Source organism: Neglectibacter sp. X4, assembly GCF_009917365.1.
In the GTDB taxonomy this organism is placed as follows: Bacteria; Bacillota; Clostridia; order Oscillospirales; family Acutalibacteraceae; genus Acutalibacter.
The window spans coordinates 1-57,671 of record NZ_QWLE01000004.1; the positions used below are offsets into that span (position 1 = coordinate 1).

48 protein-coding genes, 1 tRNA gene and 4 pseudogenes (1 of these 53 running past the window's edge) are annotated in these 57,671 nt (G+C 53.8%); 18 read left to right on the plus strand and 35 right to left on the minus strand.

Features of this window, described 5'->3' with window-relative positions:
* The 3 genes from D1841_RS03960 to D1841_RS03970 form a co-directional block, all read left to right on the plus strand.
* Positions 1-1,826, plus strand: a 1,826-nt coding sequence (locus D1841_RS03960) for a DHHW family protein (protein ID WP_166554229.1), incomplete at its 5' end; no start/stop codon positions are given.
* A 100-nt stretch (positions 1,827-1,926) separates the two neighbouring features.
* On the plus strand, positions 1,927-3,717 hold the full coding sequence (locus tag D1841_RS03965; RefSeq protein ID WP_160643596.1) for an HAD family hydrolase: 1,791 nt from the start codon (positions 1,927-1,929) through the stop codon (positions 3,715-3,717).
* Between the two features lie 32 nt (positions 3,718-3,749).
* Positions 3,750-3,992, plus strand: a complete 243-nt coding sequence (locus D1841_RS03970; RefSeq protein WP_160643598.1) for an acyl carrier protein — start codon at positions 3,750-3,752, stop codon at positions 3,990-3,992.
* A 69-nt stretch (positions 3,993-4,061) separates the two neighbouring features.
* On the opposite strand, the gene D1841_RS03975 is transcribed toward D1841_RS03970, so the two are convergent.
* The 4 genes from D1841_RS03975 to D1841_RS03990 form a co-directional block, all read right to left on the minus strand.
* On the minus strand, positions 4,062-5,261 hold the full coding sequence (locus tag D1841_RS03975) for an L-serine ammonia-lyase, iron-sulfur-dependent, subunit alpha (RefSeq protein ID WP_160643600.1): 1,200 nt from the start codon (positions 5,259-5,261) through the stop codon (positions 4,062-4,064).
* Positions 5,262-5,533: 272 nt separating this feature from the next.
* Positions 5,534-6,892, minus strand: coding sequence for a PFL family protein (locus D1841_RS03980; protein WP_256376691.1), 1,359 nt, complete (start codon positions 6,890-6,892; stop codon positions 5,534-5,536).
* Positions 6,893-7,082: 190 nt separating this feature from the next.
* On the minus strand, positions 7,083-7,364 hold the full coding sequence (locus D1841_RS03985) for an ACT domain-containing protein (RefSeq protein WP_237076351.1): 282 nt from the start codon (positions 7,362-7,364) through the stop codon (positions 7,083-7,085).
* A 32-nt stretch (positions 7,365-7,396) separates the two neighbouring features.
* Positions 7,397-8,152, minus strand: coding sequence for a sugar phosphate isomerase/epimerase (locus D1841_RS03990; protein WP_160643602.1), 756 nt, complete (start codon positions 8,150-8,152; stop codon positions 7,397-7,399).
* Between the two features lie 370 nt (positions 8,153-8,522).
* Here D1841_RS03990 and D1841_RS03995 point away from each other — a divergent pair, with 370 nt between their 5' ends.
* Positions 8,523-9,701 (plus strand): phosphopentomutase, encoded by a 1,179-nt coding sequence (locus D1841_RS03995; protein ID WP_201751222.1) that lies wholly within the window; start codon positions 8,523-8,525, stop codon positions 9,699-9,701.
* Positions 9,702-9,850: 149 nt separating this feature from the next.
* Here D1841_RS03995 and D1841_RS04000 read toward each other — a convergent pair whose 3' ends face one another.
* A complete protein-coding gene (locus D1841_RS04000) occupies positions 9,851-10,060 on the minus strand; it encodes a DUF4368 domain-containing protein (protein WP_371721394.1) in 210 nt (69 codons plus the stop codon).
* Positions 10,061-10,125: 65 nt separating this feature from the next.
* Here D1841_RS04000 and D1841_RS04005 point away from each other — a divergent pair.
* The 5 genes and pseudogenes from D1841_RS04005 to D1841_RS04025 all read left to right on the plus strand — a co-directional run.
* Positions 10,126-10,356, plus strand: a pseudogene (locus tag D1841_RS04005) (helix-turn-helix domain-containing protein); the annotation flags it as partial.
* 1 nt (position 10,357) lies between these two features.
* On the plus strand, positions 10,358-11,281 hold the full coding sequence (locus D1841_RS04010) for a sensor histidine kinase KdpD (protein ID WP_160642196.1): 924 nt from the start codon (positions 10,358-10,360) through the stop codon (positions 11,279-11,281).
* A 103-nt stretch (positions 11,282-11,384) separates the two neighbouring features.
* A pseudogene (locus D1841_RS04015) lies at positions 11,385-12,215 on the plus strand (ABC transporter ATP-binding protein); the annotation flags it as partial.
* Positions 12,216-12,430: 215 nt separating this feature from the next.
* Positions 12,431-12,907: an ABC transporter permease gene (locus D1841_RS04020; RefSeq protein WP_160642195.1), complete on the plus strand. Its 477-nt coding sequence runs from the start codon at positions 12,431-12,433 to the stop codon at positions 12,905-12,907.
* Positions 12,908-13,135: 228 nt separating this feature from the next.
* Positions 13,136-14,182, plus strand: coding sequence for an ABC transporter permease (locus D1841_RS04025; RefSeq protein ID WP_160642194.1), 1,047 nt, complete (start codon positions 13,136-13,138; stop codon positions 14,180-14,182).
* A 126-nt stretch (positions 14,183-14,308) separates the two neighbouring features.
* On the opposite strand, the pseudogene D1841_RS19725 reads toward D1841_RS04025, so the two are convergent.
* A pseudogene (locus tag D1841_RS19725) lies at positions 14,309-14,410 on the minus strand (plasmid recombination protein); the annotation flags it as partial.
* Positions 14,411-14,679: 269 nt separating this feature from the next.
* On the opposite strand from D1841_RS19725, the pseudogene D1841_RS04030 reads away from it, so the two are divergent.
* A pseudogene (locus D1841_RS04030) lies at positions 14,680-14,850 on the plus strand (CHAP domain-containing protein); the annotation flags it as partial.
* Positions 14,851-14,879: 29 nt separating this feature from the next.
* Here D1841_RS04030 and D1841_RS04035 read toward each other — a convergent pair.
* Positions 14,880-15,236: a helix-turn-helix transcriptional regulator gene (locus D1841_RS04035; RefSeq protein ID WP_160642193.1), complete on the minus strand. Its 357-nt coding sequence runs from the start codon at positions 15,234-15,236 to the stop codon at positions 14,880-14,882.
* 261 nt (positions 15,237-15,497) lie between these two features.
* Here D1841_RS04035 and D1841_RS04040 point away from each other — a divergent pair, with 261 nt between their 5' ends.
* The 4 genes from D1841_RS04040 to D1841_RS04055 all read left to right on the plus strand — a co-directional run bounded on the left by D1841_RS04040 (position 15,498) and on the right by D1841_RS04055 (position 20,104).
* Complete coding sequence (locus D1841_RS04040) at positions 15,498-16,127, plus strand: response regulator transcription factor (RefSeq protein ID WP_347563941.1); 630 nt, start codon at positions 15,498-15,500, stop codon at positions 16,125-16,127.
* Between the two features lie 31 nt (positions 16,128-16,158).
* Entirely contained in the window at positions 16,159-17,574 is a 1,416-nt protein-coding gene (locus D1841_RS04045; protein ID WP_160642192.1) for a HAMP domain-containing sensor histidine kinase, read from the plus strand.
* 135 nt (positions 17,575-17,709) lie between these two features.
* A complete protein-coding gene (locus D1841_RS04050; RefSeq protein WP_160642191.1) occupies positions 17,710-18,939 on the plus strand; it encodes an ABC transporter permease in 1,230 nt (409 codons plus the stop codon).
* A gap of 16 nt (positions 18,940-18,955) precedes the next feature.
* Positions 18,956-20,104, plus strand: a complete 1,149-nt coding sequence (locus D1841_RS04055) for an ABC transporter permease (protein ID WP_160642190.1) — start codon at positions 18,956-18,958, stop codon at positions 20,102-20,104.
* Here D1841_RS04055 and D1841_RS04060 read toward each other — a convergent pair.
* The 5 genes from D1841_RS04060 to D1841_RS04080 form a co-directional block, all read right to left on the minus strand.
* Complete coding sequence (locus D1841_RS04060; RefSeq protein WP_237076191.1) at positions 20,040-20,348, minus strand: TetR/AcrR family transcriptional regulator; 309 nt, start codon at positions 20,346-20,348, stop codon at positions 20,040-20,042. The two genes, D1841_RS04055 and D1841_RS04060, sit on opposite strands and share 65 nt — an antisense overlap.
* A gap of 104 nt (positions 20,349-20,452) precedes the next feature.
* A complete protein-coding gene (locus D1841_RS04065; protein WP_160642189.1) occupies positions 20,453-20,824 on the minus strand; it encodes a TnpV protein in 372 nt (123 codons plus the stop codon).
* Between the two features lie 281 nt (positions 20,825-21,105).
* Entirely contained in the window at positions 21,106-22,524 is a 1,419-nt protein-coding gene (gene cysS, locus D1841_RS04070) for a cysteine--tRNA ligase (protein ID WP_160642188.1), read from the minus strand.
* A gap of 168 nt (positions 22,525-22,692) precedes the next feature.
* Entirely contained in the window at positions 22,693-23,349 is a 657-nt protein-coding gene (gene epsC, locus D1841_RS04075; protein WP_237076190.1) for a serine O-acetyltransferase EpsC, read from the minus strand.
* 483 nt (positions 23,350-23,832) lie between these two features.
* A complete protein-coding gene (locus D1841_RS04080) occupies positions 23,833-25,014 on the minus strand; it encodes a ribose-phosphate pyrophosphokinase (RefSeq protein WP_160642187.1) in 1,182 nt (393 codons plus the stop codon).
* A gap of 493 nt (positions 25,015-25,507) precedes the next feature.
* Here D1841_RS04080 and D1841_RS04085 point away from each other — a divergent pair, with 493 nt between their 5' ends.
* Positions 25,508-27,229, plus strand: coding sequence for an S-layer homology domain-containing protein (locus D1841_RS04085; RefSeq protein WP_160642186.1), 1,722 nt, complete (start codon positions 25,508-25,510; stop codon positions 27,227-27,229).
* Between the two features lie 216 nt (positions 27,230-27,445).
* Complete coding sequence (locus D1841_RS04090; RefSeq protein ID WP_160642185.1) at positions 27,446-27,907, plus strand: hypothetical protein; 462 nt, start codon at positions 27,446-27,448, stop codon at positions 27,905-27,907.
* 188 nt (positions 27,908-28,095) lie between these two features.
* Here the strand turns inward: D1841_RS04090 and D1841_RS04095 are convergent, their stop codons facing one another.
* From D1841_RS04095 to D1841_RS18670, 20 genes are all read right to left on the minus strand, one after another.
* Complete coding sequence (locus D1841_RS04095) at positions 28,096-28,803, minus strand: ThiF family adenylyltransferase (protein ID WP_160642184.1); 708 nt, start codon at positions 28,801-28,803, stop codon at positions 28,096-28,098.
* Complete coding sequence (locus D1841_RS04100; RefSeq protein ID WP_160642183.1) at positions 28,790-29,443, minus strand: ComF family protein; 654 nt, start codon at positions 29,441-29,443, stop codon at positions 28,790-28,792. Before D1841_RS04100 ends, D1841_RS04095 begins: the two co-directional genes overlap by 14 nt.
* Positions 29,444-29,478: 35 nt before the next feature.
* Positions 29,479-30,984 (minus strand): UDP-glucose--hexose-1-phosphate uridylyltransferase, encoded by a 1,506-nt coding sequence (locus tag D1841_RS04105; protein WP_160642182.1) that lies wholly within the window; start codon positions 30,982-30,984, stop codon positions 29,479-29,481.
* Between the two features lie 16 nt (positions 30,985-31,000).
* On the minus strand, positions 31,001-31,684 hold the full coding sequence (cmk, locus tag D1841_RS04110) for a (d)CMP kinase (RefSeq protein WP_160642181.1): 684 nt from the start codon (positions 31,682-31,684) through the stop codon (positions 31,001-31,003).
* On the minus strand, positions 31,666-32,271 hold the full coding sequence (locus D1841_RS04115; protein WP_160642180.1) for a GNAT family N-acetyltransferase: 606 nt from the start codon (positions 32,269-32,271) through the stop codon (positions 31,666-31,668). Before D1841_RS04115 ends, cmk begins: the two co-directional genes overlap by 19 nt.
* Positions 32,268-32,675: a hypothetical protein gene (locus D1841_RS04120; RefSeq protein WP_160642179.1), complete on the minus strand. Its 408-nt coding sequence runs from the start codon at positions 32,673-32,675 to the stop codon at positions 32,268-32,270. Before D1841_RS04120 ends, D1841_RS04115 begins: the two co-directional genes overlap by 4 nt.
* Positions 32,676-32,712: 37 nt before the next feature.
* Positions 32,713-33,960 carry an NAD(P)/FAD-dependent oxidoreductase gene (locus tag D1841_RS04125; RefSeq protein WP_347563942.1) on the minus strand — a complete coding sequence of 416 codons (1,248 nt, stop codon included), beginning with the start codon at positions 33,958-33,960 and terminating at the stop codon, positions 32,713-32,715.
* Positions 33,957-34,829 carry a MurR/RpiR family transcriptional regulator gene (locus tag D1841_RS04130; RefSeq protein WP_160642178.1) on the minus strand — a complete coding sequence of 291 codons (873 nt, stop codon included), beginning with the start codon at positions 34,827-34,829 and terminating at the stop codon, positions 33,957-33,959. Before D1841_RS04130 ends, D1841_RS04125 begins: the two co-directional genes overlap by 4 nt.
* Positions 34,830-35,135: 306 nt before the next feature.
* The gene (locus tag D1841_RS04135; RefSeq protein WP_160642177.1) at positions 35,136-37,325 is read right to left on the minus strand and encodes an alpha-galactosidase; all 2,190 of its coding nucleotides are present in this window, start codon (positions 37,323-37,325) and stop codon (positions 35,136-35,138) included.
* A gap of 272 nt (positions 37,326-37,597) precedes the next feature.
* Entirely contained in the window at positions 37,598-38,563 is a 966-nt protein-coding gene (gluQRS, locus tag D1841_RS04140; protein ID WP_160642176.1) for a tRNA glutamyl-Q(34) synthetase GluQRS, read from the minus strand.
* Positions 38,564-39,838, minus strand: a complete 1,275-nt coding sequence (locus D1841_RS04145; RefSeq protein ID WP_160642175.1) for a competence/damage-inducible protein A — start codon at positions 39,836-39,838, stop codon at positions 38,564-38,566.
* Between the two features lie 144 nt (positions 39,839-39,982).
* Positions 39,983-40,399: a hypothetical protein gene (locus D1841_RS04150; RefSeq protein ID WP_160642174.1), complete on the minus strand. Its 417-nt coding sequence runs from the start codon at positions 40,397-40,399 to the stop codon at positions 39,983-39,985.
* 193 nt (positions 40,400-40,592) lie between these two features.
* A complete protein-coding gene (gene tsf / locus D1841_RS04155) occupies positions 40,593-41,519 on the minus strand; it encodes a translation elongation factor Ts (RefSeq protein WP_160642173.1) in 927 nt (308 codons plus the stop codon).
* A gap of 134 nt (positions 41,520-41,653) precedes the next feature.
* The gene (rpsB, locus tag D1841_RS04160) at positions 41,654-42,403 is read right to left on the minus strand and encodes a 30S ribosomal protein S2 (RefSeq protein WP_160642172.1); all 750 of its coding nucleotides are present in this window, start codon (positions 42,401-42,403) and stop codon (positions 41,654-41,656) included.
* A 236-nt stretch (positions 42,404-42,639) separates the two neighbouring features.
* Complete coding sequence (locus D1841_RS04165) at positions 42,640-43,257, minus strand: AAA family ATPase (protein WP_160642171.1); 618 nt, start codon at positions 43,255-43,257, stop codon at positions 42,640-42,642.
* Between the two features lie 452 nt (positions 43,258-43,709).
* A complete protein-coding gene (locus D1841_RS04170; protein ID WP_160642170.1) occupies positions 43,710-46,001 on the minus strand; it encodes an S-layer homology domain-containing protein in 2,292 nt (763 codons plus the stop codon).
* A gap of 156 nt (positions 46,002-46,157) precedes the next feature.
* Positions 46,158-48,062: a glycoside hydrolase family 13 protein gene (locus D1841_RS04175; RefSeq protein ID WP_160642169.1), complete on the minus strand. Its 1,905-nt coding sequence runs from the start codon at positions 48,060-48,062 to the stop codon at positions 46,158-46,160.
* Positions 48,063-48,314: 252 nt separating this feature from the next.
* Complete coding sequence (locus D1841_RS04180; RefSeq protein ID WP_160642168.1) at positions 48,315-52,073, minus strand: phosphoribosylformylglycinamidine synthase; 3,759 nt, start codon at positions 52,071-52,073, stop codon at positions 48,315-48,317.
* Between the two features lie 184 nt (positions 52,074-52,257).
* A complete protein-coding gene (locus tag D1841_RS04185) occupies positions 52,258-53,529 on the minus strand; it encodes a glycosyltransferase family 2 protein (RefSeq protein WP_160642167.1) in 1,272 nt (423 codons plus the stop codon).
* 212 nt (positions 53,530-53,741) lie between these two features.
* A complete protein-coding gene (locus tag D1841_RS18670; RefSeq protein WP_160642166.1) occupies positions 53,742-53,954 on the minus strand; it encodes a hypothetical protein in 213 nt (70 codons plus the stop codon).
* 114 nt (positions 53,955-54,068) lie between these two features.
* On the opposite strand from D1841_RS18670, the gene D1841_RS04190 reads away from it, so the two are divergent.
* Both D1841_RS04190 and D1841_RS04195 read left to right on the plus strand, forming a co-directional pair.
* A tRNA-Val gene (locus D1841_RS04190) sits at positions 54,069-54,145 on the plus strand.
* A 224-nt stretch (positions 54,146-54,369) separates the two neighbouring features.
* Positions 54,370-54,651, plus strand: a complete 282-nt coding sequence (locus tag D1841_RS04195; protein WP_160642165.1) for a helix-turn-helix transcriptional regulator — start codon at positions 54,370-54,372, stop codon at positions 54,649-54,651.
* Between the two features lie 124 nt (positions 54,652-54,775).
* Here D1841_RS04195 and D1841_RS04200 read toward each other — a convergent pair whose 3' ends face one another.
* The 3 genes in view from D1841_RS04200 to D1841_RS04210 are tightly spaced (at most 28 nt apart) and all read right to left on the minus strand, a layout consistent with a single transcriptional unit that may run on beyond the window.
* Entirely contained in the window at positions 54,776-55,750 is a 975-nt protein-coding gene (locus D1841_RS04200; RefSeq protein ID WP_160642164.1) for an ABC transporter ATP-binding protein, read from the minus strand.
* Positions 55,743-56,768 carry an ABC transporter ATP-binding protein gene (locus D1841_RS04205; RefSeq protein ID WP_237076189.1) on the minus strand — a complete coding sequence of 342 codons (1,026 nt, stop codon included), beginning with the start codon at positions 56,766-56,768 and terminating at the stop codon, positions 55,743-55,745. Before D1841_RS04205 ends, D1841_RS04200 begins: the two co-directional genes overlap by 8 nt.
* A gap of 28 nt (positions 56,769-56,796) precedes the next feature.
* Positions 56,797-57,671, minus strand: the 3' portion of a protein-coding gene (locus D1841_RS04210) for an ABC transporter permease (RefSeq protein WP_160642163.1). 79 nt of this gene lie beyond the right edge of the window; 875 of the gene's 954 nt are visible here — the last part of the coding sequence; its start codon lies beyond the right edge, outside the window — the gene reads right to left on this strand; the stop codon is at positions 56,797-56,799.

Genomic DNA, 57,671 nt, shown 5'->3' on the forward strand with positions numbered 1-57,671 from the left:
CACTAAGGCCCTATACCTCCCAGACCCGACACACTGCTGAAGGAGAGCCACTAAAGCCCTATACCTCCCAGACCCGGTACACTGCCGAAGGGGAACCGCTGAGGCCCTATACCTCCCAAACCCGGTACACTGCTGAGGAAGAGCCGCTAAGGCCCTATACCTCTCAAACCCGGTACACTGCTGAGGAAGAGCCGCTAAGGCCCTATACCTCCCAAACCCGGTACACTGCTGAGGAAGAGCCGCTAAGGCCCTATACCTCTCAAACCCGGTACACTGCCGGGGAGGAGACGTTAAGGCCCTATGCACCCCAGGCACAGCAGCCAGCCGATCCGCCGGCTCCAGATGAGCGCCCCCGCGCCAGGCGGAAAAAGATGGACAAGCGGGATTTGCTGGAAAAACGCCTTTCACTGGTGGTATTGTTTATACTCACCTTTTCTTTCGGGCTTACCACCCTTCTGATGGTGATACTGCCCCGGTCTACCGTATCGAAAATTGAGAAACGGGAGCTGGCAGTATTGCCCCAGTTTTCCCTGGAAAGCTATTTCTCTGGGGAGTTTACTGCCGGGGTGGCAAACTTTTATGACGATACGGTGCCCATGCGGGACAGCCTGAAAAACCTGGGGAACAATTTCAAGGCAGTCTTTGGCCTGCCCAAGTCAGAGGATTCTGTGGAATTTGTAGGCACAGTAAACAAAGTGGGCCAGAAGAAAGAACCGTCCCAGCCAGACGCACCCTCCGCGCCCATCTCCTCCCAGCAGGAAAGCAGCGCTTCCTCCGTCTCACAGGCAGAGCCGGACGTGCAGCAGACCCAGGCCCTGGCAAAAGCCCTGGCCGGGGCGGCAGGCCGGCGCATGGACGGGGTGGAACCCAGCGTCAATAAGTTTACCGAGCAGGAAGCCGAAGGGAACATGACGGAAAACGGCCTGATTGTCATCAAGCAGGACGGGCACTTCCGGGGCCTGGAGCTTTTCGGCGGCGGCAGCGGGGACAATTATGCCCAAAGCCTGAACAGCCTGTATGACCAGGTAGGGGATCGCGTGTCCATCTGGTCTATGCCCGCGCCTTTGGCCTGCGAATTTTACCTGCCCAGCAACTTCCAGGAGTATTCCACCAGCCAGTCGGACTGCTTTGACAAGGTACACAGCAAGCTGAACAAAGGCATCCACGCCATTAACATCTGCCCGGTGCTTTCTAAGCATGTGGACGAGCCGATTTACTGCCGCACCGACCACCACTGGCAGCCCCTGGGCGCTTATTACGCGGCAAAAACCTTTGCGGAAGCAGCAGACGTGCCTTTCCCTGACATCAACACCTATACCCCCGGCAAAATGGAAGGCTTTGTAGGCTCCATGTATGCCTACACAGGCTCTTCCGACCTGCTGAATGATCCGGAGGATTTTGTCTACTACACCCCCGGCGCAGAATACACTTCCGCCTATTACGACACCAGCTATGAGTTCCAGTGGGATGACGACAATCTCTTTGCCGAAGGCGCAAGCGGCTCCGACGCCTACAGCTACTACCTGGGAGGCGACAACTATATTGTCAAGACCGATACCCAGGTGGAAAACGGGCGCAGGCTCCTGATTGTGAAGGACAGCTACGGCAACGCTACAGTGCCTTTCTTCACCGGCTCTTTTGAGCAGATTTATGTGGTGGATATGCGCTACCTGCAGCGGAACCTGATAAGCTTTATCAATGACATGGAGATTACCGACGTGCTCTTTACCATGTCCGCCTATTCCCTGGTGGGCAGCCAGGCAGACAACCTGGAAAACCTTCTCACCCAAAACGCCGGGGAAACCATTGTGGACAAGCAGCCCTGAGGCTTGCGCAAAGGCCGGGCATCCTATATAATATGACCATGAGAAACCGGGGGCCTTCTGCCGGAAACCGGGAGCAGGCCCTCAGAAAGGGGCAGACAATATGCAGGAGCTTATTTATCCCTTTGATCCGGGGGTTATTATCCGCAAACGCAAGGCGCTGAAACGGGCGCTGGAAGCCCAGGAGGGGCCAAGGCTCCGAAAAAAGATTGCGGTGCTGGGCGGATCTACCACCAGCGACCTGGTGAAAACCCTGGAGCTTTTCCTGCTGGACGCGGGCATAGAGCCTGTGTTTTATGAGTCGGAGTATGCCCAATATTTCCAGGACGCCATGTTTCCCCCAGAATCCCTTGCCAGCTTTCAGCCGGACATCATCTGGATTCACACCACCGGGCGCAATATTGAAAACTGGCCCACAGTGCGGGATTCTGACCAGCAAGTGGAGGAGAAACTCGCGGCGGAGCTGGGGCGGTTCCAGGCCATGTGGGAGAGCTTGGAAAAGCGGTTTCGCTGCCCCATTATCCAGAACAACTTTGAAAAGCCCTTTTTCCGGCTTTTAGGCAACCGGGACGCCTGGGACATCCATGGGCGCACCCATTTCACCGCCCGGCTTAACGGGGCCTTTGCCCAGTATGCCGCAGAGCACCAGGGCTTCTTTCTCAACGACACAGATTACCTTGCCGCCGACTTCGGCCTGCGGCGCTGGGCGGATCCAGCCTGCTGGAACATGTATAAATACGCCATGTGCTTTGAGGCCATCCCGGCCTTTACTTTCAGCGTGGCGAATATCATCAAATCCCTGTTCGGCAAAAACAAGAAGGTGCTGGCCCTGGATCTGGACAACACCCTCTGGGGCGGCGTCGTAGGGGATGACGGGGTGGAAGGCATTGAAATCGGCCAGGAAACCGGCGTGGCGCAGTCTTATTATGAGTTCCAAAGCTATGTAAAGCAGCTAAAGGACTTAGGCATTCTGCTGACCGTATGCTCGAAAAACGAGGAAGAAAATGCCCTGGCCGGCCTGAGCCACCCGGAAGGCGCCCTGCGCCCGGAGGATTTCACCCTCATAAAAGCAAACTGGGAGAATAAGGACAGGAATATCCGGGAAACTGCCGCCGCTTTGGATCTGCTGCCAGAATCTATCGTGTTTGCCGACGACAACCCTGCGGAGCGGGAAATCGTGCAGGCCCAAGTACCGGGCGTCCTTGTCCCGGAACTGGAGGGCGTGGAAAATTACATTGCCGCCATCGACCGGAGCGGGTGCTTTGAAACCACCACCTTCAGCCAGGACGATTTGAAGCGGGGCGAGATGTATAAGGCAAACGCCTTGCGGGCTGCCCAGCAGGCCTCCTTCGGGGATTACGGGGAATATCTCAGAAGCCTTCAGATGCACGCTGTGATAGACGATTTCCTGCCTGTATACCTCACGCGCATCACCCAGCTTACCAACAAAAGCAATCAGTTTAACCTGACCACCAGGCGCTTTACGACGGAAGAGATGGAGACTGTGTATAACAGCCCGGATTACATCCGCCTGTACGGGAAGCTTGTGGACAAGTTCGGGGACAACGGGGTGGTGTCAGTGGTAATCGGCAGGAAAAACGGGGAGGCTTTGGACATTGAGCTGTGGCTAATGAGCTGCCGGGTGCTCAAGCGGGACATGGAACTTGCCATGCTGGACAAGCTTGCAGAGCGCTGCCGGGAGCAGGGCCTGAAAACCCTTCGCGGGTTTTATTACCCCACCCCGAAAAACGGCATGGTAAAAGGCCTTTATGAAAGCTTTGGCTTTCATAAAACAGCCGAGGAGCCTGACGGCAGCACTGTGTGGGAGCTGGAAACAGGCAGCTACGCGCCGAAATGCAAGGTCATTGCAGTCACAGGGAACCCTGTGGAATAACATAGAAAAACAGAGAAAGGACGGCACAGAATATGGACGGCAGAGAAATTTTTGCAAGGCTTAACAAGGTGTTTCAGGAGGTGTTCGACGACCCCTCCATCCGCCTGACCCCCCAGACCACCGCGGACGATATTGAGGACTGGGACAGCCTGGAGCACATCACCCTGATTTCCGCTGTGGAGCGGGAATTCCGCATGAAATTTAAAATGAAGGAGATTTCCTCCATGAAGAACGTGGGGGAAATGGCAGGCATCATCCAGGAGCGGGCGCGGTAATTAAGAATGCATAGAAAAGCCGGTACAGGTTTTCCCGTACCGGCTTTTCATTTTTCCATATGAAAGGCGCTACTGCCTGTACATCTTGGCAAGGCCGCCCTCGCTTGTCTCTCTGTATTTGCTGAACAGATCCCGCCCTGTTTCATACATGGTTTTCACCACCACGTCAAAGGAGATTTTCCGGGTGTAGGTGAGGAAGTTTGCAAGGCTCAGGGCATTGATGGCCCGCATGGCGGCAACGGCGTTGCGCTCAATGCAGGGAATCTGCACCAGACCCCCGATGGGATCGCAGGTGAGGCCCAGGTGGTGCTCCATGGCCACCTCGGCGGCATATTCAATCTGATCCAAATCCATGTGGTACAGCTCTGCCAGCCCTGCCGCCGCCATGGAGCAGGCACTGCCGATTTCCGCCTGGCAGCCGCATTCCGCCCCGCTGATGGAGGCGTTTGTCTTTATCACGTTGCCGATAACCCCGGCAGCAGCAAGGCCCTTTAAAACATCCCGGTCGGAAAATCCCATCTGCTCCTGCTTATAGAGCAGCACAGCAGGCAGCACGCCGCAGGCCCCGCAGGTGGGGGCTGTGACAATGGTGCCGCCCCCGGCGTTTTCCTCGCTGACAGCAAAGGCATAAGCGCAAACCTTCCGGTTTTCCCGAGTTTCCTTGCTTTCGTCCATGTGGCGCTGGCGGTTGAGGTACATGGCCTTGCGACGCACCCCCAAGCCGCCTTTTAACTCCCCGTCCTTGCGGATGCCCCGGTATACGGCCTCTTTCATCACCTCCCACACTTCCGAGAGATAATCCCAGATTTCCGGCCCTTCGCATTCCTCTGCATACTGCCATAGAAACATATCCCTTTCCCGGCAGTAGTCCTTAATCCCGGCAAAGCTTCCGAGGGGGTACACATGGGGCGGATCGGCAGCGGGCTGGCCCTCTATGGTAATTTTCCCCCCGCCCACACTGTACACCCGCCAGCGGCCCAGGGTCTTCCCGCCTTCCAGGGCTTCCAGATCCATGGTGTTGGGGTGGGGCAGTTCCTCCGTCTCCATGTCAAAAATAATTTCCGCAGGCAGGGGGGCTAAAGCCTCTGCCACAGCCATGTCGGTAAGGTGCCCTTTACCTGTTTTGGCAAGGGAACCGTAAAGGGTCACCCGGAAGCTGTCTGCTTCTGGATGTGCCTCCTTAAAGCGCTGGGCCGCAAAGCTTGGCCCCATGGTGTGGGAGCTGGAAGGCCCCCGGCCTATCCTGTATAATTCGCGTAAAGATTCCATACTTTTCACCTTTTTTAAGAACTTGGGGCTTGTCTCGCCTGCCAGCTCGGTCGGTTCGCATGCTTGCAAACGCTCGCGCAAAGCGCGAACGTATGGCCGCAGGCAGACGCTCACCCCCAAGCCTCCGCAAATCCTTTTGAAAAGGATTTGATTCTAAAACTATCTCGGGAGCACCCCGGGCACGCGATGGCCTGCGTAAGCCGTGAAAATTCTTTTCACGGCGGCCCCCTTCCACCCGCGTTGCCCGCGTCCCGGATCCAACGTCACGTTGGCTAGTTCTTTAGGCTCTGCAGGGGAGCGGGGATTCTGCCGCCCCGGCTGATGAATTCCAGAGGGGAGGCTGTGTTTACATCCATAATCGGCCCCATGCCCAAAAGCCCGCCGAAGTCCAGCTCCTCTCCGGCCTGCTTTCCCACAGCGGGGATTACCCGCACAGCAGTGGTTTTGGAATTGACCATGCCGATAGCCGCTTCGTCTGCAATAATGCCGGAGATGATTTCCGGAGAGGTGTCTCCGGGAATGCAGATCATGTCAAGGCCTACGGAGCACACCGCCGTCATGGCCTCCAGCTTCGTGAGGGTCAGGCAGCCGCTGCGGGCAGCCTCTATCATGCCCGCGTCCTCTGTCACCGGGATAAAGGCCCCGGAAAGCCCGCCCACGCTGGAAGAAGCCATCACGCCGCCCTTTTTCACCGCGTCGTTTAAAAGGGCCAGGGCCGCTGTGGTGCCATGGGCGCCGCATTGGGAAAGCCCCATTGCCTCCAGAATATAGGCCACGCTGTCGCCAATAGCCGGAGTGGGGGCCAAAGACAAGTCTACAATGCCAAAGGGCACGCACAGCCGCCGGGAGGCCTCCTGGGCTACAAGCTGTCCCATGCGGGTAATTTTAAAGGCTGTGCGTTTAATCAGCTCGGCAATTTCCGTCAGGCTCTTTCCGTCCCCTTCCTTCTTAATGGCAGCCCGCACCACCCCTGGCCCGGAAACCCCCACGTTTATCACGCAGTCCGGCTCTCCGGGGCCATGGAAAGCTCCCGCCATAAAGGGATTGTCCTCCGGCGCGTTGCAAAACACCACCAGCTTAGCCGCGCCAATGCACTCCCGGTCAGCGGTACGCTCTGCCGTCTCTTTCACCACCCGGCCCATCTTTTTCACCGCGTCCATGTTAATGCCCGCCTTGGTGGTGCCTACGTTTACAGAAGAGCACACCAGCTCTGTTTCGGACAAAGCCTCGGGGATGCTCTCAATGAGGGCATAATCCCCAGGCCCAAAGCCCTTGTGTACCAGGGCCGAATATCCCCCAATAAAGTTTACCCCCACGCTGCGTGCGGCGCTGTCCAGAGCCTTGGCAAAGCGCACCGGGGACATGGCCGGGCAGGCCCCCGCCACCATGGCAATGGGGGTGACGGAAATCCGCTTGTTGATAATGGGGATGCCGTACTGGCGGCTGATGTCCTCCCCGGTCTGCACCAGCCTTTCGGCATAGCGGCAAATTTTATCATAGATGGCCTGTGCCGCTTTCTCCCCGTCCGGATGGATGCAGTCTAAAAGGGAAATGCCCATGGTGATAGTGCGCACGTCCAAGTCCTCGTTGTCTATCATGTTGATGGTTTCTAAAATTTCCTTCGTGTTCAAAAAAATCCCCCTCACGCGGCTGCAGGCATTAGGTCTTGTTTGAAAAATCGCAACACCGTCTTTTTATCCCAAACGGGCGTTTCCTGTGTTGGAAATCCTCGACAGGCGACAGCCTGTCTTGCGGGTTCCGCCTTGAAACCGCCTCGTTTTGTCTTAAAAATCCGGCACTTTCTCTATTTTCAAACAAGCCCTAAATCCTGTGCATAGAATTAAAGATGTCCTCGTGCATAATGTGTATCTTCAAATCCATTTTGGCTCCCAGATCGTCGAAAATATCTGCCAGCTCCGCCACGCCTGCCGCAGCCCCTGTGATGTCCACCAGCATGACCATCACGAATAGATCCTGTAAAATAGACTGGGTAACCTCCAGCACATTCATGCCCTTTTCCGCGCACAGGGCCGTAACCTTTGCCAGGATTCCCACCATGTCCTTGCCGATAACGGTGATAACCGCCTTTTCCATTTTTTCCATATCGCGCATCCTTCCTTCAGTGTATTCGGCATTTAGATGCCCAAGGCCCGCAGGTTTTTCAGGCTCTGCTTCAAACAGTCAAAGGGGCTTCCCTCGCAGATATCCTGCTCCACCAGCAGGTGCTCTGTGCCGCCCTGTGCCTGTAAAACCTCCAGAATTTTCTGCCAGGGAAGGTTTCCCTCCCCCACCGGGGCCATCACAGGCTCCATGCCCCGCACAGCCATGTCCTTCAGGTGTACGCAGGGAATGCGCCCTTTCAGGGCCTTCAGCCAATCGCACACATCCCCGCCGCCCATCTGCACCCAGTAGGTGTCCAGGGTAATGCCCATCTCCTCTGGGGCAAAGCTTTCCAGCAGGGTTTCCAGCACCAGCCTGCCGCCAAACTTCTGGAACTCCAGGTTGTGGTTGTGGTACATTAAAAGCATCCCGGCCGCCGCAATCTTTTTGGCAGGTTCCTTATAGTCCTCCGCAAAGCGCCAAAGCCACTCCGGGTGCCTGTACTTCTCCGGCATCATGCCAATGCCGATATACTTACAGCCCATCACCTCGTGCTCTTTTATCACAGTCTCTGTGTCGCGGAGGATGCGGCCCGGGTCTGTGTGGGTGAGGACAATCTGCAGGCTGTGCTTGTCGCAGAGTTCCCGCACTGTCTGGGCGGGAATCGGCCCGATAGCGGAGATCTGAACGGTTTCATAGCCCATTTCAGCCACTTTTCCCAGGGAATAATCCAAATCCTCCGGGGTCTGGGTATATGTGCGTAATGTAAAAAGCTGTGCGCCGATTGTCATGAAAATGCCTCCTTTGGCTTTTGGCGTCTCTGCGGCTAGTATACCATAAGCGCGAAACGCGTTGGTATTGTGTCCATCGCCTGACTGACTGAAGGAAAGGCTAAGGCGGGACACATTTAAATCAAGTATAATAACCGCTTTGCGGCTAGTATACCATAAGCGCGAAGCGCGTTGGTATTGTGTCCATCGCCTGCCTGACTGAAGGAAAGGCTAAGGCGGGACACATTTAAATCAAGTATAATAACCGCTTTGCGGTTATTATACCATGGCAGAAGCGGGCAGTCAAACAGAATAAAAGCGGCGGTTGCCTTGCTTCCCGGTTTGCGGTATAATGGGCATAAAACCTGAAAACCATGGGAGGTCTGAATTTATGCGGCGTGTTTTTATAATCGTTCTGGATTCCCTGGGCGTGGGCGCCATGGCGGACGCCCCTGCCTATGGCGACGCGGGAGCCAACACTTTAGGGCATATCAGCGAAAAGGCAGGGCCTCTGCATATCCCCCATCTGCTGGAACTGGGCATGGGAGAAATCTGCCCGCTGCCAGGCACCCCTGTCCCGGAAAAATTTTCCGGGAAGGTTCTGCGCATGAACGAGCTGAGCGCCGGGAAGGACACCATGACAGGCCACTGGGAAATGATGGGCCTGCGCACCACCGCCCCCTTCCGCACCTTTACGGAAACGGGCTTCCCGGAAGAACTGCTGAAAGAGCTTTCCCGGCGCACCGGCCGGGGGATCATCGGCAACAAGGCGGCAAGCGGCACCGCCATTTTAGACGAGCTGGCCCCCCGGCAGTTGGAGACAGGAGAACTGATTGTCTACACCTCGGCAGACTCTGTGCTGCAAATCTGCGGCAGCGAGGAAACTATGGGCCTTGCGGAACTGTACCGCTGCTGCGAAATTGCCCGGGCGCTCACCTTGGAGGAGCCTTGGAAGGTGGGACGGGTAATTGCCCGCCCCTATGTGGGCAAGGCCCCGGGGCAGTTTAAGCGCACAGCCAACCGCCACGACTATGCTGTGCCCCCCTTTGGCCCCACTGCCCTGGATGCCTTAATGGAAGCTGGCCTGGAGGTTATCAGTGTGGGGAAAATCAGCGATATTTTTGCAGGCCATGGCATCACCAAGTCACATCATTCCGAAAGCAGCGTCCATGGCATGGAGCAGGCCATTACAATCGCCCAGGAGGATTTCCATGGCCTTTGCTTTGTGAACCTGGTAGACTTTGACGCTCTCTGGGGCCACCGCCGCAATCCCGATGGCTACGCCCGGGAGCTGGAGCGCTTTGACGAAAAGCTGGGAAAACTGCTGCCCCTGCTGGGCAGGGAGGACAGGCTTTTCATCACCGCAGACCATGGGAACGATCCCACCCACACAGGCACCGACCATACCCGGGAGCAGGTGCCCCTGCTGTGCTGGTCGCCGGGAATAGGGCCTGCCCGCCTGGAAGACAGGGATACCTTTGCCGACCTGGGCGCTACCGTCTGCGGGCTTTTCGGTGTTTCCCTGCCCGCGGGCTGTGTGGGAAATCCCGTCAAAGAAATGCTGGCATAGTAAATGCTCTGCCCTCTGCTTTCTGTCCCTTTTGAACCCCGTTAATGGAACAAAAAAATCCCCCCGCTTTGGGGCAACTCCCGTAAGGAAGTTGCCCCAATAGCGGGGTTGTAAAAGACAAGTTATCCATTTGGACGGCGTAGCTTCGGCTACGCTGTCTTTTTATGCTGGCCTGCAAGATGCTCCTGGAACAGTTTCTCCATTTCCTCCGGGGACGGGGCACACCACAGGCCAATGGTGTTGTAATGAACGTCCACCCGCTGATGGCGCTTGCCGTCTACCTTGTCGGGCTTGGACACTACGATTTTCTCGATGAACTCGTGGACGATTTCAGGCGTCAACTCCGTCAGCCGGGTCACCTGTCTGGCCCGCTCAATAAAACGCTGTAAATCAGCGGCCTTGTCCGTGGTGGCGTCCAGGCTGGCTTACAGGGAAAGAATTTGATTTGCTGCTCTTTCTTGCTTCCAACAAAGGGCGGGTATTTACCAAAAAGCAAATTTATTCACAGGTATGGGAGGAAGAATATGCTTTTGACGATAGTAATATTATGTCTTTTATCAGCAAATTAAGGAAAAAGATTGAGCCAGACCCCGACCACCCTTTTTACATTTTAACTGTCAGGGGTGTCGGCTATCGTTTTAATAAGGAGGCTTAACATGGACATAAATTTTTATCTTTTCATAGTGTTAGCTCTCATGCTGCTTATCATTGTGTACCTCGTTTCTGCCTTGCGGCGCGTGCGAACACAGCTTGCGCTGATAAAAGACGCCTTAGAGGACATAAAGGGCGGAAATTTGAACAGACGTATTTTAGCAGATGAAAACGATATGACAAAAAAAATTTGCTATGGTATTAACGAAATAGCCGTAAACAGCCAGACACAGCTTATACGTCAAAGGCAATCTGAACAGGCATATAAACGGCTGATGACAAGCCTTTCACATGATGTAAAAACTCCGCTTGCTTCCCTTGTGGGTTATTTGGAAGCGGTTGAAAACAAAATAGTCCCTGGGGAGGAAAAAGACGAATATATCCATGTCGCACATGAAAAAGCGCAATATATGAAATCCTTTGTGGAAAATCTGTTTGAGTGGGTAAAACTGGATTCCGGGGAGCAGATTTTTCATTTTGAAAAAATAGATTTGAATGAACTATCCCGCAACATTATAGCGGACTGGGTTCTTGTCTTAGAAAACAATCATTTTGAATATGAATTTATCATACCCGAAACAGAGTATTTTATCCGTATAGACGTAAACGCATATACCCGCGTCCTTAATAACCTTTTGCAAAATATTATTATTCACAGTGAGGGCGACAAAATGGAATTGCACATTTACGAGGATATTCAACAAGATAAAATTATAATCTGGGATAATGGAAAGGGGATAACTTCCGACAATCTCCCACATATCTTTGAAAGAATGTACCAGTGCGACCAGTCGCGGTCTGCGAAAGGAAACGGATTAGGTCTGGCGATTACAAAGGAACTTATCAGCGTTCACAAAGGAACCATCACCGCCGAAAGCAATTCCGGCAATGGAACTAAATTTACCATATTACTTCCGAAAGCCCTGTAAAAAATGCGGGGCTTTTTTATAAAACATGAAAAAAGCAAGGTATCGGCAAGGTTATGGCAAGGTTACAGATTTATAATAGGGAGTACAAAAGGAGGAAACATCTATGAATGATTTCGTAATTGAAACAAAGCAGCTAACAAAAATCTATGGAGAACAAACGGCTGTTAGCAAAGTTAATCTCCATGTAAAAAAAGGACGGATTTATGGTCTGTTAGGGCGTAACGGCGCAGGAAAGACAACGATTATGAAGATGGTTTTAGGACTGACTTCCATTACATCAGGAGAAGTGCAGCTGTTTGGAAAAAATATCAGAGGACAGGAAAAACGGATATACCCTCGTATTGGCGCAATCATCGAAACGCCTGGGTTTTATCCGAATCTGACTGGAACAGAAAATTTGGAGATTTTTGCAAAGCTACGTGGGACATCCCGCCCGGATGCCGTAAAAAATGCGTTGGAAGTAGTTGGTCTTCCCTACAAAGATAAAAAGCTGTTCAGCAAGTATTCCCTTGGCATGAAGCAACGGCTTGGAATCGCAAATGCTATCATGCATGACCCCGAACTTTTGATTCTTGATGAACCGATTAATGGTCTTGACCCGATTGGCATAGCGGAAATCAGAAAATTCTTGCAGGATTTAAGCAAAGAACGGGGGAAAACCATCTTGATTTCCAGCCATATCCTGTCAGAGATTGACTTGCTTGCAGATGATATAGGAATTATTCATGAAGGAAACCTATTGGAAGAAAGCAGTATGGACGAATTAAGAAAAAAGAACCAGAAATATGTTTTATTCCGTGTATCCTCTACGGCAACCGCAGCCCGGATTCTGGAGCAGAAATGCGGCGGGGTAAAATATCGTATTGAAGATGATAATGTTATGCGGATTTATGATATGGACATTGATTTGAGCATGGTAAATCAAGCGTTTATTTTCTGTTATGCTGTTGAAAGTTCCAGCCCCATTGACTTTATTGTTTCGATGCAGTCTGCCTTTTATAACGGCAAATCCAGAACGCATGGAAATGGTGGAGAATGTGCAGAATTGGGTACTGCCAGTATTTCCCTGTATCCTTTCTCTTATTGGGATGGGAACTGTGTGCATGGTATTGTCGGCATATATTTATCGGAAACAGGAGGTGTAATGCGATGATTTGGGCAGAGTTAAAAAAATTAAAAAGACATTATCTTTTGCCTCTTTCAATAGGAGTTGTCGTACTGTCAAGTCTTCTGGCATTATTCCAGCTGACAGGGGCGGCAAATTCCGTAGTTGGCTATCTTCCACTGACAGATGGAATCCTTTGGAACAATATAACCCTTACATTTCCATTTTTGATAACTTTTTTTGGCAGTTATTTAATGAACCGGGAGTATTCAGAGGACACATTGAAAAACAACCTTATCGTGCCAGTTTCTTATAGTAAATTAAAATTTGCCAAAATTGCAATTACCGTATTTGCGACTTTCCTATTTATTGCAGTTAGTTTTCTATGCAGTATAGTGTTTGCTTTGGTTTTACAATATCCTTTTAACTTGGCAGATATCGGGATAGCTTTCTGGAAACTGTTAGTCACAGGTATCTCCTGTCTAATAGCAGTTATGCCGATTATCGCTTTTTTTCTTTGAAAAGAAATCTTTTTTTGGCAGGAACCTGCGTGGCATTTGTCTATGGATTTTGTGGTATTTTTGTGGCAAATACACATTTTACAAGCTGGTATCCAACCACAACTGGGTTAAGTATCATAAAATATGCACCTAATTCCGCAAATTACCAGATATCAGTATCAATATTTGTACTTGCAATCTGTCTGTTTATTTCTTTGTTTATTATATCTGTTATACGGAGGAAACGTGATGATTAATTTAATACAAACTGAGTTTTCAAAACTCAAGAGGCAGAAAACTATATTTACCATTATGGGAGTGCTGCTTTTGTTTTGGGTGGGCATCAATGAAGTCGATAATGATACCATTACGAAATTAGTAAATGACGATAGGGTTCAAGTGGGTGTAAGTCATTTGTTGGGTTTAGTATCTTATGGGGACTACAAATTAACCGTTCGTTCAATGGACGAAACGCTGATGAAATTAGCAAAATATCCTGATTTAGAGGGAGAATTGCCCAAATCTACAAATGAAATTGCTATCACAAAGGCGTTTCTTGATAGAGCTGGATTGTCCAAATCCATAGGCGATACTATATCGTTAAATCTGGGAGATGGAGAAAAAGATTATACCTTATGTGGTATTTTGCCTGTCGAAAATTCAAATTATTCCGTATTCGTGCCGCAGTCCTATATTGAAAACAAGATCAGCGAACCGGCATACTCCGCTTATATCCGTTTGAATGAATCTGATGGTTGGTCTAAGGCCGCTATACAAGCTGAATTATCAACATTGTGCAGAGAATTGGAAATACAGCCGGAGCAAATGCAGTTTTCAACATATTATTTTTCTCTCATTGAACAGAGAAGCAGTCAATATATCGCTGTAATAGCATTTATCAGTTTTATTATCGCTTTGGCTTGTACCCTTGTTATTTACAGTCTGTTCTATGTGTCCATAGCCAGAAAAACAAAAGAATATGGGAAACTGCGGACAATAGGGGCAACTGGAAAACAGATGAAAAAAATCGTTTTTAGAGAGGGATTCCATCTTTCCGGAATTGGTATTCCGATTGGAATATTAGCCGGTGCAATAGCGGGGTATGTCCTTGTCCCACAAGGCTGGAACACTTTAATGGTATTTGTAATTGCCGCTGTCACAGCTCTGTTTGTGTATCTATGCGTTATGATTGCTGTAATTAAGCCAGCCAAAACTGCTGCTCATGTTACGCCTATTGAAGCAGTCCGTTATATGGCGGGCAAAGATAATTCCACCGACTTCCAGCGTCTATGTTAGTACCTTGAATGATTGGGTAGAGGCATACAACGAAAAACTATTGAATTATCGTATGCCAGTTTACATTTTTGTTATGTTTATCGGGGTTTTTGGCATTATCAATCTGCTAAACACACTGATAACAAACATCTTGACACGGTAGGCGGTCTGCCACTCGGACAGGCTTTTTTGGTTGCCTAAAATAGACTTCGCTGACAGCTTGTTGTCTGGCGTAAGCGGCACAAAGCATGAGCAGATAGATCACTGCCCGAAAAAAGAACATAAAAAAATCCCTCCAAACTTTTAAACAGGTCTGGAGAGTGTCTGTTAAGTCTTTTCGGGCATAGCAATACCGCCCACCAAAACACCGTTTTTTTATATAGTGGACGTTTGCCTTAAAACCTTATGAAATAAAATAGAGCCAACGAACTGTGATTTTATTTCACAAGTTCATCGGCTCTGCGTCTTTGCGTCTGGCTCTGCGATGACTGTCATCCTTAAATTTGTTACTTCAATCAATGTTCTTTGACTGGGAGGGTGACGGGGAAACCGACCATGTAGGCATCGTGGAACGGTGCGAGAACGGCATCGTCTACACCGTGGAGGGCAACTCTGGAGATGCGTGCAGGCAGCGGAGCTACCCTGTCGGGAGCAGCTCCATCTACGGCTACGGCATCCCTGCCTATTGATGGAAAACGGGCGAAAGAAAAACCAGAGGTCAATCCTCTGGCTGCTCTTTTGCCTTACATATCCCCTGCGCCGTCCCCGCTATGATAGTCAGTTCTGAATCATCGAACGTATCAAAGAGTGCGTCCAACTGTCGGCGCAGCGTGGTCTTCCCTGTCGGGAGGTCTGGGTGTATGTACTGGTCTACGGATATGTGGAACATGGTCACAAGCTGAATGAATAAGGGAAAGCTCGGATTCTGCCCCTCTTTCTCCACAGCCTGCAAATGCCTTGCCGAGATGCCAAGCTCCTCGGCTAATTCCTCTCTGGTAATCCGCTGTTTCTCACGGGCATCCATAATCGCCTGCCCCAACTCCATAAAGTCAAAGTTTCCTGCGGCTTCGCTCATTTTCCTCACCACCTGTACGGATAGATTTTGTCCTCTTATATTGTACTGAAATGGGAGTTCCACTTAAACGATGTGAAATCTCTTTGTTTAGGAGATTTAATCTCTATCATCAGGGGATGAAAGTTCATATTTGCACAGTTGATTGCCGAAATAAAGATAATTATAATAGGTGCAGGAGCTTGAATCAGCTCCCCGAAAAAATGCAAAAAATTCATACTCCATACACATGGAGATGCTAAGATAAAGTTGGAGGTGGTCTTTGTGGCAAAGATATTGATTGTGGAAGATAATGTTGATACAAACGAAGCTCTTTCCGAATATCTGCAAGAGGCAGGTCACGAAATTATATCAGCGTATGACGGAACAGAGGCTTTGGAGATTTTCTCACAGAACAAGATAGATTTAATCGTCCTTGATATTATGCTGCCCACAATGTCGGGGCTTGCGGTATTAAATGCGGTACGAAAGACAAGCCAGATACCAGTCATCATGCTTACGGCATTAGAGGACGAATATACGCAGGTATCAAGCTTTGATTGTTTGGCAGACGATTATATGACAAAACCGTTTTCAATGGTGGTGCTTGGAAAACGCATCACCGCCCTGCTGCGTCGGGCAGGCGTAAAGGATGAGCCGAATATCTGGAAGTATGGCGAGTTGACCGTGGACTTTTCTGGATACTCCGCCTGCAACCAGAACGGAAAAATTGATATAACCCCCAAAGAAATCGAATTGCTAAAGCTGTTACTCGACCATAAAGGACTGGTGCTGTCACGGTCACAGATATTAAATGCAGTCTGGGGAGACGATTCTTATGTGATAGACCGTATTGTTGACAGCTACATCAGAAACCTGCGAAAAAACTGGGACTTGATTGCATTGTCACGGTGAAAGGGATTGGATACAAATTGGAGGTGGGTGTATGAGAAAGCTGAAACTTTTTCCGAAAACCTTTTTATATACATTTAGTCTGATGATTGTAATTGTGGCAGTCTCCCATCTGCTCATTTATAGTCTGCTTCCAGTGGTATATAATTTCCGTCAGCGGAACGAATTGGAAAACGATGTAGCCAGCTTGTGTGAAAAAATGGCGAATACTCCAGATGCAGAAAGACTTCCATTAGTGACAGAATTTGCAGGGAAATGGTGGGCTGATGTTTCAGTATGCTATGACGGCTATACCTATGAAATGAATTTACTGAATGCAGGTGAATCAGAGCTTTTGAATATTTCTAACACTACGGAAGTGGTGAACATCATTGCGGAAGAAACAGATGGAAAAATAAAAATATCACTGTCCCAGAATCCAAAAGGCGGTACAGATTTCTTTTATGTGGAAAGAATATTGCCGAATGAAAATGGATATGTAAAAGCCACGGTATCAAGACAGCAGATTGAAGATGCTGTCAGTACAGTCATTGTCATTTTACCCATTACTGCCTTTTTATGTACGCTTATTTCAATATTGTCCGCCCTGGCATATTCCCATATGCTCACAAAGCCAATCAAACAGATTTCAAGCGCAACAAAGCAGATGCAGGAATTGACATCGGACGTTCATTGTGAAATCCATACCCATGATGAAATTGAAGCATTGGCAGATAATGTAAACAACCTATATGATAATCTGCTAAAGACCATTCATGACTTGGAGCAGGAAATTCACAAAGTAGAAGAAATGGAAGTACAAAAAACAAACTTGCTTCGCTCTGCTTCCCATGAATTAAAAACGCCCGTTACAGCCGTAAATGTCATGTTAGAAAATATGATTCTAAATGTAGGGAAATACAAAGACCATAGCGTGTACTTGCCAAAGTGCAAAGTTTTGATGGAGCAACTGGCGGCAATGATTCGGGAAATTCTGGACGTATCAAAGTTTGAAAAACCGCAGGACGGAGAAGATGAAGAAATCGACTTATCTGAACTGATTCCACAGGTCATTCCACCCTATGCGATTATTGCCAAGTCGAAAGGGATTTGCATAGAAACGGATACTTACGAAAAACTTTCGATATGCTATCCTCTCCCTATGATAAAAAAAGTAATCTCTAACCTACTGGCTAACGCCATCTCTTATACCCCCAAGGGAGGCAGCATAAAAATTTATATAGAGAATCAAAATCTGATTTTCGAGAACGAATGTGTCCCGATTCCCCAGAAATATCTAACCCACATCTTTGAACCGTTCTACCGTCCAGAGTACGGAAGCTGCCCAGATACGGACGGTAACGGATTGGGCTTATATATTGTTGACACAATCCTAAAAACCTTGCAGATTCCTTACACGTTTGCAGCCATAGAGGATAACAGTGGAATGCGTTTCACAATAGAATTTTAGATAGCTTGAAAGCTGCCTGCACAGAAAGCAGGCAGCTTTTTTTCTGCAATTTCATACGCCATTCATATTAGAATGATACACCAATCACATGAGGGGGATAGAATCTATGGGTATCAAGCGAAAGGAGGAACAGTTTTGAACGTCTACAAGCGAGCATTACTTTATGTCATTAGAAAGAAAGGAAAAAGTTTGACGCTTTTTCTGTTGTTGCTTTTAATAACCGTGTCGGTCATGGTGGGAGTTTCCATCCGAGACGGAACGGCAAAGGCAGCGGAGAACCTGCGGACAACAATAGGTGCGTCCTTTACCATGAGCGGGAACATCAACAATCTGGACTTTCATGACGGCGAAGCAGGATATACCGCTGAAAAAATCCCTATTTCCCTTAAAGCAGTGGAACAGATGATAACTGTAGAGGGCATAAAGACTTACAATGCCGAACAGCACACTTCTGTCACTGCCGAGGGAATCTACTATCTTTCTGGAATGTCAAGCGGCAGTCTTTCCGCTAATACAGAAACTGCCTACCAGACGGATTTTATGAACGGAATACTGGAATTAGCGGAGGGCAGGCATATTGCGGAAGATGACAGGGACGCAGTACTTATCAGCGATAAACTGGCGGCAGAGAATCATTTACAAGTTGGCAGTGAGCTTGTTTTGGAATCTGCTTCTGGTGACAGCGGGGAGCAAACTAAGGTCTTGATTGTAGGGCTGTATTCCAGTGACGATAAGATGGAATATGATAATGACACCATTTTCACAACCCATGATGTTTACTGGAAACTGTCTGGGCAAAAACCATTCGGATATTCTGGAAATGTAACTTTCTATGTGACTGACCCAAAGGAATTGAATCGCATTGTGGAACAGGTACAGCAGATAACGTCTATCCAGTGGGAAGATTACTTTATCCGCATAAACGAATCCGAATACAAGGCAGTCGCATATCAGATTCAGACAATGGAACGGCTTACGGAAATACTGATTACTGTAATTGCTGGAGTTGGCTTTATCGTTGTAGCCCTTGTGCTTGCAATGAGAATAAAGAATCGGATACACGAAGCAGGGATATTCCTTTCCGTTGGCGAATCAGCTCCCCAGATTATGCTACAGCTTATTTGTGAAATCCTTATGATTGCTGTCTTGGTGTTCTTTGTATCACCCATGTTGGGACAGTTCATTGTAGGACAAGTAGAAGCTGCCCTAAAAAATATGGGAACTGTAATTACAATGTCAATTTCCTTAAAAACGACAGCTCTGCAACTCCTTTTAGAGACACTTATTATCGTGCTTGCAGTGGTTACGGCTGCTTTGCCAATTGCCCGAATGAAACCAAAAGATATTTTATCAAAAATGAGCTGACAGGAGGATAAAAGCCATGAGTACATTGAAAAGAGCATTTTTATATACGATGCGGAAAAAGACAAAAACCCTTATCCTGTTTTTGGTGTTGGTTACAATATCCACCTTTATTCTGACTGGATTATCCATATATAAAGCGGCAGACGATTCTGCCCTAAGTCTGCGCCAGTCCGTAGGCGGGAGCATTCGCCTTGAATTGGATGAAAACAACAGAAAGAACTGGCAGTATCAGCAGGCGGCAGGTGGCATGTTGGTTGATTATGTCGGTGCGCCTATTACCGATGAGGATATTCAGAAGATTATGTCCATAGACGGAATCAAGGCATACAACGGTTTAGGGGATGGAAGCGTATTTGCAAAAGATTTCAGCTTTATATCGGGATTCAGTTTTGGGGCAGGAAGTGATTACAGCAGGCTTCCATCCGTGACCGATTCAGAGTATTTCAATTTTTTTACCCGCAAGGCGTTTCAGTTGGTGGAGGGACGGCATATTAAGGAGGGCGATGACCATGTTGTCCTTATCAGTACAGCCATTGCCGAGAAAAATGCCTTAAAACTTGGCGATACCATTACCGTGCAGTGCTGTTACGACAGGGGAACCTATCCCGATGTATCTTTGACAATTATCGGCATCTATGCGTATGAAGCAGACAACGAATTTAATACCACCTCAACGGATAAGCGCAACCGATTGATTATAGACCATAAGGCAATGCAGGAAATCATGCAGAGGGATGTGATACAGTATGATAACGGCGTTGATTTTTATGTGGATGACCCCAGAGAAATGGAAAGAATCGCAAGCCAGATAAAAGCCCTTGATTTAGACTGGGATTCCTTTACCCTCACAATGGATAACTCCGCATACGAAGCAGTCGCTTCTCCTTTGACCGCTATGCAGAATCTGATTGTCTGGTTGATTGTCGGATGCGTTGCGGTGAGTGTCGGCATTTTGATACTGATTCTTTCCATGTGGATAAAGCAGCGTCGGCATGAAACTGGCATCCTGCTCTCTGTCGGAATTTCAAAAAGCAGAATTATTTTGCAGTATACAGTAGAAGTGCTAATGATAGCGATAGTTGCTTTTGGATTGTCCTTTTTTACAAGCAGCCTTGGCTGTCAAGCATTTCATTCTCATACTTGTTTAAAATTTCATCCAAAATAGTCACTGCCGAACAATTTTGTTCAATCCTTAAATCAATCTCATTATCCTGCTCACTTGTCATATCATCAATAATCTCTTGAAAGATTTGACGTGTGCTTTCGTAATGGCAATATAGCCCGCCTCTGCTTAATTTCGCCGCATCGCAGATATCCTTCATTGTAACTTGCTTAAAGCCTTTTTCTGCAAATAAAGAACATGCACATTTCTTTATTTGTTTCCTTGTTTCCTTTCCTCTTTTATTCATAAGCAACCCTACTTTCCGACATATGTGTCTGAAATTATTATACGACACATGTGTCTGGAAGTCAATAAAAAGCGGCAAAGATTTCTCTCTACCGCCATCAACGTCTAAATATAAATAAATTCCTCGTTCACAATCTCCCTCGCACAAGCCCTTATGTTATTGAGCTGTCCTGTCCATTCTAAGGCGTTTTCTGCCTTTAGCTGTTCCGTTATGCCCTGTGCCTGTTTCATGCCCTCTATGAGCCTTTCAAAGCGTTCCTGCGCCTGCCTGTCGATGTCGGCAAGGTAAGTGTTGAGCCTGCCGCTTGTGAGAAGATTAGTGTATGTAACTTTGCGGTACTGCTTCAAATAGTCCAGATGCCGCTGTCCCCATGTGCCTATCGGCTGTTCTTCTTCGGCGGGTAATCTTAAATCTGGAATAAGATACCCATTTTCCTCGTGATATGTGCCGCCTAACTGTTCAAATATTGATTTCATATGCAAAAACTCCTTTTCTGTATGGTTTGGTCTCTGCGGGGTATCTGCAAGCAATGTATCAGCAGGCTGTATGTATATGTTATCTTTAAGTTAAGTAATCCCCCTCTTGGCAATAAGTTCCACCCATTTGCTCAAATAATGACTTTTCCATAGAGTAGTCCTCCAGTATGTTGAACTTCCCTGCATTTCAATCACATTCGGCTACCTACAAATAGATAATGGAGAGGTAACTTCCTTACGTTACCTCTCCATTCCCGGCAGGGGGCCTTTTTGCATACCTGCTATTTTTCCACGTGCCACTCCACGCCATTGGGCGTATCCTTCATGACTACATGGCGGGCAGCCAGTTCGTCCCGGATGGCGTCGGCTGCAGCCCAGTCCTTTGCCTTGCGGGCGGCGGCGCGCCTTTCCAGCAGGGCTTCAATTTCTGCGGTTGCCTCTGGGGAAAGGCTGCTTTCCGGCTTCTCCGCCGCCTTTTCCCCGGCCTTCAGCAGATCCAGGGAGAGAACCTTATCGAAGTCCGCAATAAGCCAGCGCTTGGTAGCGTCTGTCAGGTCAGACTTCAGCAAATCATACAGCACCGTCAGCCCCAAAGAGGTGTTCAGGTCGCTGCCCAGGGCCTGGGAGAATTTCTCCTGGAAAACCTTGGCTCCCTGGAAATCCGGCTGGCCCTCCTTGGAGAGCGCCCCAATGCGCGCTGCCAGCTTCTGATACGCCTGGGCGGCATTTTGCAAACTCTCAAAGGAGAAGGTGAGGGGCTTGCGGTAGTGGGACTGCAAGCAGAACAGCCGGTAAACCAAGGGGTTATACCCCTTCTCCTCCAAGGAAGAAACCGTAACAAAGTCGCCCCGGGACTTGCTCATTTTGCCCCGGGCGTCGTTCAGGTGCAGCACATGGAACCAGTATCTGCACCAGGGGTGCCCCAGGTACGCCTCAGACTGGGCGATTTCGTTGGTGTGGTGGGGGAAGGCGTTGTCAATGCCGCCGCAGTGGATGTCCAGATAATCCCCCAGCTCCTTCACGCTGATGGCGGAGCACTCAATGTGCCAGCCGGGATACCCCAGGCCCCAGGGGCTTTCCCATTTCAGCTCCTGGTCGTCAAACTTGGACTTGGTGAACCACAGCACAAAATCCGTCTTGTTCCGCTTGTTCCCGTCCGCGTCCACGCTGTCCCGCACGCCCACAGCCAGATCGTCACTGTTCTGGTTGCCGAACACATAATATTTCTCCAGCTTGCTGGTGTCGAAATACACATTGCCCCCGGCCACATAGGCATAGCCCTTTTCCAAAAGCTTCTCCACCATCTCAATGAAATCGGGAACCCGGGTGGTGGCAGGCACCACGGTATCGGGCTTGCGGATGTTCAGCTTCTCGCAGTCCTGGAAAAAGGCCTTTGTGTAAAAGTCCGCAATCTCCAGCACAGACTTGTGCTCCCTTTTGGCTCCCTTGAGCATCTTGTCCTCCCCTGTGTCGGCGTCAGAGGACAGGTGGCCCACGTCGGTGATGTTCATCACCCGCTCCACCTCATACCCCTCATAGCGCAGGAATTTCTCCAGCACGTCCTCCATCAGGTAGGATCGGAAGTTGCCGATTTGGGCAAAGTGGTAAACCGTTGGTCCGCAGGTGTACATTTTCACCTTCCCTGGCTCGTGAGGCGTGAAAACCTCCCTTTTCATGGTGAGTGTGTTCGTCAGTTCCATAGCTTTCCCTTCCTTTCTGGCTGTCGGGCTGCCGCCCGCACCTGCTTTAAGAAACTTTTTGAAAAAAGTTTCTTAAAAATCTTCAAAAACTTTCAAGTATTCAACTCCTGGAAACCTTCCGCCCTCGCTGGTTTTGACCGCGTCAAAACACAAAGGTTTTGGGGGTTCTCAGGGGGCCTTTTCCTCAAAAAGGCCCCCTGAGCCGCCGGAGGCAAGCTCCTCTACCTTAGCCTGCAGGCGCTCCAGCTCGCCCCGCAGGCGGCAAAGCTCCATAGACACAGGGTCTGCAATGTGGATCTGGTCAAGCTGCCGGCTGGCCGGGCCAACCTTTGTATTGCCAATTTTCACCACCCTGGCAGGCACGCCTACAGCGGTGGCGTCCGGGGGAACGGCATCCAGCACCACAGCGCCGGCAGCCACCCGGGCATTGTCCCCCACAGTGAAGGGGCCTAAAACCTTTGCCCCCGCCCCCACCAGCACGTTGTTGCCCAGGGTGGGATGGCGCTTGCCCGTATCCTTGCCAGTGCCGCCCAGGGTAACGTTCTGATACAGGGTGCAGTTGTCCCCGATTTCCGTCGTCTCCCCGATAACCACGCCCATGCCGTGATCGATAAATAGCCCCCGGCCTATCTTTGCCGCCGGATGGATCTCAATGCCCGTCTTTTTCCGGGAGCGCTGGGAAATCAGCCGGGCCATGAATTTCATGTTGTGGCGGTAAAACCAGTTGGCCTGACGGTGCGCCCGCACTGCTTTAAAGCCCGAGTAGAGGAAAAAGACCTCTAACCGGGAGCGGGCCGCCGGATCCCGCTCCATTACGGCGTCCATGTCTTCTTTCAGTTTGCGAAATATACGGATCCCTTCTTTCCTGGGCCAGAGGCAGACGCCTCCTGGCCCGCTTTTTTCCGCGAAAAGAAAAACGCCCCCGCAGACAGGGCTTTCCTGCCTGCGAAGGCGGTGCTGGGCCGCGGTTCCACTTCGCTTTGTAACTCTTCCGGGTGATACCGGCCCCCGCCGGGCAGGGATTTCCCCCCTTGCCTGCTCCAAAACGCATTTCTCCCCGGCTGGCAAAAGGGGCTTCCACCCGGCGCGCGCCGGCCCCTTCTCTCTGCTGCCACCCTTTACGGGATACTCCCTTTTCTTCATCGCGTCTGTATATAAAATATATAGTAAACGCGGTTCAAAAGGGGCAAAAAGCCTCCCCGGAACCGGCGGCAGGGCCGCCTGCTTGAAAACCGGCCATCCCGGTTTTCAAGCGCGTTTGCTATAGGATATGCGCGCCCACGTTTGGGCGTGCGCATCAAAGGCTATTTAAAAACTGAGCTGTGCGCCCTTCTGCTTGGACTGCTCCTCCCGGCGCTTTTCCAGCAGGGCCTTAATCTTCTCATGGGGATCTATCAGCGCCCCGGCGGACATGTCGTGGTGCAAAGCCGCGATAAAGTAGGCGATATACTTGGAAACGTCCACCTCATAGAACCATTCCCGCTGCTTCAGCTCTTCTGTGCGGTAGGTCAGGTTGGTGCCGAACACCCCGTCGATAATGCCGTCCTGATAGGCCTTGTCAAATGTCTCCAGCCCGTTTGTAAAGATGGCATAGGTGGCAAAGGCAAACACCCGGCGGGCTTTGCGCTGGCGTAGGTTGTAGGCTAAATCCAGCATGGATTCGCCGGAAGCGATGATGTCGTCGGTGATAAACATATCCTTGCCTGCCACGTCGCTGCCCAGATATTCATGGGCCACAATGGGGTTGCGGCCATCCACCACCCGGGAATAATCCCGGCGCTTGTAGAACATGCCTAAATCAACGCCCAGCACAGAAGCGTAGAACATATTCCGGCTTAAGGCGCCTTCGTCCGGGCTGATGACCATAAAGGAATCCCGGTCGGTGGAAAGGGTTTTAAAATTCTTGAAAAGGCACTTGAGCACCTGGTAGGAGGGCATCAAGTTATCAAAGCCCATTAAGGGCACAGCGTTCTGTACCCGGGGATCGTGGGCGTCAAAGGTGATAAGGTTCTGCACGCCCATGTTCTGCAGCTCCTGCAGGGCAAAGGCGCAGTCTAAAGACTCCCGGTAGTTCCGCCTGTGCTGCCTGCCGCCGTAAAGCAGGGGCATAATCACGTTTATCCGGTGGGCCTTGCCGCTTACCGCCTGGATAAGCCGCTTCAGATCCTGGAAATGGTCGTCTGGGGACATGCAGTTTTCCTTGCCGAACAGCTTATAAGTGCAGCTATAGTTTCCCACGTCCACAATAAAGAACAGGTCATAGCCCCGCACAGTGCTCTCAATAATCCCCTTGCCGTCGCCGGAGGAGAACCGGGGACAACTGCAAGGGATGCGGAAGGTTTCCGCTTTGCGCCCGGCCTGCTGCGCCCAGCGGGCCAGATGGGCCTCTATTTTGTCAGAAAGCTCCGTGGCCCCTTCCAGGGAAACAATCCCTAAAGGGGGCAGGTGGTTGTCAGGTCCGAAAAAAAACTTAGCGGTTTGCTCCTTCATCTTTGACCATTCCTTTCCGCAGCGTGACAGGATATGTATTTTTTCCATGGGTAATTTTCCCCCATCATTCTAGCACAAATCCCCTGACAATTCCACCGGAATTTTGCAGTTTTCCCGCATTTTGCCGCATTTTCTCCTTTTGGCAATGTTTCTTTGCAATTCTCCCGCCGGGATTTGTTTTAATTACCAAAAACGGCTGCCCTTACAGGGCCGATGCCCCTGCGGGCAGCAGGGAGTTTCTCCCGGATTTTTGCAGCAAAACCCCTAACAGGCAGGGACAGCGCCTGTTTGGGCAGATTTGTGCAATTCTTTTCTACTTAGAGTATTCTTCCTGCTTTCCCCCGCTTTCATGCGCGGGGCCTGAAACAGGCTCCTCAGGAAAGCTTACATGCCCCCGGGGCAGCGCTTCTTTTTTCTTTTCGGTATAGAAAAAAAGCATTATATGTGTTATAATGGGATAAGCAGTATTTCCACTTTTAGAGGAGGATTTTGCATGATGAAAAAAGTTTTATCCCTTCTGCTCACGGCGTGCCTGTTTGCCGCGCTGTCCCTGCCGGCAGAAGCGGCTGGTTCGGTAAAGGTGACAGCCGTGAAAACAGGGGTGAAGGCAGACAGTGTTTTCAACTGCCAGGGCTATGGCAGCCTGGTGGCAGCAGGCGAGACAGACAAAGACGGCGCGGTTGTGTCCCGCCCCCAGGCAGCCCTGCTGGACAAGGAAGGCAGGCTGGTGTTCCCCTACCGGGAAACCTACAACCAGTTTTATTACGAGGACGGCGTGGTGTCCCTGACCAGCAATTCTTCCTATACCATAGCGGCAGATCTCCTTGTCGTCCAAGATGACCTGGGGGAAACAGATCTGAGCCTGTACTACTACGATATAAACGGGAATAAGCTTTTCAGCTTTATAGACACAGAAAGCACCGAAGGGGAGACGGCTGTCGGGACCAGCTATCTGGGCGGCCCTATGGAGGACGGGCTTGTCCTGGTGATGGAACGTTCCTATGCCTTCAGTGATGGCTCCAGCGAAGGCGACAACAGCTCCGAGCAATGGTCTGCTTATGTTGTGGATAAAACCGGACAGCCAGTCCTGGAACTGCCTGCGGATTTTTCCACTGTGATTGCCAGCGGCGCAGGCGGCATTGATACCAAAAAGAGCCTGGATCCCTTTGGGGAGGGACTGGCGGCTTTCTTTGCCAACACATACGAAGGCGAGGACTTTACCAGCCAGCCAATGGGCTATATGAACGCCAAAGGCGAAACTGTGCTGGATCTTTCCGACCGTGGCTATACGAACACAGGCGCTTTTCAGGACGGGCTGGCCTGGGTAATAGATGGAAACGGAAAGGTGGGGTTTATCGACAAATCCGGGCAGGAAGTGATTGCCTGCACCTATAGCAGCGGATATCCCTTCTGCGACGGCATTGCCGCAGTGGAGAAAAACGGCAAATGGGGCTGCATTGATAAAGAGAACCATGTGGTGGTTCCCTTTGTCTATGACGATGCCTACGGCAGCATGTCCGAGGATTTAGTCCCTATGGGCAAAAACGGCAAATACGGGCTGGTTGACCGGCAGAATAACATTGTGCTCCCCATGGAGTATGATGATGTCAGCACCTTCGAGGGCGGCGTGGCCTATGCCATAAAGGATGGATATGTGTATATCGTCACAAAACAGGCGCCCAGGCCCACAGTGGGGGGCTTTGATGACGTGTTTGAGGGGGAGTATTACGCGGAGCCTGTAAAGTGGGCGGTGGAAAACAAGATTACCGCCGGGGAAACCGATACCACCTTTGCCCCTGGCAAAACCTGCACCAGAGGGCAGATTGTCACTTTCCTGTGGCGTGCTAACGGCGAGCCGGAGCCTGCCTCCGCAGCAAACCCCTTTACAGACGTAAAGGCCGGGGACTATTACTACAAAGCCATGCTGTGGGCCAAGGAAAAGGGTGTCACCAGCGGCACAGATGACACCCACTTCTCTCCCAATGCCGCATGCAGCCGCGCCCAGGCCGTCACCTTCCTGTGGCGGGCAAATGGCGAGCCGGCCGGCACAGGATCCACCTTTGGAGACGTGAAGGATGGCGAATACTACACAGAGGCCGTAAAGTGGGCCACCGGGGAAGGGATTACCGCGGGAGACACCAGCGCCACTTTTGCTCCCAATAAGAACTGCACCAGAGGGCAGATTGTGACGTTCCTGTATAGGGATAAAGCCTGATAGGCATCCCGCAGAATATAGGTAACGCAGTTAAAAAGAGGTATACCTCTTTTTAACCCGGCGGCATAGCAGCAGTTGCTGCGCCGCCAGGCTGAGAACCGGCAGCTACCAATTCGCAACCGCGTTTACTATAAGGCCGTTCCGAAAGGGAGCGGCCTTGTTTTGTAATTTGCAGCACTGCCATTTGCCCTGCAAATTGTGAAAGGAGAGATGTTTGTGAAAAGCTTAAAGCTCGGGAGAATGGTTTTAATGGGGCTTTTGGCGCTTTGCCTTTGCGTTCCTGCTAGGGCCGCTGAACCCTCCAACGAAAGCACAATGATGGATGCCTATACAATATTTTCTGAAATATCAGAAGGGATTGAGACTATCCGGGAGATTCATTTCAACGTAACCTACGTAGAAAATCCGGATGTTGTGGCATATATCAAAAGAATGAAGGAGGATCCCAAAATCCAACAGGCTGTGCAGGAGGAGGCGCCGGATCCGGAAGCCTGGTGGCAATGGTTTGACTCCATGCCGGTTGAAACAGCAAGATTTATGAGTCAGAAAGAGGCAATGGAATGGCTGGAAAAGTTTGCAACCATTCCAAAGGAAGAAAGAAGCTATTTAAGCTATAACCTTTTACGGCTGGATGTGAAAGAACTGATGGATCCAGCACATGACTCGCCCATGGGATAAATTACCAATCAGCCGGGTATGCCTCCCAAGGAAGGATTCCAACAATAGCATAGAAGTTTATAGCAATTTTGCAATATCTAAGGGAAACTGCATCGCATTTTCATCTGCAATTTATTTACAGTAAACGCACTTACTATATCATTCCTTTTTCGAATAAAAAGAGAGCCTGGATCACCCCAAGCTCTCTTTTATTTAAGCAAATCCTGTATTACCTCTGCCGCCAGCAGCAGCCCCGCCATGGCGGGGGCATAGGAGATACTGCCAGGGGCAGGGCGGGCGGCTGTGCCCTTTGCCTCACAGGGGGCTAAGGAAGGAAGGGGCTGCTCTGTGGAATACACCACTTTTACTTTTTGGATGCCCAGCTTTTTTAGTTCCCGGCGCATTACCCGGGCCAGGGGGCACACAGAGGTTTTCTCCATATCCGCCACCTGGAAGGCTGAAGCGTCCAGCTTGTTGCCCGCACCCATGCAGGAGATGACCGGCACCCCCGCCTGCTTGCAGCAGCGGATGAGGGCTACCTTGGCGGACACAGTATCGATGGCGTCGCACACATAGCTGTACCGGGAAAAATCGAACTGCCCCGCTGTATCCTCTGAAAAAAATAGGGGGATAGCCTCTGCCCGGCATTGGGGGTTGATGTCCAGCACCCTCTCTTTTGCCGCCTGGGCTTTGGGTTTTCCCAGGGTGCTTTCCAGGGCCAGTATCTGCCGGTTGCAGTTTGTCAGGCTTACGTCATCGTTGTCGATGATATCCAAGGCCCCCACTCCGGCCCGGGCCAGGGCCTCTATCACATAGCCCCCCACGCCTCCGGCCCCGAACACTGCCACATGGGCCTGTTCCAGTTTTTCCAGGCCCTCCCGGCCTATAAGCTGTTCTTCCCGGCTAAACCTGTCCATGGGATTCTCCCTCCTTTTTCTGGGCGCTGGCAGCGCACAAGCCATACACCTCCCTGGCTCCAGCGGCATAAAGCGCCTGGGCGCACTGGCACAGAGTGGCCCCTGTGGTGACGATATCATCCACCAGCAGCAAAGCTTTCCCCGCTGCCTGGGGCTTTGCCCGGTATCCGCCCGCTTTGGCGTTTTCCAGCCGCTGCGCCCGGCCCAACTGGTGCTGGCGGCGGGTATCCCGGGTTTTTTCCAGCAAGGGGAGCAAAGGCAGCCCCAAGGCCCTTGCCAGGCTTTTTGCCAGCAGCCTGCTTTGGTCATACCCCCGTTCCTTCCGCCTTTCCCTGGAAAGGGGCGCAAAGGAAACCCCGTCGAAGGAGACGGGGAATTCCAGCGCCCTGCCTGCCATAAGCCTCCCGAGCTGCCCGGCAAGGCCCCGCTCTCCCCGGAATTTATACCGGTGCAGGGTTTCCCGGAAGCCGCCCCGGTAGTATAAAGGCGCGGCAGCCGTTAGGGTTTTCCTGACCCCTTCCAGGGGAAACTGCCGCAGGGGCGGCGCTTCCGCCAAAGGCGCGCAGTCCTTGCACAGCAGTCCCCTAGGCGGCAGCACCCTGCCGCAGCAAAGGCACCGGGCCGGGAAAAACAGCGCCAAAAGCCGCTCTCCCAAGGACGGGGGAAAAGCCTGCCTCACAGGGCCGTGAGGAACCGGCGGAAGGCTTCATGGCCCTCCTCTGTGTCCTTAAACACCCCGGCGTTGCCCAAAATCTTCTGGAAAATATCCCCCACGCTGCGCTCCACCGCTTCCCGGGCATTCTCACTGCCTGCGCCCTGGCTGCGCAGATCCTCAAACCAGGCCCTGTGCTTTTCCATTTCCGGCCGGGCCAGTATTTCCGGCGCCTTTTCCGGGCTTTCCAAGGCTTCCTTCAGTAAATCCGTCTCCAGAAGCAGCCGGGGGGGCAGGATGGCAAGGCCCATCACCTCAATCAGCCCGATGTTCTCCTTCTTCACATGGTGGTACTGGCTGTGGGGATGGAACAGCCCCAGGGGATGTTCCTCTGTGGTGCGGTTGTTGCGCAGGACTAAGTCCAGTTCGAAAGCTTCCCCCCTGCGCCTTGCAATGGGGGTGATCGTGTTGTGGGGGGTGTCCCCGGAAAAGGCCAGAATCCCCACGCTTTCGTCAGAATATCCACGCCACTTTGCCAGCACCCTGTCTGCCAGCTCCACAAGCGCTTCCTTGTCCCCTGCTTTCAGCCGCAGGACAGACATGGGCCAATGGACAATGCCTGCCTCCACCTGGGGAAATCCTGGGATGGAAACTGTTTCCCGCAAGGGAGCCTTTGCCATGGGGAACTGGAAATTGCCCCCCTGGAAATGGTCGTGGGACAGGATGGAGCCGCCTACAATGGGCAGGTCGGCATTGGATCCCAAAAAGTAGTGGGGCAGAAACTCCACAAAGCCCAGCAGCCGCCGGAAGGTGTCCTTATGGATTTTCATAGGGCGGTGCTCCCCGCTGAACACAATGCAGTGCTCGTTATAGTATACATAGGGGGAATACTGCAAAAACCACTCCTCCCCGCACAGGGACAGGGGGATAAGCCTATGGCTGCCCCGGGCGGCCTGGTTGAGGCTGCCCTTATAGCCCTCGTTCTCCCGGCACAGGGCGCACTTGGGATAGCCGGACTGGGGTGCGTTTTTCGCCGCCGCAATGGCCTTGGGATCCTTCTCCGGCTTTGACAGATTGATGGTGATGACCATATCCCCATATGGGGTGGGGGCGCGCCAGCTTTTATCCTTTTTCACCCGGTCGGTGCGGATGTAATTGGTGGCCCGGCTCAGCCCGTAATAGTAGTCCGTGGCGGCCTTTTTGTCTTTTTCATAAAGACTGTAAAACTCTTTCACGATTTCCGAGGGCCAGGGGGTGAGGCAGGCCATGATTTCCGTATCGAACAAGTCCCGCCCGTCCTGGGTGTCCGGCTGGATTTTCCCCTCCTCTGCCGCCCAATCACACAATGCCTTTAAAGGCTCTGCCGGGCTTTCCAGCTCCTCTTTCACTTCGCAAAAGGCAAATTCCCCTGCCCCCAGCAAAGCCAGTATCCTGTTTGCGCAATAAAACATATCCTCTTTTTCCAGCAGGCCCTTTTGAAGCCCATACCCTATCAGCCTGCTGATTTCCCTGCTTATATCTGCCCCCATCACGCTGACCCTCCTTTTATCCGTTTTCCTGTTCCTGCCCCATGCGCGCCCGCACTAGGGAGACAAGCTTCTCTACAGATTCCTGGAAGCTTATGCCGCTGGTGTCCAGCAGCACAGAATCCGCCGCAGGCTTTAAGGGCGCCGTTTCCCGGGTGGAATCCTGAAAGTCCCGCTGGCGTATGTCCTGGAGGATTGCCGCAAAGTCTGCCGCCTGCCCGCCTTCCTCCATCTGCCGCACCCGCCGCCTGGCCCGCTCCTCTGGGGAAGCGGTGAGGAATACTTTCAGGGGTGCATGGGGCAGCACCACAGTGCCGATGTCCCTGCCGTCCATAAGCACGTTGTGCTCTTTTGCAAGGCCGCGCTGCAGCCCCAGCAAAAAAACCCGCACCGCCGGGACAGCCGCCACAGCAGAGGCTCCCATGGAAACCTCCGGCGTGCGGATGCGCCCCGTCACGTCCTCCCCGTTACAAAATACCTTCTGTCCCTCCGGGGCATAGGCCAGCCGGATGTCCAGCCCCGGCAGGGCGGCCTCTGCCGCCGCTGAATCGCCGGGATTTTGGCCTTTTTCCAGCAGGTGCAGGGCGATGGTGCGGTACAGCGCCCCTGTGTCCACATAAACAAAGCCCAGCTCCTTTGCCGCCGCTTTCGCCACACTGGACTTCCCAGCCCCGGCAGGGCCATCTATCGCAACTGCAAACATAGGCTGAAACCCTCCTTCTTCCGCGATGCCTGTTTATCCCGCCCGGCTTCATATTCCTCCCGCAGCAGGCGATATTCCACCCGAGACTTCATTTTCCCGTCGTGCCACTCCCAATCGGGCCTGCAGGCCTCCTGTATCATGCCGCATTTCTGCATAATGCGCTCTGATCCGCAGTTCTCCGCCAGGCACCCTGTGTTCATGCGGTAAACGCCGTCCTTCTGGAACGCGAAGTCCAGCACAGCCCCAAATGCCTCGCTGCCGTAGCCCTGCCCCCAGAATTCCGGCAGGTAAAAATATCCCGCATGGCATATTTTCCCCACAGGCGTGCGCGCTATCACCGTGTAGCCCGCGCTGCCAATCTGGGTGCCGTCCTTTAGCTCCACCCGCAGGAAATAGAACCTGCGCTCCGGAGAGGCCGCGTCCGCCAGCACCCGGGCAAAATCTTCACAGGCTTCCTCCCGGCTGTGAACCATGATGTCCTGCAGATAATACATGGTTCTGCTGTGGGTTTTTAAAAAGAAATAAGCTTCCCCGTCAGCCGGGGTGTAATCCCGCAAAACCAGCCGCTTTGTTTCCAAGCGTATCATGTGCGCTTCCTCCCTTCCAGAAAAGCATCTATCCGCCTGATGTCTGCCCAGTCTTTCTCCCGGCCCAAAGCTTCTTTCTGTTTCCGGATGCTCAGAAGGCTTGCCGCCGGCAGGCCTTCAACCTGTATCACTTCGTCTGTCTCCCAGTTTTCCAGCACCTCTATCTGCCCGCTGTAGGCAAATATCCTGGTATTCCCTAAGGGGCTGCGGCGGAAAGCCACGCCCTGTGCCTCCAAGCGATCAGCCAGTTCTGTTGTGCAGACAAGGTCGATATCCCGCGTCTGCTCCTTTACGCCGTACAGCACCAGCGCCGCCCCAGAGGCAAGCCAGCAATCCTCCCCCAGAAAGGGCGCGCCCTTTAAAATTTCCAGGATATCTTCCCTGCCCAGCATGCCTTTTTCCATACGTTCTCCCTCCTTGGGTTTCTTCCGCGCCCCCCGCCTAAGCGTGCAGCCCTGCCAGCCGCCCGGTGGCAAAGGCTATCTGGAGGTTGAAGCCCCCGGTGGGGGCGTCGCAGTCCAGCATTTCCCCGGCAATAAACAGCCCCCTGCACAGCTTTGACTCCATGGAGCGGGGATCGATCTCCTTAAGGTTTACGCCTCCTGCTGTTACAATGGCCTCGGCAAGGGGCCGGGTACCTTGTATCTCCAGGGTGAAATCCTTCAAAAGCCTGCCTAATCCCCGGCGCTGCTCTTTCGTAACAGAATGGCAGCGGGTGTCAGGCCCAATGCCGCTGCGCTCTATGACAACGGGAATAAGCTTTTGGGGCAGGAGGCTGTCTAAAGCGTTTGCGTATATGCGGTTTTTCTGCCCCTCCAGCTCCCGGAGCAGCCGGGCATCCAACTGGGCCTCGTCCAGGGCTGGCTTTAAGTCGATGTGTACCGTATATTTCCCCGGCTCCATGGGCCGCATATAGGCAGAGGCGCTTAGGACAGTCGGCCCGGAAAGGCCGAAGTGGGTGAACAGCAGCTCGCCAAAATCCTCATATACCGGCTTCTTTTTCCCTTTTTCCGTCACCCGCAGGCCGCAGTTTCGCAGGGAAAGGCCCATCAGGCGGCTGCACCACTGCCCTTTTTCCACCAAAGGCACCAGGGAAGGCCCTATGGGCATAATGGTGTGCCCGGCAGCTTCTGCCAGCTTATAGCCTGTGCCGTCAGAGCCTGTGCCAGGATAGGAAGCGCCGCCGCAGGCCAGCACCAGGCTGTTGCAGGCATACCGCCTGCCCTGCCCTGTTTCCACGCCTGCGGCGCGGCCCTCAGACAGCACCAGCCCTATAGCCTCCTCCTGGAGCACCTGCACCCCCTGGCTTTCGCAGAAGCGGGCCAGGGCCTCCGCAATGTCGTGGGCGCTGTCCGACTGGGGGAACACCCTGCGGCCCCGCTCTGTTTTCAAGGGCACGCCCAGGCCCTCAAAAAAAGCCATTACATCCTGGGGGCCGAACTGGGCCATGGCCCCCCGCAGGAACTTTGCCCCCCGCACAGCGGCGGCAGCGGCTTCCTCCGGAGCGCAGTTATTTGTCACGTTGCAGCGGCCCTTGCCGGTAATACGCAGCTTGCGCCCCATCTGCCTGTTTTTTTCAAACAGCGCCACCCGCTTTCCCTGGCCGCCGCACATCCCGGCGGCCATCATCCCCGCAGGCCCGCCGCCTACCACAATTGCGTCAAACTCTCCCTTCATGCCTTTGCTCACGTGTTTTTCTCATCCACCTTTTCATAAACTCCATACTCGTCCCAAATAGATTCAATGCTCCGCAGCGTGTCCGCCACCTCCTGGTGCTTGCGGATAGCCACTGCCACAACCAGGGCGTTGATAATACTTTGGGGGCCTACCAGGGAGTCCACAAAGGAAACCATATCGCTCCTTGCCAGCAGCAGGTGGGCAGCATGTTCCGCTAAGGGGGACAGGGGGCTGTCCGTAATAGCCACAGTGACCATGTGCCGGTCAGAGGCATAGCGCAGGGTTTTTGCCGCCTTTTTTGAATACCGGGGGAAGCTGATGGCAATCACCGCGTCCCCCTCCCCGGCCCGGATAATCTGTTGTAAAATAGTGGCCTCGCTGGTGGCCTCTACCAGATGCACTGTGTCGAAAATCAGCCGCAGATAGTGGGCCAGGAAGGAAGCCAGGGCAAAGGAACTGCCCGCCCCCAGCACATAAACTTTCCTGGCCTTTGCCAGGGCGTCTGCGGCCCGGTTAAAGGCTTCCCGGTCAATATTCTCCCGGGTGCGCTTTAAAATGTCAATATCCTGTTCCAGCACCGCGTCCAGAAGCTTGTCCGGCCCTATGTTCTGGCTGGTCATTTCCAGGCGCTGGACGCTGGTGAGCTTGCTGCGTATCATCTCCTGCATGGCCTGCTGCAGGGCCGGGTATCCGGCATAGCCTATTTCTGTGGCAAAGCGCACCACAGTGGACTCGCTTACCCCCACTGTGGCCCCCAAGCGGGACGCCGTCATAAACGCCACCTTGTCCGGGTGCTCCTGGATATACCGGGCAATGGCCCGCTGGCCTTTGGAAAAAACCGCACTCTTGCTGCGGATCCTTTCAGAAAGCTGACTGTTCATAGTCCCTCCCATTTTGCAAAAAAGAAAATTTCCTCTTCATGCTTCATTCTAAGGCTTTATCCTGCAAAAAGCAAGAGGATTTCCGCCAAATTCTGCTCTGCAAAGGATTTTTTTGCAAGCTGCCCAGCCTGTTTGCCCAGGCGCGCCTGCTGGCGCTCTGGGGGCCTCCAACGCCTCCGGCGGCTTAAGGGGGTTTTTTGAGGAAAAATCCCCTTAAGAATCCCCAAAACCTTTGCGTATCGGCAACGCGGTTAAAAGGCGGCAAAAACGGGAGGGCTGCGCCCTCCCGCCTTTTGTTGTGCAGTTTTAAGGCTGTGCGGTAAAGTGCTTCACCACGCAGGTGCCGTCTCCCAAGTCGGCCCACTGCCGGGCAGAGAGGTCAAGGCCTGCCTGCATCAGCACGCCACCGGCATACACCTCTCCGGTTTCCTCGTCTTTATAGAGCCTGTCCGGGTCAAGGCCTTGCAGGCGCTGCACCTGGTATACCTTGCCCGGCCTGCGCATAATCACCCGGGTGTACAGTGCCTCGCTCTTGTCAGGGCTTACGAACATCCAGTCGCAGAAATGGGGGTTCTCTGTGGGGGTGTTCAGGCGGTACAGGTCGCCGTAATGGGTGAGGTTGTAATACTTGTGATAGTCTGCCACCTGCGCCCGCACAGCTTCCTTTTCCTCCTCTGTGAGAAGCCGGGGATCCAACTCATAGCCAAAGGTGCCCCACATGGCCACTGCCGCCCGGGTGTTGATGTCTGTGCGGAGATTTGCGGAAACATGGGCGCCCATGGAGGAGGCGGGATAGCACAGGGAGGCCCCGAACTGGATGGAAAGCCTCTCGATGGCGTCTGTGTTGTCGCTGGCCCAGATCTGGGGGGAATAGTACAACATGCCGGGGTCGAACCGGCCGCCTCCAGAGGAGCAGTTCTCCAGCAGGATGTGGGGGAAGGCGGTGGTAATCCTGTCCATCAGGTCGTATACCCCCAGCACGTAGCGGTGGAAAAACTCCCCCTGGCGCTCCGGGGGCAGGGACAGGCTGGCGGCCTCGCTGATATGCCGGTTGCAGTCCCATTTGATGTATTCGATGTTGTTCTGGGAAATAACATCATACATCTGCTGGAAAATGTTGTCCCGCACGTCTTTGCGGGTCATGTCCAGCACACACTGGTGGCGGGAAAGGGACTTCTCCCGGCCCGGGGCGCACACAGCCCAGTCCGGATGGGCGCGGTACAGGTCGCTGTCCGGGTTTATCATCTCCGGCTCATACCAGATGCCAAAGGACACACCCAGGTCGTTTACCCGCTTAATAAGGCTTTGCAGGCCCCCTTTAAGCTTCTCCTCGTTTACCTGCCAGTCTCCCAAAGCCCGGAAATCGTCGTGCCTGTCCCCAAACCAGCCGTCATCCATCACCAGCATCTCAATGCCCAGATCTTTCGCTGCTTTGGCAAATTCTACCAGCTTCTCGTCGTCAAAGTCAAAGAAAGCCGCTTCCCAGCTATTGATCAGCAGCGGACGCTTTTTCTTGGCCCAGGCGCTGCGCATCAGGTGCTCTATATAGAACTTATGGAAGGTGCGGCTCATGCCTCCAAGGCCCTCATTGGAATATGCCAGCACTGCCTCCGGGGTGGTGAAAATTTCCCCCGGCTCCAGGCGCCAGCGGAAGTCCGCGGGGTTTATGCCTGCAAGCACCCGGGTGGCGCCCCGGTCATCCACCTCCATATCAATGGCAAAGTTGCCGCTGTATATCAGGTTCAGGCCGTACACCTCGCCTGACTCCTCCCCTGCGCCCTGGGTCGCCAGCGCCATAAAGGGGTTGTGGTTGGGGCCTGTCATGCCGCGCTTGGACTGTATCCCCTGCAGGCCATGCTGCAAGGGGTGGCGCACCGCGGTATTCTCCTTGGCCCAGCGGCCGTGAAGGTGTATGCAGTCAAAGCCCATGCCCGGCAGCTCCAGGCAGGCGCTGTAAGCCCGCTCTAGATCTACAGGGGCCTGCCCCCTGTTTTCCAGGCGGGCGCTGCGGGTTATCACGTCAAAGTCCGCGAAAACTGTGTACAGCAGGAAGGCGCGCACCCCTGTCACTTTATCTGTAAGCTCAATTTCCAGGGTCTGGGCCTTGCCCTCTTCCCCAAAGGCGGCAGGCAGGCCGGAAAGGCCGGGCTTGCCGGGGAGAATCCGGTGGGACACATAGTGCATGTCCGTCACTGTATCCCCCTTTTCCCCCCGCACAGAAAGGGCGGAGATGCGGAAATCTCCGGCCCCGTTGCAGGGGAACTCCAAGGGGGCGATGTCCAGGGAGAAATACGGATCATCCACGTAGGGGTTCTGGGGGCTTAGGGAATCGTACACCCCTCTAAAGGCATTTTTTTCCAGGCCCTGCAGGGAGGAAAGCTTTTTCCCGTAATACAGGTGGACTAAATACCCCCCTTCGTTTATTTGGAACGCATAGGTGGAGTTTTTAGAATCTAACTGGAACAGGCGGGATTCTTCGTGAAATTTGATTTGCATAAACAGCGCCCCTTTCATAAGGCAGGTTTTTGAGTGGAGTTTCTGTACTTTATGGATAATGGCTTAAGGCCGTGGGACGCTGTCCCACACTCTGCAAATCCTTTTGAAAAAGGATTTGATTCTAAAACTTACTTTTATACATGTAAGAGGCTTCGGCTTTGAAAGGAACGCTCGAAGCGCGGAACTAAAAAACAATTGCAAAAAAGTGATTTTAGGGTCAAACCATTCCCAAAGGGAATGGTTCCCTTTCTTTAAAAAGGAGTTCCACGACCCTACGGCCTTTCAAATAACCCTGCTGGCAGGCGGATATCCTCTTTCGGCACCTTGTCCCAGGAGAAAAGAGGAAGCAGCTCCTGGGGGGAGGCAGGCCGGGGAACCGGCAGCAGCCCGGCGCAGCAGGCCAGGCGGCCTGTGATGTCCCTGGGGGAAAAGCCTTTTTCCAGCAGGGCCGAAAGGCTTATGTCCCCGTCCCGCTTGGAAAGCCGGCGGCCGTCCGGGGCCAGCAGCAGGGGGGTGTGGAAATACGCCGGAGGCGTAAAGCCCAGCAGTTCATAGAGGTATAGCTGCCGGGGGGTGGAGGAAAGGAGATCCCGCCCACGCACCACCTGGGTAACCCCCATGGCGGCATCGTCCGCCACCACTGCAAGCTGGTACGCAAACACTCCGTCAGAGCGGCGGAGGATAAAGTCCCCGCACTCTTTTTGCAGGTTCTGCCGGATTTCCCCATAGTGCCCGTCCTGAAAGGCAATCTCCCTGTCCGGCACCACCAGGCGCAGGGCAGGAGGGCGCTTTTCAGCAAGCTTCTCTGCTTCCTCTGGGGAAACCTGCCGGCATTTTCCGCTGTACATCAGTTCTCCGTCAGAGGCGTGGGGGGCGCTGGCAGCGTGCAGTTCTGCCCGGGAGCAGAAGCAGGGATATAGAAGCCCTTTGCATTGGAGCTTTTGCAGCAGGCCTTCATAGTAGGCTGTGCGCTGGCTTTGGCAGTATGGCCCCGGCTCTCCCGCCGCCAGGCCCCCTTCGTCCCAGGTAAGGCCCAAAAGGAGCAAGTCCTTCAAAAGCTGCCGGGTGTAGGCTGGCTTTGCCCGTTCCACGTCCAAGTCCTCTATGCGCAGGATAACCCGCCCCCCGTCCTTCCGGGCGGAGAGCCAGGCAAGCAGCGCGCACAAAAGATTTCCCAGGTGCATCCTGCCGCTGGGGGTGGGAGCAAAACGGCCCACCGTTTCTTTCTGGCTGCCCATTTATTTCTGCTTTGTATTGGCGTAATCCGCCACAACCGGCATACCGCAAAGATACCGCCTCACCATGTCCAGGGCCTGGGAGGCCGCGCAGTGCCGGTGCCATTCCCTGCTCTTAGTGCGGCCGATGGGGCTGCGCTTTGTCACCCAGGTGTCTTTGCCATCGGAGAGGGCAATATAAATCAGGCCCACCGGCTTATCGGCTGTGCCCCCCTCCGGTCCGGCAATGCCTGTAATGCCAACCCCCAGGTCGCTGCCCGAGGCCTTTACAATGCCCTCTGCCATGGCCCGGGCCGTTTCCTCGCTGACAGCGCCATGGCGCTCCAAAATGTCATGGGGAACGCCTAAAAGGGCTTCTTTGGCGGCGTTTGCGTAGGTGACGCAGCCCATGTCGAACACAGTGGAGGAGCCGGGGATATCTGTCAGACGCTTAGAAAGCAGCCCCCCTGTGCAGGATTCGGCGCAGGCAAGCTTTTTCCCCTGCTTTAATAGCTCCTGCACCACCAGCTCCTCCAGGGATCCGATGTCCAGGCTGTACACAAAATCCCCCAGCCGCCGCCTGATTTCAGAAATCAAAGGCTGGCACATTTCATCTGCCGTTTTAGCGTCAGGCGCCTTGGCGGTCACCCGCAAAAGGCACTCCCCCTCCTTAGCATAAGGGGCCAGGGTGGGATTTTCCCCGTCCATTAAATCGTCCATCATCTGGGCCACAGGGGCCTCCCCCCGGCCGTAAATATGGATGTTGTGGGAGACAATCACCGACTCCTGGCCTTTAGCCAGATAGGGTACGGCATAGTTATGGAGCATGGGGGCAAGCTCGGAGGGCGGCCCTGGCAACATAATGATGGTGCAGCCGTTTTCTGCCTGGAAGGCGCAGCCAGGGGCAGTGCCGTTGTCATTTTGCAGTACAGTACAGCCCTCAGGCAGCCAAGCTTGCTTTGCTTGGTTCTCGCTGACATGCTTTTCATTAAAATAATTTTCAATTCTGCGCAGGCTCTCCTCATGGAGGGCAAGCTTCTTTCCGGCTGCCGCCGCGGTAGTCTCCTTTGTCAGATCGTCGGTGGTAGGCCCCAGGCCCCCTGTCATAATAAGCAGATCGCTGCGGGAGATGGCAGTCTCCACAGCGTAGCGCAGGCGGTCTGCGTTGTCCCCCACCACCGCGGAGTACAGCAGGTTGATGCCCAGGCCCGACAGCGCCTGGGCCACAATGGCGGCGTCTGTGTTTACCACCTGGCCCAGCAGCAGCTCAGTGCCAACAGAAATAATTTCAGCGTTCATGTGTATTCCTCCTTTTTGCAGGCCCTGCCCTGCACCCGCTTAAGGAACTTTTTTGGAAAAAAATTTCCTTAAGAACCTTCAAAAAACTTTGCCTGTGCGGCCTCCGCTGTCATGGGTGTGAAATTCCAGTCCATAACGCCTCCTTTATGGGTTCACCTTGTCTAAGCCCCCATGAATGACGGTGGGGGAAAAGGCGCTGATTTCATCATACAGCAGGCCTTTCGGAATATCGTTCCAGAGATAGATTTTTTTGCCCTCCATAAAGGCTTCATACAGCTCCAGGAAGGTGGAGCCGCCAATATAGTTTTCCTGGCCGTTTTTGTCGAAGTTCAGGGCCAGCACCGCGTCCATCTGCCGCACCCGTTCCCGGCTGCGGCGGAACAACTCGCTTTTCATGCGGCTGTGCTCCCCCGGCCCCTTGGCATACCACTGGCTTTCCGCCTCGGGCCTGTCGTGGGTGAAAGGGATATAGACCTCCCAGCCTAATTCCTCCAGCCGCGCCTTGGCAGACGCAAGCTGGGAATAAAAAGCCTTGCTGCAAATGAGAAATATTTTTTTCATGGCTTTCTCCCTTTCCTTGAAAAAACGGCGCGGCCCAAAAGCCACGCCGTTCCCAAATCCAACCTATAAATCCAGCAAAACCGGAAACGCGTCCGGCACGCGATGGCTCGCGTAAACGTGGCACACAGTGACCGGCGAAAGATGCCCATCTATGCGCCCCGCGTCTTGGGCGCAAAGCGTTTTGTCACGCTGCCTATTTTACCATGCTGGCGATTTCTTCGGCGAAGTTGTCCTCGCGCTTCTCCAGGCCCTCGCCCTTCTCAAAGCGGGTGAACCCGGCAATCTTGATTTCGCCGCCCAGCTCCTTGGCAACGCCGTCCACATACTGCTTCACGCTCATGCTGCCGTCCTGCACATAGGCCTGGTCAACAAGGCAGATTTCCTTGAAGAACTTGGCGATCCGGCCCTTTACGATGTTCTCCAGCACATTGGCAGGCTTGTTCTTGTTCTTCTCGTCCTCAGCAAGCTGCTGCTTGAGGATTTCCTTCTCCTTCTCCACCCGCTCGGCAGGCACAGAAGCCTCATCCAGATACTCGGGGTTGAGAGCGGCAATCTGCATAGCCACATTGTGGGCGCAGGTCTTAAAGGCGTCGTTTGCGGCGATTTCATCGCTGGTTTCAAACTTCACGATAACGCCGATACGGCCCCCGGCGTGTACATAAGAGGTGACAACGCCCTCAAAACGGTCGAAGCGGCGCACCTTGATGTTCTCCCCAATGGTGAGGATCTTTTCCTTCAGCAGGGCGTCCACCGTCAGCTCGCTGCCCTCGGCCTTGCACTGGAGCAGGGCCTCTACGTCAGCGGGGTTCTGATGGATGATGGTGTCAGCACAAAACTTCACAAAGGCCTGGAACTCGGCGTTTTTGGCAACGAAGTCGGTTTCGGCGTTGACCTCCACCACCACAGCCACCTTGCCGCAGTCGCTGACAGCCGCATAGGCTACGCCCTCGGCGGCAATGCGCCCGGCCTTCTTTACGGAAGCGGCAAGGCCCTTCTCCCGCAGCAGGTCAATGGCTTTGTCCATGTTGCCCTCAGCTTCTGTGAGAGCCTTTTTGCAGTCCATCATGCCGCACCCGGTCTTCTCCCGCAGGGCGGCAACGTCTTTAGCAGTAAAATTCATTCTATAATCTCCGTCCTTTCTTCAAACTTCCAGCCAGAGGCTTTGCCTCCACGCAAGGAGGGCCATTCTTCCCTTCCCCGCGTTTTGGCAGGCGAACTATCTATAACATATATGCGTGGGAAATTACTTTGGAATTATTCCCCGGCCTCAGGGGCGGGAGCCTCTTCCTCAGCGGCTTCTTCCCGGGCAGCAGCGCCCATCTGGCCCTCGCGGCCCTCGATGACAGCGTCTGCCATGGCGCCGGCAATCAGCTTGACAGCGCGGATGGCGTCGTCATTGCCAGGGATAACATAGTCGATTTCGTCAGGATCGCAGTTGGTGTCCACAATGGCCACAATGGGGATGTGCAGCTTCTTGGCTTCTGCCACAGCAATGCGCTCCTTGCGGGGATCCACAATGAACAGGGCGCCAGGGAAAGCTTTCATCTCCTTGATGCCGCCCAGGAACTTCTCCAGCTTCTCAATTTCAAGCTGCAGCTTGCTGACTTCCTTCTTGGGAAGCAGATCAAAGGTGCCGTCCTCTTCCATCTTGCGAAGCTGGGCAAGGCGCTGGATGCGGGTGCGGATGGTGGTGAAGTTTGTGAGCATGCCGCCCAGCCACCGGGCGTTTACATAGTATGCGCCTGCGCGGGTGGCTTCTTCCCGGACAGAGTCCTGGGCCTGCTTCTTGGTGCCCACAAACAGGATGTTCTTGCCCTCGGTGGCCAGATCCCGGACAAAATTGTAGGCTTCCTCCAGCTTGCGCACAGTTTTCTGCAGGTCAATAATGTAGATACCGTTGCGCTCCGTGAAAATGTAGGGAGCCATTTTGGGGTTCCACCGGCGGGTCTGGTGGCCGAAGTGAACGCCGGCCTCCAAAAGCTGCTTCATAGATACAACTGCCATGTTACAAATACCTCCTTGGTTTTTTCCGCCGCCGCAGGGGCTTTTTTGGGGCAGACCCGGGGCAAACCCGGGCACCAATCCAAGCCTGCGGCGTGTGTTTTGCTGTAACCGCTTTATTTTACCACAGCCCCCCTGAAAAAATCAAGGGTTTTCACAGGTTTTCCCTAATAAAAAGAAGAGCCGGGAAAAACCCGGCCCTTCCAAGGGTTCGCATATGCGTTAAAAATCGCAGGGCTTTACTTCGCCAACTGCTTCACTGCCACCTCCAGCAGATCCACACACTGTTCCACTGTGAAGCGGGAGGTGTCCAGCACCATGTCATAGTTTTGCAGGTCGTCCCAGCGCTTGTTGGAATAGAAATTGTAATAGTTGGCACGCTGCTTATCCTTCTTGGTGACAAAATCCGGGGCACGCTTGGCCTCGCAGTCCCCCAGCTCCACCGCCCGCCTGACCCGGTAGGCCTTGTCGGCGTGGATAAAGACATTCAGGCAGTTTTCATGCTCCCGGAGGATGTAGTCCGCGCAGCGGCCCACCACCACGCAGGGGCCTTCTGCCGCCGCCTTTTTGATGATATCCGACTGAATGATAAACAGCTTGTCATTGATGGGCATCTCGTTTACACCGGGAATTCTAGCCCCAAAGGCATAGCTGCCCATAACCATGGAATACAGCAGGCTGCTGGTGGCCTTTTCGTCCGCGTCGGCAAAAACCTCCTCGGAAAGGCCGCTCTGCTTTGCCGCCATGGCAATCAGGGCTTTGTCGTAAAAGGGGATTTCCAGGCGCTTTGCCAGCATCTCTCCCACATCGCGCCCGTCGCTTCCGTATTGGCGCGCAATCGTAATAACCGGTAACATACAATTCCTCCTTATCTGAAAAAAGCTTCTAAACCACCCACAGCTCCCGGCAGGGTTTCTCTGGCTGCCCCGTGCCGATTTCTGTGTTTTTCGCACGAATTATCTGGATTTATAAGAGAATTTCTATAAATTTCCTCTATATTTATGATACACGCTTTCTGCTGAAAAGTCAAGCCGCCCCTTCCGTTTTAGACAGGAATATTTTTTCCATCAGGCGAAAAATATCCGCCAGCCAAAAGGGCGGCTGGCGGGCAAATGGGGTTAGAGCGTGTTCACATAAGTTGAATATGCAGATTTTCGAGGGGATTTTGTGGGATTCAAGGCAGGAACCGCAAGAAAGGCGAACGTTTGAAAAACGTTTTCGCATCTTCGAGGATTCCTAACACAGAATCCCATGAAATAACCCGAAAAGATGCGTGTGATTGCTTTATGTGAACATGCTCTAGGGCTTCTTATACCTCCGGCGGGGTTTCCTCTGGCTTTGCCGGGGGCGGGGCCACGTTGGTGCGGTAACGCATGAGTATCACTGCCACCTGCGCCCGCAGGGCTTTGGCATTGGGGGAGAGGGTGGTGCTGCCAGTGCCTTGAATCAGTTTTTCCGCGCAGGCCCACTGGAGGGCGCGGTATCCTGCGGGGCTGGTATACTTGGCGTCCACAAAGCGATCCAAGCTGGCGGCCTTGTTGACGTTTACCGCATTGTAGCGGGAATAGTTATAGAAAATGATGGCAAGCTGTTCCCGGGTCAGGGCATCGTTTGGCCCAAAGCGCCCGTTGCCATAGCCCTGTACAATATGCTCGGAATTTGCCCAGCGGATAGCGTCGTAATAATATTCATCCTCGTCCACATCTGTAAAGGGGTTGGTGCTCCACACCTTAGGCTCCCCTTCCATGCGGTAGAGGATGGTCACCATCATGCCCCGGGTTATGTTGCTGGTGGGAGAGAAAAGGGTGTTTGTGGTGCCCTTCATCAAGCCTTCGTTGTACACATATTTTACGGCAGTGACATACCAGGCATACTCGCTTACATCACTGAAGGGGTTTTCATCCTTATCCGAAAGGGAGGTGACAATGAGCTTGCCGGACACGTACTTGATGGCGGGGTTGTAGTGATCCATATCCGGCACCATGGCCCCGTCTATCAGGATTTCAAACTCCCCGTCGCTGATGGAATCCGCCACAGTGGCATATTTCATGGTGGGAGGGAATTTCAGCTCGTCCCCCTCCGCAAGCCCGGTAACCGTATAGTCCACGTCCAGCACAGGCCGGCTTAAATCCGGCACCGGATCGTCCACTTTGATTTTGCGCTCCATGGCAGTGACGGTGACAATGGCCTTTGTAATGGTGAACTGGCTGGTCCAGCTTCCGGTGAAGTCCCCGTCCGCCTCGGGAATGCTGAGGGTAACTGTATAGTCCCCAGGCTCTGTAGGCGGCTCCTCCGTAGGCCCGTAATCTGTACCGTGAATGCCTTCATAGGAGTGATCCAGTTCAGAAGCTTCATACTTGGGCATTTCTGTCCCGGCAGTTCCCTCTGTTTGGGAATATTGGGGCATCCCCGCATACCCCAGCAGGGGCGTGCCGTCATAGGGCGGGGAAACCGGCTCCAGGCCTGTGATGGTAATACCGGTTTTGTCATCGCTGTACACCTGCAGCGTGAGTGAAAAGTCGTTGAAATTTTCAGACTCAATTAACAGGATGATTTTAGCAACCCTGTTTCTGCCGTCGTGGTTTGCTTCAGAAATTTCCAGCGTGAGTTCATTCTTGGTGATATCAATATTAATCTTACCCTCATCCTGGGGCTTATTGCTCCCGCTGAAAAACGCGTTGGCAAAAACTTCAACTATTTGAATGGCGGGGGTTATTGTGCCATACTCCTGTCCGGAGGGCAGGGCGGGCAGCAGCTCTTCCAGGGCATATCTATATATGTGGGCGCGTCTGTTGCGCACTGTAAGCGTAGGGCTGGCACTGGAAACAGGGGCGGAAGCTTTTGTAATTTCTGCCGGAACCTCTGCGCTTCCGGATTTCAGCGTATAGTTTCCTTTAGCGTCCCCTGTTATGTTAATATTCATACCCAAAAGGGTACGTGCTCCCACCTTGGAAGAATCAAAGCTGAAAGTGCCTATAAAGGAAACGAGGTCATAATCATTCGGACAAATACCGCTCGCCTGTAAATCAAAAGGAGAGTCTCCTTCTGGTTCATACGCAGACGTGCCATCGTAAGGCTTTTTAATGCCAGTGCGCAACGTGGGGGCAACTTCTTTCTGCTTAATGTCAAAAACAAGCTCAGCTTCATGCTTCCCGCTTGCCAAACGGCTTTCGAGGGTGGAACTGGTGTCAGGCGTTGGATCCGGATCCGGCGCTGTCACCGTGACGGTTACGCGCAGGGTATAACTTCCCACATCCTTGGGCGCAGACACAGAACTGGCGCTTGAACCCGGATTTCTGCCGACATACCACTTTTTATCTATATCAACATGAATCTCCTCGTCTGTAGGAGCGGCAAAATCCCCTTCTGCCGTCTTAAAAATCAGGTTTTCCTGCTGCACGTCAACAGGTTCTGCTGAGTATATCTTGTGGCCCATGTCTGCCTTGTAGGAAAGTGTAAAATCTACTCCTGTAATTTCCGCTATTTTTTCCTTGGGCAGAGGAGTAGTCGGATCGGAACCATCCGCCGCGAAAGCCCCTATAGGGCACAGGGACAGGCACAGGGCCAGCGCGGTGATGATACTGAGCAATCGTTTTTTCATAGCGCATCCTCCTGAAGCAATTCATTTGTTGCGCCCCCGTTTCGATGAGGGAACAGGCTTTTGCAGCCACGGGGGGGATTTTCATTGAACTAATTATACACCCTTCCAGTGGAAAAGTCTACCGGAAGGGTGTCAGAAAAGGCTGGAAAATCCTGCCTATTCCTCCTGGGCAAGAGGTTCTTCCCGGGGCGGGGGAAGGAGCCGGGAAAACCGCATCACAGATCCGCTATAGGGCAGCACTACCTGCACCGTACCCAGGTGGCTTCCCAGCACAGGAACCGCCCCTGTGAAATCCAGCCCCAGGCCTTTAATGCTCTGGGGCCTGCCGCTGCGGTTTGCCACCAGCAGCAGGCTTTCCCGGGTGGTTTCTGTGAAAATATACCGCTCGAAAACCAGCAGATTGTTCTCGGCCCGAAGGGTGCGGTAAGCCCCCTGGGCCAGGATGTCCTTGTGGGCAAGGCGCATACGACCCAGGCCCTTATACCATTCTATCAGGTCTTTGTCCTCCCTGCCCCAGGGGAAGCAAGCGCGGCAGAAGGGATCCCGATACCCTTCTGCGCCGGCCTCGTCCCCATAATAGATGCAGGGCACCCCAGGCAGCAGGTACTGTATCAGGGAGGCAAGCCGCAGCCGCTGGAGGGCCAGGGTGCGCTGTTCCTCTGTCAAGCGCTGGGCTGCCTGCCACTCCCGTCCCCGGCCCCCGGCAGGCTCGCCCCCCAACATGGTGAGGATACGCTCGGTGTCGTGGGTGCCCAGATGGTTCATCAGCAGGTGCAGGCACTGGGGCGGGTAATTCTCCACAATATTCTCTACAATCTCTTTAAATTCCCGGGGATCCGCTCCCAGCATGAAGCCCAGAACCGCGTCCCGGAAGGGGTAGTTCATCACTGTGTCAAGCTGCCCCCCTAAAAGATACCGCCTGCGCACGCCATAGGCAGATTTATTGGAAGCGTCCTCCCACACCTCCCCCAGCACCAAGGCATCCTCTTTTTCCTCTTTGGCCGCGGCGGCGAGCCTGTCTAAAAACAGGTCGGGCAGTTCGTCGGCTACGTCCAACCGCCAGCCCGAAGCCCCGGCCCGAAGCCACTTGGGCACAATGCCGCCAGGGCCGTTGATATAGGCGTTAAAGCTTTCGTTTGTCTCCTGCACATTTGGCAGGGTGTTGAAGTTCCACCAGCAGTCGTAACCGTCGGGCCATTTGTAGAAGGAATACCAGGGGGCATAGGGGGAATCCTGGGACTGGTACGCACCCTCTGTGCCATAGCGGCCGGACTTGTTGAAATACAGGCTGTCGCTGCCTGTATGGCTGAACACCCCGTCCAGAATAATCCGGATGCCCTGCTCTTTGGCCCTTTGGCACAGCTCTTTAAAATCCTCCTCTGTGCCCAGGAGGGGATCGATTTTCGAGTAATCCGCCGTATCGTACCGGTGGTTGGAGTGGGACTCGAAAATAGGGTTCAGATACAGGCAGGTGACGCCCAGCTCTTTCAAGTAGGGCAGGGCGTCCTGTATGCCCCGCAAATCCCCGCCGAAAAAGTCGGAATTGGTAACCTCCCCCTGCTCGTTGGGCCGCCATTCCGGCTGCTCGTGCCAGTCCATATGGAAGCTGCGGCCATAGGGGATTTCCCCCTTGGGGCTGCCCGAACGGGCAAAGCGGTCGGGGAGAATCTGGTACATAATGCCCCCCAAAAGCCAGGAAGGCGTGGTGAAGCGGTGGTCGTATACCGTCATCTGCCACTGGTTGGTGCCACCGAACACCCCTGTGCCGCCCTCGCCCCGGTAGATGGTCAGGATGCCCCGGCAGGTATGGATTTCAAAGTGGTAAAAGTACAGCCCCGGCTTTTCGGGGGTAAACTCGCACTCCCACCACTCCCGGTTCTCGCCGTTCATCCCGCACCAGAACATGTCCCAAACCAGGGCTTCCCCACCTTCTGGCTGTATAACCAGGTGGGCCGAGGTACAGCTTAAGGGACGATCCAGGGTAATGCGGAAATGCACCCCCTGCCCGTCGGCTACGGCCCCTGTAGGATTGCGGTATTTACGGCTTCTGGAATTGAACATGCTTGTTATCTCTCCTTTAAGGCTTTGGGGGCGTTGCCCCCAAACCCCCACAACCCCTTTTGAAAAAGGGGTTGATCCTAAAACTAAGATACCTTATTGTCTTGTGGAAAGCAGGCCCTTCTCTATATATAGACAGTATATGCTTCCCTAAAGCAGGTCAGCCCCGCCCAAAGTGAAGGTTTTGGGGGTTCTTAGGGGGAGTTTTCCTTAAAAACTCCCCCTAAGCCGCCGGAGGCAGGGGCAGCAACCAGGTTACTGGAAGTACCGCACGCCGGACTCGAAGAGAAGCTGATCCTTTTTGCCCGGCACATTTTTGTAGAGGTTCTTCCCCTTGCGCTCGGAGTGGCCCATTTTGCCGAATATCCTGCCGTCAGGGCTGGTGATGCCCTCAATGGCGCACACTGAACCGTTGGGATTCCAGCGGATGTCCCCGCTGGGCGCGCCCCCCGCGTCTACATACTGGGTGGCAATCTGCCCGTTTGCAATCAGGGCCTTCAGGGCCTTTTCGTCTGCCACAAACCGCCCCTCCCCATGGGACACAGGAATGGCGTATACATCCCCGGGGGCTGCCCCTGCGAGCCAGGGGGATTTCACGCTTGTCACCCGGGTGTATACCATCCGGGACACATGGCGGCCCAGGGTGTTGAAGGTCAGGGTGGGATCGTCCTCTTTAGGCTCGGTAATCTTTCCATAGGGCACAAGCCCCAGCTTGATTAAAGCCTGGAAGCCGTTGCAGATGCCCAGCATCAGGCCGTCCCGCTTCTCCAGAAGGTCTGTGACAGCCTGGGCAATGCGGGGGTTGCGGAAAGTGGTGGCAATAAACTTGCCAGAGCCTTCCGGCTCGTCGCCGCCGGAGAAGCCCCCGGGCAGCATGACAATCTGGGCCTCGTTTACAGCCTTTTCCATGCGGGCAATGGTTTCCTCAATGTCCTGGGGGGAAAGATTTTTCACCACCAGGATATCTGTCTCAGCCCCTGCCTTCTGGAAGGCCCGGGCCGTATCTATCTCACAGTTTGTGCCGGGGAACACCGGAATAAACACCCGGGGCTTAACTGTTTTAATGGCAGGCCCCGGCTTTTTCTCCCGGCTTTCATACAGGGGCACGTCCGCTGCCACAGGCATTTCCTCCGCAAGGTTTGGGAACACCTTTTCCAGGGTGCCGTTCCAGATGGCGGCAAGCTCCTCCATGGGCATTTTCCCGCCGTCCAGCTCCACGCAGCCTTTGCCAGTGGTGCTGCCCAGCAGGATGCCATCCTTTACCTCTGCCTCGCTGGAAAGGGCAGCAACCAGTGCGCCGGCCTTGGGGGCATAGAGGGCTTCCCGGCTTAATCCAGCCGCAAACTTGAAACCCAGGCCGCTGCCAAAGCACATGCGCATACAGCAGGCGGCCGCGCCCCCTTCCCGCACCACGCCGCAGGCGGTGATGTCCCCGCAGTCCATGTGCTGCAGCACGCAGGTGTAATACGCCTTCAGCTTTTCCCAGTCCGGCATACCGTCCTTGTCCTCGGGCAGGGGCAGCAGCACCAGCCTTGTCCCCGGCTCCTGCACGCAGGCAGACAGGGTTCTGCTGGCCTTTGTCATGGAAAGGGCAAAGCTTACCAGGGTGGGAGGCACGTCCAGGCTTTCAAAGGAGCCGGACATGCTGTCCTTGCCGCCAATGGCAGGCAGGCCCATATGGAGCTGGGCGGAAAGCGCCCCTAAAAGGGCTGCGGCAGGCAGGCCCCACCGCTTGGGATCCTCGTGGAGGCGGGGGAAATATTCCTGGAAGGTGAGCCTGGCTTTTAAGGGATCGGCCCCTACAGCGCACAGCTTAGAAAGGCTTTCCACCACTGCGTAGGCCGCGCCCATGTAGGGCGACCACTTGGCGATGCCGGGGATGTACCCGTAGGCCATAGCGGTGCAGTTGTCTGTCTCCCCTTCTAAAAGGGGTACCTTTGCCACCATGGCTTCCTCGGGGGTAAGCTGGTTTTCCCCGGCAAAGGGCATCAGCACCGTACCCGCGCCGATGGAGGCGTCGAACCGCTCAGAAAGGCCCTTCTGCCCGCACACCTCCAGCCGGGCCATGTTGGTTTTCAATGCTTCCAAGCCCTCTTTGCCCTCTAAAGCCGCCGGGACGGCTTCCCGGTAGCAGGGGCCTTGGGGGGCGGAGATTGCCGCCTTTGCCCGCTGAGTGACGCCGTTTGTGTCCAGGAAGGCCCGGGAAAGGTCTACAATGCCGTCCCCCTGCCAGGCCATTTTCAGCCTGGGGGACTCTGTCACCGCCGCCACAGGGGTGGCCTCCAGGTTCTCCTCATGGGCCAGGGCCTGGAACTTCTCCACGTCCTCCGGGGACAGCACCACAGCCATGCGCTCCTGGGATTCAGAGATGGCAAGCTCTGTGCCGTCCAAGCCCTCATATTTTTTTGTCACCTTGTCTAAATCTATTTCCAGCCCCGGGGCCAGTTCCCCAATGGCCACGCACACGCCTCCCGCGCCAAAGTCGTTGCAGCGCTTGATAAGCCGGGCGCAGTCTTTATTCCGGAAAAGCCGCTGGAGCTTCCGCTCTGTAGGCGGGTTGCCCTTCTGCACCTCGGCCCCGCACACCTCCACAGACTTTTCTGTGTGGGCCTTGCTGGAGCCTGTGGCCCCGCCAATGCCGTCCCGGCCTGTGGCCCCGCCCAAAAGGACGATAACATCCCCGGGGGCAGGCTCTTCCCGGCGCACGTTCTCCTTGGGGGAGGCCCCCACCACCGCGCCGATTTCCAGCCGCTTTGCCACATAGCCTGGGTCATACAGCTCTGTCACCTGGCCGGTGGCAAGGCCAATCTGGTTGCCGTAGGAGGAATATCCCGCCGCGGCCCCGGTGGTAATTTTCCGGCTGGGCAGTTTGCCGGGCAGGGTTTCAGAGAAGGGCAGGGTGGGATCCCCAGAGCCTGTCACCCGCATGGCCTGGTATACATAGGCCCGGCCTGACAAGGGATCCCGGATGGCACCGCCCAGGCAGGTGGCGGCCCCGCCGAAAGGCTCTATCTCTGTGGGGTGGTTGTGGGTTTCATTTTTAAACTGGATAAGCCAGGTTTCCACCCGCTCCCCGTCTTTATCTTTGATTTTCACCGGGGCCTCGATGGAGCAGGCGTTTATCTCGTCGCTTACGTCCAAATCAGGCACAAGGCCCTGCTTTCTTAGGTATTTGCCGCCAATGGTGCCCATGTCCATCAGGGAAACGGGCCGATCCGTCTGCCCGTACAGTTCCCCGCGCACCTCCAGGTATTCCCTCAGGGATTTTTCCACCGCTTCCTTTAAGGGGCCTTCCTCTACCTGCACCTCCTCCAGGCGGGTGAGGAAGGTGGTGTGGCGGCAGTGGTCGCTCCAATAGGTGTCGATTACCCGCAGCTCCGTAACCGTGGGATCCCTGTGCTCCTCGTCCCGGAAATAGTCCCGGCAGAAGGCAAGATCCTCCAGAGTCATGGCAAAGCCCATGGAGCCGAAATATTTTTCTAGTTCCGCCTCATCCCATTGGGTGAAGCCCTCCACCCGGGCTACCTTCCCGGGCATGTCCGCTTTCAGATCCAGGGAATCCGGCTTTTCAAAGGAAGCCTCCCTGGCTTCCACAGGGTTTATAAGATAGGCTTTGATTTTCGAGAACCCCGCGTCGTCCACTTCCCCCTTCACGCCAATCACCTTGGCGGAAAGCACCTGGGGCCGCTCCCCCTGGGTGAGAAACTGCACGCACTGGGCAGCGCTGTCTGCCCGCTGGTCATACTGCCCGGGCAGGTATTCCATGGCAAACACCCGGTATTCTGAAGGCAGGGTGAAGCTCTCGGGATACACGTTATCCATAGGCGGCTCGGACAGGACTGTGCGGGCAGCGGCGGAAAACTCCTCCGGGCTGAGGCCCGAGACGTCATACCGGTTGAGAATGCGCACCTCCTCAAGGCCTGTAAGCCCCAGGTTGCGCCGCAGGTCGGCAAGCAGCCCCTGGGCCTCTACGTCAAAACCCTTGCGTTTTTCTACGAATACTCTTGTTACCATACTGGCACTCCCTTTTTCTATAGATAATGGCGTTTATGGGTTTGCTTCCGGGATTCGGGCAGTCGGGCCTGTCCGCGCAAAAAAGCAACTCTTGTGAGGGGGCAGGCCTTTGCCTTTCCCATTTTATCACAAGAGCCGTCATTTATAAAGCGGTTTTACAGTTTTTTTGGAAAAATCCCCTGCCTCACTTCCGGGTGCGCGGCCCCATGTCCCCAATGGACACGGCCACTGTATGCTTGATAGGCTTCCACTCTATGTTCCCGCACACAGCCAGCACCATGGCAAGGCCGAAGGTAAAGACAAAAATGGGATAGGTAAAGGCATACCGTATCTTTTTCCCTCTGGAGCAGTAAATGTTCCGCCACTCCGTAATCAAGGGCAAAAGGCCCATGACAAACATTAAAAGATACGAATTTATCAGGGCGCTAAGTACAGACTGGAAGAAAACCCCCATCTCCTCCCTGGCCCCCAGCATCCCCAGCACGAACATCCCTGTGTTCACCGCAAAGCTGCATACGGTGAGCACGCAGGCCGGGATGGTGGTCATCAAGGTGTCATAGCAGGCAAAGCTGCCGGTGCTTACCAGGGTGCGCAGCAGGCTGCCGCCATGCTTTGCCACTACCTGAAGGTAGCCCTTCACCCAGCGGGAACGCTGGATAATGGACTGCCTGAAGCTGCGGGGCTGCTCGTCATACAATATGGCGCCAGGGCAGTACCGTATCTTTTCCCCTCTGGCAATCAGGTCGGCTGTAAACTCCAAATCTTCTGTCAGCAGGAAATACTCCCAGCCCCCTGTCTTTTCCAGCAGTCGGGGGTCAAAGAGGAATCCTGTGCCGGATACGGCACAGGACACCCCCAGGATATCCCGGGGGCGGTTCATGTACTCCGATTCCCGCAAAAACCACAAGCCATAGCCGGCTGTTATCCAGTTGTCCCCGAAATTCTTGGTGTTCCGATAGCTGGTGACTGCCCTGGCCCCGTCTGCAAACACCTTGTTCATTTCTTCTATGTAATGGGGATCCAGCAGGTTGTCCGCATCGAACACAAAGAAGCCGTCAAACTTTTCCAGGCCCCGCTCCTCGTGTATCTTTCCCAGAAGGAAGCGAAGGGCATAGCCCTTTCCCACCTGGAGCTTATTCTGCCGTTCATACACCACGGCCCCATGGGCGCGGGCTATCCGGGCTGTATCGTCCGTGCAGTTGTCCGCCGCCACAAAAACCTCCACCAACTCTCCGGGATAAGTCTGCCCGGCAATGCTGTCCAGAAGCTGGCCTATCACAGCGCTTTCGTTCCGGGCACAGATCAGCACGCCATAGCGGCACAGCCTTCCGGCCTCCTTCTCTGTCCCCGCCCTGCGCCGGCGGATGATCCGAACCGCGCAGTAAACCGCCTGGTAACAGCAGCAGGCCACAAACAGGGCTGCCACCACGAAATTGATAACAGAAAGAGTTTTCATATTCCTTCGCTCCTCTCAGAGTCTTTTCCAATATATCAATATTAGGAGCGGCTGAAAAATTCCGTTTTCCAGCCGGATTGTTTCCATAAAACAGAGGAAAGGGCTGCCGGAAGCTGCCCAGAGGGCATGCTCTGCCGGACAGGCCTTGCAACTGTATTTAGTCTATGATATTATAATATTGTGAACAAATTAAGACGGACGCAACGAATTTCTTACGAATTTATTAACAAGCTGCCTTTTTCCCTCCATTTGATCCGCCATGGGATGCCAAAACCGCACAGCAAGCCATGAAAAACAGGCTTTTCCGCCTTATGCACGTTCTTAGAACCCGCCTGCCCCAGAGGCTGTTTGAGAGCGGAGAAGGTGCTGAAGTTTGCGCGAATTCTTTTTGCTTCTTCCGGGATTGCCCAGGAACGGCTTGCCAATGGGAAAAGGGGCTTCTTTAAGAATTATAAAACAGGATCCAGATTTTTTTCAAAAAGCTCTTGCTTTTTCCTGTCTTATCGTGTAAAATAATAAAGCAATTTGATTTTGTTTCCGGGCGCTTAGCTCAGCTGGCTAGAGCACCTGCTTGACGTGCAGGGGGTCAGCGGTTCAAGTCCGTTAGCGCCCACCATAAAATCCCGCTTAAACACTAAGTTTGAGCGGTTTTTTTATACTTGGGTTTCGTTCGCAGCCTTACTCATTCTTCCATCCACATTTTCCGTCAAAACCCAGAACAATCTCTTGTTTTCAGGTAACAAATTACTTTTTTTACAAAAAGAGAAGTGCGCCTCATGGCAGTTTGCCTCCTATATTGGTAATATTTTCCTATAATATTTTTTATAGGAGGTTTACCCTATGCGTAAGTACGATGATCTGCTGCTGGCTTATTTGCCCGACCACGCCCGGAAGGTGCGGAAATTGGAGAACCTGACCCAGGAGAAAATGGCGGAAAGGATGCATATGGCCCGGCGCTCTTACAGTGCCCTGGAACGGGGCGAAAACGGCTTTTCTGCCACCTCGCTGCTGATGCTCCTGTCCATGCTGCCAGATGATGAATCTGTCCGCGCGCTTATTAAAGGCTTTATAGAGCAGGTGCAGGCGGCCGAAAATGCGGAGGACACCAATCCGCACCCCTAATGGCCCTGCTGCCATAGAGCCTTTTGTCCCAAACACCGGGACATACTAAATTTAAAAATCCCGCCCCTGCGCTTTTGCAGGCGGCGGGATTTTCCCTTTTCGTTTCAAAACAGTCTGGGAAGCTTTACTTCTCCGGCTCTACCAGGTGGCAGGCTACGAAATGCCCGGGCACAATCTCCTGCAGCACAGGCTTAGATTCCCGGCACTTGTCGCAGGCCCGGGGGCAGCGCCCGGCAAAGTTGCAGCCCTTCGGGGTGTTGATGGGACTGGGCACGTCGCCTGAAATGATAATCCGCTGCTTCTGCGCCTCTGCGCTGGGGTCTGGAATGGGAACAGCGGACAACAGGGCCTGGGAGTAAGGGTGCAGGGTGTTCTGGTACAGCTCGTCAGAGCTTGCCAGCTCCACCACATTGCCCAGATACATTACAGCGATACGGTCGCTGATATACTTCACAATGTTCAGATCGTGGGCAATGAACAGGTAAGTCAGCCCCAGCTTCTCCTGCAAATCATGGAGCAGATTGATAACCTGGGACTGGATGGACACGTCCAGGGCGGAAATCGGCTCGTCACAGACGATAAACTCCGGCTCAATAGCCAATGCCCTGGCAATGCCGATGCGCTGGCGCTGGCCTCCGGAAAACTCATGGGGGAAGCGGTTGGCATGCTCCCGGTTCAGGCCCACCATTTCCAGCAGCTCATACACCCGCTCCTTGCGGCGCTTTTCATCATACATTTTGTGGATAACCATGCCTTCCTCAATGATGGAGGACACGGTCATGCGGGGATCCAGGGATGCATACGGATCCTGGAAGATAATCTGGGCCTTTTTGGCATAGCGGAACCGGTTTGCCCCTTTAGAAAGGTTTAAAACCTCTCCTTTATAGGAAAGCTTGCCGGAGGTGGGGCTGTAAATACCCATAGCCACCCGGCCCAGGGTGGACTTGCCGCAGCCGGACTCTCCCACCAGGCCCATAGTCTCCCCTTTGTGGATATCAAAGGTTACGTGATCCACAGCTTTCAGGGTGCCGCCGGAAACCTTGAAATATTTGCAAATGTCCTCCAGAGAAAGAAGCACTTCCTTTTTGTTCTCAGACATCCTTTTCACCTCTTTCTTCCGCGCTGGGGCAGTCGGGGTGCAGCAGCCAGCAAGAGGCCGTATGGCCCTCGCCTATGGTAAACTCCGGGGGCTGCTCCTCCCGGCAGATATGCATGCAGTGGGTACACCTGGCCCCAAAGGCGCAGCCTTTGGGCGGGTCAAGCAGGTCGGGGGGAGATCCGGCAATGGACACCAGCCGGTCTTTCTTGTCCGCATCCACAGAGGGCAGGCTCTTTAAAAGCGCCTGGGTGTAAGGGTGTGCGTTGCGGTAGAAAATATCCTCGCAGGTGCCGGTTTCCACAATCTTCCCGGCATACATCACTGCCACCCGGTCTGCCATGCTGGCCACTACGCCCAGGTCATGGGTGATTAAGATGATGGCTGTGTTCACCTGCTCTTTGATTTCCGCCAGCAGATCCATAATCTGGGCCTGGATGGTTACGTCCAGGGCCGTGGTAGGTTCGTCGGCAATGAGTACCTTGGGGTTGCAGGACAGGGCCATAGCGATCATGGCCCGCTGGCGCATACCGCCGGAAAACTCATGGGGATACTGCTGGGCGCGCTCCTCGGGATTGGGGATGTTCACCTGGGAAAGGCACTTGATGGCCTCGGCCTTGGCGTCCTCCCGGTTCATATGGGTGTGGTGGACAATGGCCTCCACAATCTGCTTGCCCACCCTTTTAGTGGGGTTCAGGCAGGTCATAGGATCCTGGAAAATCATGGAAACTTCCTTGCCCCGCAGCTTCTGCATCTCTTTTTCAGAGGCGTTTACAATGTCCACATCCCCCAGGGTTACCGCCCCTTCGGGAATGCGGGCGGGGGGCATGGGGTTCAGCTTCATAATGGTCTGGGCTGTCACGCTTTTCCCGCAGCCAGACTCTCCCACAATCGCCAGCACCTCGCCCTGGTGCAGGTCAAAGGTGACGCCCCGTACAGCCTGCACCTCCCCAGCGTAGGTGTCAAAGGACACATGGAGGTTATCCACGCTGAGGACCTTATTGTTCATGTCTTTAGCCATATTCGATTCAATCCTTTCTCCCAGCGGGTCAGCGTCTCAGGCGGGGGTCAAAGGCGTCCCGCAGGCCGTCGCCCAGCAGGTTAAACGAAAGCATGGTCAGGCTGATGGCGATGGCAGGAATCCACAGCTTGCTGGGATACACCTGGAACACCGACGCACCTTCCTGGGCCAGCACGCCCCAGGAAGGCTGGGGCACCGGCACGCCTAAGCCGATGTAGGAAAGGAAAGCCTCTGTAAAGATGGCGCTGGGCACTGCCAGGGTGACGTTGATGATAATGACGGAAAGGGCATTGGGAAGCAAGTGCTTGGCGATAATCCTGGAAGCCTTGGCGCCCATGGCCTCTGCGGCCACCACGAATTCCTGGTTTTTCAGGCTCAAAGCCTGGCCGCGCACCAGGCGGGCCATGCCCGTCCAGCCCACAGTGGCGTAAGCCACCACCATGCTGAAGGTGCCCTTGGGCAGCACCATCATCAAAAGCAGCACCACAATCAGATAGGGGATGCCGTTTACAATTTCCACAATGCGCATCATCACGTTGTCAACAACCCCGCCAAAATAGCCGGAAACGCCGCCGTAAATCATGCCGATAATCAGGTTTACAAACACTGCGGCAAAGGCAATCATCAGGGACACCCTGCCCCCTTCAAAGGTGCGGGTCCACATGTCGCGGCCCAGCTTGTCGGTGCCGAAAATATGCACAGCGTTCTGCCCCTCAAAGCGCTCGTCCACGCAGGCAGAGAACAGGCCCTGGTTGGTTTCCGCCAAATGCTGCTCCCGGCTGGAGAACGGGGAGAAGAAGGGTAGCAGGATACAGGACAGCAGCAAAATGATAATAAACACCAGGCATACCAGCGCCACCCTGTTTTTCACCAGGCGGCCCATGGCGTCCCGCCAGTAGGTCA

What these genes read in the sequence shown, in the direction of transcription:
- D1841_RS03965 (WP_160643596.1), top strand. Translation starts at nt 1,927, where the DNA reads ATGCAGGAGCTTATTTATCCCTTTGATCCGGGGGTTATTATCCGCAAA.
- D1841_RS03970 (WP_160643598.1), top strand. Translation starts at nt 3,750, where the DNA reads ATGGACGGCAGAGAAATTTTTGCAAGGCTTAACAAGGTGTTTCAGGAG.
- D1841_RS03975 (WP_160643600.1), bottom strand. Translation starts at nt 5,261, where the DNA reads ATGGAATCTTTACGCGAATTATACAGGATAGGCCGGGGGCCTTCCAGC.
- D1841_RS03985 (WP_237076351.1), bottom strand. Translation starts at nt 7,364, where the DNA reads ATGGAAAAAATGGAAAAGGCGGTTATCACCGTTATCGGCAAGGACATG.
- D1841_RS03990 (WP_160643602.1), bottom strand. Translation starts at nt 8,152, where the DNA reads ATGACAATCGGCGCACAGCTTTTTACATTACGCACATATACCCAGACC.
- D1841_RS03995 (WP_201751222.1), top strand. Translation starts at nt 8,523, where the DNA reads ATGCGGCGTGTTTTTATAATCGTTCTGGATTCCCTGGGCGTGGGCGCC.
- D1841_RS04010 (WP_160642196.1), top strand. Translation starts at nt 10,358, where the DNA reads ATGGACATAAATTTTTATCTTTTCATAGTGTTAGCTCTCATGCTGCTT.
- D1841_RS04020 (WP_160642195.1), top strand. Translation starts at nt 12,431, where the DNA reads ATGATTTGGGCAGAGTTAAAAAAATTAAAAAGACATTATCTTTTGCCT.
- D1841_RS04025 (WP_160642194.1), top strand. Translation starts at nt 13,136, where the DNA reads ATGATTAATTTAATACAAACTGAGTTTTCAAAACTCAAGAGGCAGAAA.
- D1841_RS04035 (WP_160642193.1), bottom strand. Translation starts at nt 15,236, where the DNA reads ATGAGCGAAGCCGCAGGAAACTTTGACTTTATGGAGTTGGGGCAGGCG.
- D1841_RS04045 (WP_160642192.1), top strand. Translation starts at nt 16,159, where the DNA reads ATGAGAAAGCTGAAACTTTTTCCGAAAACCTTTTTATATACATTTAGT.
- D1841_RS04055 (WP_160642190.1), top strand. Translation starts at nt 18,956, where the DNA reads ATGAGTACATTGAAAAGAGCATTTTTATATACGATGCGGAAAAAGACA.
- D1841_RS04060 (WP_237076191.1), bottom strand. Translation starts at nt 20,348, where the DNA reads ATGAATAAAAGAGGAAAGGAAACAAGGAAACAAATAAAGAAATGTGCA.
- D1841_RS04065 (WP_160642189.1), bottom strand. Translation starts at nt 20,824, where the DNA reads ATGAAATCAATATTTGAACAGTTAGGCGGCACATATCACGAGGAAAAT.
- cysS (WP_160642188.1), bottom strand. Translation starts at nt 22,524, where the DNA reads ATGGAACTGACGAACACACTCACCATGAAAAGGGAGGTTTTCACGCCT.
- epsC (WP_237076190.1), bottom strand. Translation starts at nt 23,349, where the DNA reads ATGGACGCCGTAATGGAGCGGGATCCGGCGGCCCGCTCCCGGTTAGAG.
- D1841_RS04080 (WP_160642187.1), bottom strand. Translation starts at nt 25,014, where the DNA reads ATGAAGGAGCAAACCGCTAAGTTTTTTTTCGGACCTGACAACCACCTG.
- D1841_RS04085 (WP_160642186.1), top strand. Translation starts at nt 25,508, where the DNA reads ATGATGAAAAAAGTTTTATCCCTTCTGCTCACGGCGTGCCTGTTTGCC.
- D1841_RS04095 (WP_160642184.1), bottom strand. Translation starts at nt 28,803, where the DNA reads ATGGACAGGTTTAGCCGGGAAGAACAGCTTATAGGCCGGGAGGGCCTG.
- D1841_RS04105 (WP_160642182.1), bottom strand. Translation starts at nt 30,984, where the DNA reads ATGGGGGCAGATATAAGCAGGGAAATCAGCAGGCTGATAGGGTATGGG.
- cmk (WP_160642181.1), bottom strand. Translation starts at nt 31,684, where the DNA reads ATGTTTGCAGTTGCGATAGATGGCCCTGCCGGGGCTGGGAAGTCCAGT.
- D1841_RS04115 (WP_160642180.1), bottom strand. Translation starts at nt 32,271, where the DNA reads ATGATACGCTTGGAAACAAAGCGGCTGGTTTTGCGGGATTACACCCCG.
- D1841_RS04120 (WP_160642179.1), bottom strand. Translation starts at nt 32,675, where the DNA reads ATGGAAAAAGGCATGCTGGGCAGGGAAGATATCCTGGAAATTTTAAAG.
- D1841_RS04130 (WP_160642178.1), bottom strand. Translation starts at nt 34,829, where the DNA reads ATGAACAGTCAGCTTTCTGAAAGGATCCGCAGCAAGAGTGCGGTTTTT.
- D1841_RS04135 (WP_160642177.1), bottom strand. Translation starts at nt 37,325, where the DNA reads ATGCAAATCAAATTTCACGAAGAATCCCGCCTGTTCCAGTTAGATTCT.
- gluQRS (WP_160642176.1), bottom strand. Translation starts at nt 38,563, where the DNA reads ATGGGCAGCCAGAAAGAAACGGTGGGCCGTTTTGCTCCCACCCCCAGC.
- D1841_RS04145 (WP_160642175.1), bottom strand. Translation starts at nt 39,838, where the DNA reads ATGAACGCTGAAATTATTTCTGTTGGCACTGAGCTGCTGCTGGGCCAG.
- D1841_RS04150 (WP_160642174.1), bottom strand. Translation starts at nt 40,399, where the DNA reads ATGAAAAAAATATTTCTCATTTGCAGCAAGGCTTTTTATTCCCAGCTT.
- tsf (WP_160642173.1), bottom strand. Translation starts at nt 41,519, where the DNA reads ATGAATTTTACTGCTAAAGACGTTGCCGCCCTGCGGGAGAAGACCGGG.
- rpsB (WP_160642172.1), bottom strand. Translation starts at nt 42,403, where the DNA reads ATGGCAGTTGTATCTATGAAGCAGCTTTTGGAGGCCGGCGTTCACTTC.
- D1841_RS04165 (WP_160642171.1), bottom strand. Translation starts at nt 43,257, where the DNA reads ATGTTACCGGTTATTACGATTGCGCGCCAATACGGAAGCGACGGGCGC.
- D1841_RS04170 (WP_160642170.1), bottom strand. Translation starts at nt 46,001, where the DNA reads ATGAAAAAACGATTGCTCAGTATCATCACCGCGCTGGCCCTGTGCCTG.
- D1841_RS04175 (WP_160642169.1), bottom strand. Translation starts at nt 48,062, where the DNA reads ATGTTCAATTCCAGAAGCCGTAAATACCGCAATCCTACAGGGGCCGTA.
- D1841_RS04180 (WP_160642168.1), bottom strand. Translation starts at nt 52,073, where the DNA reads ATGGTAACAAGAGTATTCGTAGAAAAACGCAAGGGTTTTGACGTAGAG.
- D1841_RS04185 (WP_160642167.1), bottom strand. Translation starts at nt 53,529, where the DNA reads ATGAAAACTCTTTCTGTTATCAATTTCGTGGTGGCAGCCCTGTTTGTG.
- D1841_RS04195 (WP_160642165.1), top strand. Translation starts at nt 54,370, where the DNA reads ATGCGTAAGTACGATGATCTGCTGCTGGCTTATTTGCCCGACCACGCC.
- D1841_RS04200 (WP_160642164.1), bottom strand. Translation starts at nt 55,750, where the DNA reads ATGTCTGAGAACAAAAAGGAAGTGCTTCTTTCTCTGGAGGACATTTGC.
- D1841_RS04205 (WP_237076189.1), bottom strand. Translation starts at nt 56,768, where the DNA reads ATGGCTAAAGACATGAACAATAAGGTCCTCAGCGTGGATAACCTCCAT.